54 protein-coding genes and 1 pseudogene (1 of these 55 running past the window's edge) are annotated in these 56957 nt (G+C 68.6%); 34 read left to right on the forward strand and 21 right to left on the reverse strand.

Annotated elements, in window-relative coordinates; translation table 11 throughout:
* The first annotated feature begins 233 nt into the window (after positions 1 to 233).
* The 5 genes from J2Z79_RS11615 (at position 234) to J2Z79_RS11635 (ending at position 6664) form a co-directional block, all read left to right on the forward strand.
* Positions 234 to 743, forward strand: coding sequence for a DinB family protein (locus tag J2Z79_RS11615; RefSeq protein ID WP_209467059.1), 510 nt, complete (start codon positions 234 to 236; stop codon positions 741 to 743).
* A 280-nt stretch (positions 744 to 1023) separates the two neighbouring features.
* The gene (locus tag J2Z79_RS11620; protein WP_209467060.1) at positions 1024 to 1689 is read left to right on the forward strand and encodes a 4Fe-4S dicluster domain-containing protein; all 666 of its coding nucleotides are present in this window, start codon (positions 1024 to 1026) and stop codon (positions 1687 to 1689) included.
* A 16-nt stretch (positions 1690 to 1705) separates the two neighbouring features.
* Positions 1706 to 2980 (forward strand): NrfD/PsrC family molybdoenzyme membrane anchor subunit, encoded by a 1275-nt coding sequence (gene nrfD / locus J2Z79_RS11625; RefSeq protein ID WP_209467061.1) that lies wholly within the window; start codon positions 1706 to 1708, stop codon positions 2978 to 2980.
* A complete protein-coding gene (locus J2Z79_RS11630) occupies positions 2973 to 6059 on the forward strand; it encodes a molybdopterin-dependent oxidoreductase (protein ID WP_209467062.1) in 3087 nt (1028 codons plus the stop codon). Before nrfD ends, J2Z79_RS11630 begins: the two co-directional genes overlap by 8 nt.
* 107 nt (positions 6060 to 6166) lie before the next feature.
* On the forward strand, positions 6167 to 6664 hold the full coding sequence (locus J2Z79_RS11635) for an NUDIX hydrolase (protein WP_209467063.1): 498 nt from the start codon (positions 6167 to 6169) through the stop codon (positions 6662 to 6664).
* A 111-nt stretch (positions 6665 to 6775) separates the two neighbouring features.
* Here the strand turns inward: J2Z79_RS11635 and J2Z79_RS11640 are convergent, their stop codons facing one another.
* The 3 genes from J2Z79_RS11640 to J2Z79_RS11650 all read right to left on the reverse strand — a co-directional run bounded on the left by J2Z79_RS11640 (position 6776) and on the right by J2Z79_RS11650 (position 9491).
* A complete protein-coding gene (locus J2Z79_RS11640) occupies positions 6776 to 7342 on the reverse strand; it encodes a DUF4256 domain-containing protein (protein WP_209467064.1) in 567 nt (188 codons plus the stop codon).
* 134 nt (positions 7343 to 7476) lie between these two features.
* Positions 7477 to 7842 (reverse strand): DUF4180 domain-containing protein, encoded by a 366-nt coding sequence (locus J2Z79_RS11645; RefSeq protein ID WP_342589474.1) that lies wholly within the window; start codon positions 7840 to 7842, stop codon positions 7477 to 7479.
* A 224-nt stretch (positions 7843 to 8066) separates the two neighbouring features.
* Positions 8067 to 9491 carry a WD40 repeat domain-containing protein gene (locus J2Z79_RS11650; protein ID WP_209467066.1) on the reverse strand — a complete coding sequence of 475 codons (1425 nt, stop codon included), beginning with the start codon at positions 9489 to 9491 and terminating at the stop codon, positions 8067 to 8069.
* 847 nt (positions 9492 to 10338) lie between these two features.
* On the opposite strand from J2Z79_RS11650, the gene J2Z79_RS11655 reads away from it, so the two are divergent.
* Positions 10339 to 11145, forward strand: a complete 807-nt coding sequence (locus J2Z79_RS11655) for a hypothetical protein (protein ID WP_209467067.1) — start codon at positions 10339 to 10341, stop codon at positions 11143 to 11145.
* 149 nt (positions 11146 to 11294) lie between these two features.
* Here J2Z79_RS11655 and J2Z79_RS11660 read toward each other — a convergent pair whose 3' ends face one another.
* The 3 genes from J2Z79_RS11660 to J2Z79_RS11670 form a co-directional block, all read right to left on the reverse strand.
* Positions 11295 to 12158, reverse strand: coding sequence for an AraC family transcriptional regulator (locus J2Z79_RS11660; RefSeq protein WP_209467068.1), 864 nt, complete (start codon positions 12156 to 12158; stop codon positions 11295 to 11297).
* Positions 12159 to 12331: 173 nt separating this feature from the next.
* Positions 12332 to 12697, reverse strand: coding sequence for a hypothetical protein (locus tag J2Z79_RS11665; protein WP_209467069.1), 366 nt, complete (start codon positions 12695 to 12697; stop codon positions 12332 to 12334).
* 382 nt (positions 12698 to 13079) lie between these two features.
* Positions 13080 to 14087, reverse strand: a complete 1008-nt coding sequence (locus J2Z79_RS11670; RefSeq protein ID WP_209467070.1) for a DUF8189 domain-containing protein — start codon at positions 14085 to 14087, stop codon at positions 13080 to 13082.
* Between the two features lie 572 nt (positions 14088 to 14659).
* Here J2Z79_RS11670 and J2Z79_RS11675 point away from each other — a divergent pair.
* From J2Z79_RS11675 to J2Z79_RS11755, 17 genes and pseudogenes are all read left to right on the forward strand, one after another.
* A complete protein-coding gene (locus J2Z79_RS11675) occupies positions 14660 to 15595 on the forward strand; it encodes a transketolase (protein ID WP_209467071.1) in 936 nt (311 codons plus the stop codon).
* Between the two features lies 1 nt (position 15596).
* Positions 15597 to 16604 (forward strand): transketolase family protein, encoded by a 1008-nt coding sequence (locus J2Z79_RS11680; RefSeq protein WP_209467072.1) that lies wholly within the window; start codon positions 15597 to 15599, stop codon positions 16602 to 16604.
* Entirely contained in the window at positions 16604 to 17743 is a 1140-nt protein-coding gene (locus J2Z79_RS11685) for a RuBisCO large subunit C-terminal-like domain-containing protein (protein WP_209467073.1), read from the forward strand. The genes J2Z79_RS11680 and J2Z79_RS11685 overlap by 1 nt, the downstream gene beginning before the upstream one ends.
* 16 nt (positions 17744 to 17759) lie before the next feature.
* Complete coding sequence (locus tag J2Z79_RS11690; protein ID WP_209467074.1) at positions 17760 to 18917, forward strand: ABC transporter substrate-binding protein; 1158 nt, start codon at positions 17760 to 17762, stop codon at positions 18915 to 18917.
* A 5-nt stretch (positions 18918 to 18922) separates the two neighbouring features.
* The gene (locus J2Z79_RS11695) at positions 18923 to 19870 is read left to right on the forward strand and encodes a sugar-binding transcriptional regulator (RefSeq protein ID WP_209467075.1); all 948 of its coding nucleotides are present in this window, start codon (positions 18923 to 18925) and stop codon (positions 19868 to 19870) included.
* A 39-nt stretch (positions 19871 to 19909) separates the two neighbouring features.
* Positions 19910 to 21049, forward strand: coding sequence for a sugar ABC transporter substrate-binding protein (locus tag J2Z79_RS11700; RefSeq protein WP_209467076.1), 1140 nt, complete (start codon positions 19910 to 19912; stop codon positions 21047 to 21049).
* Positions 21050 to 21141: 92 nt separating this feature from the next.
* Complete coding sequence (locus tag J2Z79_RS11705) at positions 21142 to 22662, forward strand: sugar ABC transporter ATP-binding protein (RefSeq protein ID WP_342589475.1); 1521 nt, start codon at positions 21142 to 21144, stop codon at positions 22660 to 22662.
* Positions 22663 to 22665: 3 nt separating this feature from the next.
* Positions 22666 to 23658: an ABC transporter permease gene (locus tag J2Z79_RS11710; protein WP_209467077.1), complete on the forward strand. Its 993-nt coding sequence runs from the start codon at positions 22666 to 22668 to the stop codon at positions 23656 to 23658.
* 33 nt (positions 23659 to 23691) lie between these two features.
* Entirely contained in the window at positions 23692 to 24921 is a 1230-nt protein-coding gene (gene mtnK / locus J2Z79_RS11715; protein ID WP_209467078.1) for an S-methyl-5-thioribose kinase, read from the forward strand.
* Between the two features lie 21 nt (positions 24922 to 24942).
* Positions 24943 to 26028, forward strand: a complete 1086-nt coding sequence (gene mtnA, locus J2Z79_RS11720) for an S-methyl-5-thioribose-1-phosphate isomerase (protein ID WP_209467079.1) — start codon at positions 24943 to 24945, stop codon at positions 26026 to 26028.
* Positions 26025 to 26687, forward strand: a complete 663-nt coding sequence (locus J2Z79_RS11725; RefSeq protein ID WP_209467080.1) for a class II aldolase/adducin family protein — start codon at positions 26025 to 26027, stop codon at positions 26685 to 26687. Before mtnA ends, J2Z79_RS11725 begins: the two co-directional genes overlap by 4 nt.
* 134 nt (positions 26688 to 26821) lie before the next feature.
* On the forward strand, positions 26822 to 28339 hold the full coding sequence (locus J2Z79_RS11730) for an MDR family MFS transporter (RefSeq protein ID WP_209467081.1): 1518 nt from the start codon (positions 26822 to 26824) through the stop codon (positions 28337 to 28339).
* Between the two features lie 88 nt (positions 28340 to 28427).
* Entirely contained in the window at positions 28428 to 29489 is a 1062-nt protein-coding gene (locus J2Z79_RS11735) for a radical SAM protein (protein ID WP_209467082.1), read from the forward strand.
* Positions 29490 to 29620: 131 nt separating this feature from the next.
* A complete protein-coding gene (locus J2Z79_RS11740; protein WP_209467083.1) occupies positions 29621 to 30301 on the forward strand; it encodes a DnaJ family domain-containing protein in 681 nt (226 codons plus the stop codon).
* Between the two features lie 108 nt (positions 30302 to 30409).
* The gene (locus J2Z79_RS11745; RefSeq protein WP_209467084.1) at positions 30410 to 30835 is read left to right on the forward strand and encodes a hypothetical protein; all 426 of its coding nucleotides are present in this window, start codon (positions 30410 to 30412) and stop codon (positions 30833 to 30835) included.
* Positions 30836 to 30919: 84 nt separating this feature from the next.
* Positions 30920 to 31357, forward strand: coding sequence for a thioredoxin domain-containing protein (locus J2Z79_RS11750; protein WP_209467085.1), 438 nt, complete (start codon positions 30920 to 30922; stop codon positions 31355 to 31357).
* A gap of 12 nt (positions 31358 to 31369) precedes the next feature.
* Positions 31370 to 31582, forward strand: a pseudogene (locus tag J2Z79_RS11755) (thioredoxin family protein); the annotation flags it as partial.
* Between the two features lie 70 nt (positions 31583 to 31652).
* On the opposite strand, the gene J2Z79_RS11760 reads toward J2Z79_RS11755, so the two are convergent.
* Entirely contained in the window at positions 31653 to 32372 is a 720-nt protein-coding gene (locus J2Z79_RS11760; protein ID WP_209467087.1) for a DsbA family protein, read from the reverse strand.
* Positions 32373 to 32682: 310 nt separating this feature from the next.
* On the opposite strand from J2Z79_RS11760, the gene J2Z79_RS11765 reads away from it, so the two are divergent.
* Genes J2Z79_RS11765 through J2Z79_RS11780 form a run of 4 tightly spaced genes read left to right on the forward strand, consistent with a single transcriptional unit; the run spans position 32683 to position 36845 of the window.
* Complete coding sequence (locus J2Z79_RS11765) at positions 32683 to 34887, forward strand: molybdopterin oxidoreductase family protein (protein WP_209467088.1); 2205 nt, start codon at positions 32683 to 32685, stop codon at positions 34885 to 34887.
* A gap of 15 nt (positions 34888 to 34902) precedes the next feature.
* Positions 34903 to 35607 carry a 4Fe-4S dicluster domain-containing protein gene (locus J2Z79_RS11770; protein WP_209467089.1) on the forward strand — a complete coding sequence of 235 codons (705 nt, stop codon included), beginning with the start codon at positions 34903 to 34905 and terminating at the stop codon, positions 35605 to 35607.
* Between the two features lies 1 nt (position 35608).
* Positions 35609 to 36646, forward strand: coding sequence for a dimethyl sulfoxide reductase anchor subunit family protein (locus tag J2Z79_RS11775; RefSeq protein WP_209467090.1), 1038 nt, complete (start codon positions 35609 to 35611; stop codon positions 36644 to 36646).
* Between the two features lie 16 nt (positions 36647 to 36662).
* On the forward strand, positions 36663 to 36845 hold the full coding sequence (locus J2Z79_RS11780; RefSeq protein ID WP_209467091.1) for a hypothetical protein: 183 nt from the start codon (positions 36663 to 36665) through the stop codon (positions 36843 to 36845).
* 894 nt (positions 36846 to 37739) lie between these two features.
* On the opposite strand, the gene J2Z79_RS11785 is transcribed toward J2Z79_RS11780, so the two are convergent.
* Positions 37740 to 37976, reverse strand: a complete 237-nt coding sequence (locus J2Z79_RS11785) for a MoaD/ThiS family protein (protein WP_209467092.1) — start codon at positions 37974 to 37976, stop codon at positions 37740 to 37742.
* A 12-nt stretch (positions 37977 to 37988) separates the two neighbouring features.
* Positions 37989 to 40007 (reverse strand): aldehyde ferredoxin oxidoreductase family protein, encoded by a 2019-nt coding sequence (locus J2Z79_RS11790; RefSeq protein WP_209467093.1) that lies wholly within the window; start codon positions 40005 to 40007, stop codon positions 37989 to 37991.
* A gap of 239 nt (positions 40008 to 40246) precedes the next feature.
* On the opposite strand from J2Z79_RS11790, the gene J2Z79_RS11795 reads away from it, so the two are divergent.
* The gene (locus J2Z79_RS11795) at positions 40247 to 40858 is read left to right on the forward strand and encodes a hypothetical protein (RefSeq protein WP_209467094.1); all 612 of its coding nucleotides are present in this window, start codon (positions 40247 to 40249) and stop codon (positions 40856 to 40858) included.
* A gap of 282 nt (positions 40859 to 41140) precedes the next feature.
* On the opposite strand, the gene J2Z79_RS11800 is transcribed toward J2Z79_RS11795, so the two are convergent.
* Together J2Z79_RS11800 and J2Z79_RS11805 are read right to left on the reverse strand one after the other, a co-directional pair.
* Positions 41141 to 42325, reverse strand: a complete 1185-nt coding sequence (locus J2Z79_RS11800; protein WP_209467095.1) for an iron-containing alcohol dehydrogenase — start codon at positions 42323 to 42325, stop codon at positions 41141 to 41143.
* A 13-nt stretch (positions 42326 to 42338) separates the two neighbouring features.
* Positions 42339 to 42818 carry a hypothetical protein gene (locus J2Z79_RS11805; protein ID WP_209467096.1) on the reverse strand — a complete coding sequence of 160 codons (480 nt, stop codon included), beginning with the start codon at positions 42816 to 42818 and terminating at the stop codon, positions 42339 to 42341.
* Between the two features lie 341 nt (positions 42819 to 43159).
* Here J2Z79_RS11805 and J2Z79_RS11810 point away from each other — a divergent pair, with 341 nt between their 5' ends.
* Both J2Z79_RS11810 and J2Z79_RS11815 read left to right on the forward strand, forming a co-directional pair.
* Positions 43160 to 44170 (forward strand): cytochrome-c peroxidase, encoded by a 1011-nt coding sequence (locus tag J2Z79_RS11810; protein WP_245302665.1) that lies wholly within the window; start codon positions 43160 to 43162, stop codon positions 44168 to 44170.
* A gap of 356 nt (positions 44171 to 44526) precedes the next feature.
* A complete protein-coding gene (locus J2Z79_RS11815) occupies positions 44527 to 45699 on the forward strand; it encodes an iron-containing alcohol dehydrogenase (protein WP_209467097.1) in 1173 nt (390 codons plus the stop codon).
* Positions 45700 to 45853: 154 nt separating this feature from the next.
* Here the strand turns inward: J2Z79_RS11815 and J2Z79_RS11820 are convergent, their stop codons facing one another.
* The 10 genes from J2Z79_RS11820 to sufC form a co-directional block, all read right to left on the reverse strand.
* Complete coding sequence (locus J2Z79_RS11820) at positions 45854 to 46660, reverse strand: hypothetical protein (protein ID WP_209467098.1); 807 nt, start codon at positions 46658 to 46660, stop codon at positions 45854 to 45856.
* A complete protein-coding gene (locus J2Z79_RS11825) occupies positions 46653 to 47201 on the reverse strand; it encodes an RNA polymerase sigma factor (protein ID WP_209467099.1) in 549 nt (182 codons plus the stop codon). The genes J2Z79_RS11820 and J2Z79_RS11825 overlap by 8 nt, the downstream gene beginning before the upstream one ends.
* A 533-nt stretch (positions 47202 to 47734) precedes the next feature.
* On the reverse strand, positions 47735 to 48184 hold the full coding sequence (locus J2Z79_RS11830) for a DUF4395 domain-containing protein (protein WP_209467100.1): 450 nt from the start codon (positions 48182 to 48184) through the stop codon (positions 47735 to 47737).
* 239 nt (positions 48185 to 48423) lie between these two features.
* The gene (locus J2Z79_RS11835) at positions 48424 to 48738 is read right to left on the reverse strand and encodes a metal-sulfur cluster assembly factor (protein WP_209467101.1); all 315 of its coding nucleotides are present in this window, start codon (positions 48736 to 48738) and stop codon (positions 48424 to 48426) included.
* 5 nt (positions 48739 to 48743) lie between these two features.
* The gene (locus J2Z79_RS11840) at positions 48744 to 49049 is read right to left on the reverse strand and encodes a non-heme iron oxygenase ferredoxin subunit (protein WP_209467102.1); all 306 of its coding nucleotides are present in this window, start codon (positions 49047 to 49049) and stop codon (positions 48744 to 48746) included.
* 19 nt (positions 49050 to 49068) lie between these two features.
* Positions 49069 to 50469, reverse strand: coding sequence for a Fe-S cluster assembly protein SufB (sufB, locus tag J2Z79_RS11845; RefSeq protein ID WP_209467103.1), 1401 nt, complete (start codon positions 50467 to 50469; stop codon positions 49069 to 49071).
* On the reverse strand, positions 50462 to 50929 hold the full coding sequence (sufU, locus tag J2Z79_RS11850; RefSeq protein WP_209467104.1) for a Fe-S cluster assembly sulfur transfer protein SufU: 468 nt from the start codon (positions 50927 to 50929) through the stop codon (positions 50462 to 50464). The genes sufB and sufU overlap by 8 nt, the downstream gene beginning before the upstream one ends.
* Positions 50919 to 52151 (reverse strand): cysteine desulfurase, encoded by a 1233-nt coding sequence (locus J2Z79_RS11855; protein ID WP_342589476.1) that lies wholly within the window; start codon positions 52149 to 52151, stop codon positions 50919 to 50921. Before J2Z79_RS11855 ends, sufU begins: the two co-directional genes overlap by 11 nt.
* Complete coding sequence (gene sufD / locus J2Z79_RS11860; protein WP_209467105.1) at positions 52152 to 53300, reverse strand: Fe-S cluster assembly protein SufD; 1149 nt, start codon at positions 53298 to 53300, stop codon at positions 52152 to 52154.
* A gap of 3 nt (positions 53301 to 53303) precedes the next feature.
* Positions 53304 to 54089 carry a Fe-S cluster assembly ATPase SufC gene (sufC, locus tag J2Z79_RS11865; RefSeq protein ID WP_209467106.1) on the reverse strand — a complete coding sequence of 262 codons (786 nt, stop codon included), beginning with the start codon at positions 54087 to 54089 and terminating at the stop codon, positions 53304 to 53306.
* 399 nt (positions 54090 to 54488) lie between these two features.
* Here sufC and J2Z79_RS11870 point away from each other — a divergent pair, with 399 nt between their 5' ends.
* The 4 genes from J2Z79_RS11870 to J2Z79_RS11885 form a co-directional block, all read left to right on the forward strand.
* Positions 54489 to 55217 carry a helix-turn-helix transcriptional regulator gene (locus J2Z79_RS11870; protein ID WP_209467107.1) on the forward strand — a complete coding sequence of 243 codons (729 nt, stop codon included), beginning with the start codon at positions 54489 to 54491 and terminating at the stop codon, positions 55215 to 55217.
* Between the two features lie 451 nt (positions 55218 to 55668).
* Entirely contained in the window at positions 55669 to 56205 is a 537-nt protein-coding gene (locus tag J2Z79_RS11875; protein WP_209467108.1) for a hypothetical protein, read from the forward strand.
* Positions 56202 to 56540, forward strand: a complete 339-nt coding sequence (locus J2Z79_RS11880) for a hypothetical protein (RefSeq protein WP_209467109.1) — start codon at positions 56202 to 56204, stop codon at positions 56538 to 56540. Before J2Z79_RS11875 ends, J2Z79_RS11880 begins: the two co-directional genes overlap by 4 nt.
* Before the next feature lie 166 nt (positions 56541 to 56706).
* A protein-coding gene (locus J2Z79_RS11885; RefSeq protein WP_209467110.1) for a hypothetical protein crosses the window boundary here: on the forward strand, positions 56707 to 56957 show its 5' end (the start). It continues 490 nt past the right edge of the window; 251 of the gene's 741 nt are visible here — the first part of the coding sequence; the start codon lies at positions 56707 to 56709; its stop codon lies beyond the right edge, outside the window.

The following is a 56957-nucleotide window of genomic DNA, read 5'->3' on the forward strand; positions in this document are numbered from 1 at the left end:
TCAGACAGCGCATGAAGAAGTAGGCACGATCGTTGATATCCAATCATTGGGAGTCTGCCCCTATCTCACGTGCGGTTACCCGGACAGGCTCCTAGAGGCACTCTCCGCCGGGAGCGCCTCCCTGGTACAATGGGCACAGAGACCAAGCCCGTGTTCGCCGGAGGACCTGGCCCGGTGGGGAGGGCCGGTCCGTGGTCCGGGCGAAGGGCCCGGTGAGGAGAGGAGGCCGGTTGATGCGAGACGTGTTGAGTCGTGGAACTGCGCCGTCCCTGGCGGTACCGCTTGGACTGGTGGAGGATGCGTTCCGACGCCTGGAGAAGCGGCTGGAGGGGATGACCGAGGAGGAGTATCACTTCACGGGTCCGGATGACGCCAACTCCACGGCCATGCTGCTCCGGCACCTGATCCTGGTGGACCTCACGTACCTCCACATCATGATGGGCGACCTGGGGAAACTCCAGGAGATCCAGGCGAAGTACGGGCCTTTCCAGGACGAGAGCGGGCGTATTCCTGGGGTGGCAGGCGCCTCGGGCAGCGCGCTCCTTGAGGAGTACCGCGGCGTGATCGAGATGGTCCGGCAGTATGTCTCTGGCCTGACGGACGAGGCCGCGGCGCGGGAGGTTAAGGTTCCCTGGTGGCCCGAGCCCGCCACGGTCCGCTACATGCTCTGGCACATGGCCAGCCACTCGAGCCACCACCAGGGGCAGATCGCCCGGCTCCGGGCGGCGTACAAGCAGCGGTGACCGCGTGACCGCATACGGATCCTGAACCGTGCCATTCTGACAAGCTGACAAAATGACAGAGATACACAGAACGCCGGGGGTGACATTTTGTCACCCCCGGCGCCGCACTTCCTGCCGCTCACAGTGCTGCAGTCCTTGTCATCTCCGGTGCCGCAGCACGCCCCCTTCGGCCTCCGGCGCACCGCCGGGAGCGCCGCAGGGCGCTCCTCGAACCGTTGGCACGACCCTTGCTGTTACCTTGGGGCGAACGCCACCAGATCCAGCAAGGGGAGGGACCACGATGACAGCAGCAGCCCCGGAACCCGGCTCCCGGAAGGAACCCCAGTGGGCGATGGTGATCGACCTGCAGAAGTGCATCGGCTGCGATACCTGCACGGTCTCCTGTAAGGCCGAGAACCGCACTCCGCCAGGCATCAGTTACAACGTCGTCATCGCGATGGAACTCGGCGAGTTCCCCAACACCCGGCGGGCCTACCTGCCCAGGCCCTGCATGCAGTGCGACAGTCCGCCCTGCGCCGGCGTATGCCCCGTCGGCGCCACCTACAAGGGCGAGAGCGGTGTGGTCATCATCGACCACGACCGCTGCATCGGCTGTCGCTACTGCATCGCCGCCTGCCCCTACGGCGCCCGCTCCTTCGACTTCGGCGAGGGCTACGACGAGATGATCGCCTACGCCGAGGTCCAGGCGCCCGAGTACGGGGTCCGGCGCGGGCCCCGTTGGAGAGGCGAGGCCCCCATCGGCACCGTGCGCAAGTGCACCTTCTGCCTGCACCGCATCAACCGCGGCGAGGAGCCCGCCTGCGTGGAGACCTGCATCGGCGACGCCCGCTACTTCGGCGACCTGAACGACCCGAACTCGGTGGTGGCCAAGCTCGCCTCCAGCCCACGGGCGTTCCGGCTCAGGGAAGAGCTGGGCACCCAGCCCCGGGTCATCTACTTGAAGTAGGAGGAGGGAGCACACGATGTCTGCACTGACCAGGGATGAGGCCGCCCTTCGGCTCGACCACGAGCAAACCGCCCCCGGGCCCAACAGGCTGATGCGGGCGGGCTGGTACCTGCTGCTCGTCACCCTGATGGCGGCCGGTGGAATCGCGGTCCTCCAGCGTACCGTGAACGGCCTTGCCGCGACCAACCTGACCTCCACCACCCCGTGGGGTGCCTGGATTGCCTTCTACATCTACTTCGTCGGCCTCTCCGCCGGTGCGTTCCTGCTCTCCAGCCTCATCTACGTCTTCGGCATGACCCGGTTCGAGCAGGTGGGACGCATGGCGCTGCTCACCGCCCTGGTGTCGATGATCGTCGCCCTCGTCTTCGTGCTCATCGATCTGGGCCGGATGGAACGGGCCCTCAGCGCTCTGGTCCACTTCAACTGGCTGTCGCCGCTGGCGTGGGAGATGCGCTTCTACCTCATCTACATCCTGCTGCTGGCGGCAGAGTTCTGGTTCGCGATGCGGGCCGACCTCGTGCGCCGCGCCGCACGGTCCCGCCTCGCCCGCTGGCTCAGCCTCGGCAGCAGGTCCACCGACACCGCGCAGGACCATCGGATGCTGCGGGTGCTCGGCACCATTGGCGTGCCCATTGCCATCTTCGGCGTGCACGGCGGCACCGGCACGATCTTCGCCATCGTCAAGGCCCGGGGCATGTGGTTCTCGGCGCTCACGCCGATCGTCTTCATCGTGTCGGCCCTGGTCTCGGGCACCGCGCTGCTGGCCCTGCTCTACATCCTGCGGCAGAAGGCCCTGCGGCGGCCGGTGGACAGCCGGATGGCTGCCGACCTGGGCAAGCTGCTGGGCGGCTTCCTGCTGGTGGACCTGGGCCTGCTCTTGTACGAGTACCTGGTGCCGCTGCTCTCCATGGCGCCGCACGAGACCGAGGTCCTGCACGTGATGATGGAGGGGCCTTACGCCTGGAGCTTCTGGATCCTGCAGCTGGGCATCGGCATGGTGGCGCCGGCGATCATCCTGATGACCCGGCTGCGGGAGTCCGTGCCGCTCACCGCATTGGCCGCGCTCATGGTGGTCGTGGGCATCGTCGGGGTGCGCTTCAACATCGTCGTGCCGCCGCTGGTGATCCCGACACTGCGGGGGTTGCCTGCCGGCCAGTACTTCCCGAGCGCGGTGGAGTGGTGGTCCAGCGCAGGCATCATCGCCATGGGGCTCCTGCTCTTCAGCCTGGCCGCCGACCTGCTGCCGGTGGATGACGACGCTCACGAGATCGGAGGGACGGCTCATGACTGACGATCGCAAGCACAGTGTGACCCGCCGACAGTTCGTCGCCGGGGCGGTGATGGTGGGTGGCTCCATCGCCGCCATGCCCCTGCTGGGCGGCGGCATCTCCCAGGCCTTCGACGAGCCCTTCGCCAACCGCAAGCACCACGGCGTCGGCGACTTCGGTGAGCCGACCCCGGCGGAGCGGGTGATCTACACCACCTGCGAACAGTGCCAGACCCACTGCACGATCAAGGTGGTGCTGACCGACCCGGCGGTGACCGGGGGCAAGGCCTACGTGCGCAAGATCGCCGGCAACCCCTACTCGCCGCTCAACACGGTGCCCTACGATCAGATCCCCTACGACACCTCGCCTTTCGCCGCCGCACAGGGGCACGGTGACCTTGCGGTGGACGGGAGGCTCTTCGCCGGCGGTCGCACATGCCTCAAGGGGCAGGCCGGAATCCAGACGGCCTACGACGCCTACCGCATTGCCAAGCCGCTGAAGCGGGTGGGGCCCCGGGGTTCGGGCGAGTGGCAGTCCATCTCGTGGGAGCAAGCCATCCAGGAGATCGCGGACAGGCTCAGGCCCCACATCGGCTACGCGCCCAAGGAGCAGGTGATGGCCGACTGGGCGAAGGTGAAGGCCGGGGAGATGACGCAGGAGGCGTTCGACGCCAAGTACAGGGACGTCCTGGTCAACACGTTGCACCCCGACCTGGGGCCCAAGTCGAATCAGATCGCCTTCGTCTTCGGCAACCGCGACGGCTTCATCACGCGGATGTTCAACCAGGCCATCGGGACCATCAACACCTTCAACCACGGCGGCATCTGCGGCGTGCCGGGGGTGGCGGCCAACGTGCGCGGCCGCAACGGCACCCAGAGCAAGAACCGGCAGTACGCCGACCTCGATCACTGCGAGTACCTGATCGCCTGGGGCACCAACCTGGCCGTGGCCAACAAGGGGCCCACCTGGCTGGCGCCGCGACTCATGAACGCAATCCAGCGGGGCATGAAGCTGGTCGTGGTGGACCCCCGGCTCTCCAAGACGGTGGAGAAGGCGCACCTCTGGGTGCCCGTGAAGCCGGGCATGGACATCGCTCTAGCCTTCGGCATGATCCGCTGGATCATCGAGAACGAGCGCTACGACGAGCGCTACCTGCGCAATCCGGGCAAGAAGGCGGCCGCCGCCGATGGCGAACCGACCTGGTCCGACGCCACACACCTGGTCAACCTGTCGAACCCCGACCGGCCGAAGCTGCGGGCAAAGGACGTGGGCCTGGAGGGCGACGCCTTTGTGGTGCTGCAGGACGGCGTTCCCGTTCCGGCCACCGAGGCTATGGACGGTCAGCTGGAAGTGGACACCGAGATCAACAGGATCCGGGTGAAGTCGGCCTTCACCCTCCTGAAGGAGCGGGTGTTCGAGAAGAGCATCGCCGAGTACGCCGAGATGGCCGGGGTGCCCGAGGCGACCATCGTCGAGATGGCCCGGGACTTCACCGCGCACGGCAAGCGGGCCGTCGCCGTCTCCTACCGCGGACCGGCGATGCACACCAACGGCTTCTACGCCGTCTACGCCATCGGCATCCTCAACTACCTGATCGGCAACCACGACTGGAAGGGCGGCGAGAACTCCTCGGCCGTGCGCTATAAGGAGACCACCGGAAGCCGCTACGACGTGTCAAAGGTGGAGGGCGGCTACGCCCCCTGGGGCGTGCCCATCACACGGGAGAAGCAGGTGTACGAGCAGAGCTCACTGTTCGCGCGCGACGGCTACCCCGCCAAGCGGCGCTGGACTTTTCTGGGCGGCAACGCCTGCCACGAGGTCATCCCATCGGCCTACGACGAGTACCCCTACGCGCTCAAGGCCTTGTTCATCAACCGGATGTCGCTGGTGGAGTCCGCCCCCGGCGGCAACGTCCAGGCCGAAATGCTGAAGGACGAGCAGAAGCTGCCGCTGGTGGTGGCCTTCGACGTGGTGATCGGCGGCACGTCGCAGTACGCCGACTATATCCTGCCCGACCTGACCTACCTGGAGCGGTGGAACCTGCTCTCCATCTACCCTAACCAGAACCTGAAGGAGAGCCACATCGAGCAGCCGGCCTGCCGCGTGATGGACGGGCCCAGGGCGGTGGAGGACGTTCTGATCGACCTGGGCAAGGTGCTGGGGCTCAAGGGCTTCGGGCCCAACGCCTTCCCGGGCGGCCACAGTCTCGACAGGGCGGAGGACTACTACCTGAAGATCGTGGCCAACATCGCCTTCGACGAGGAGCCGGTGCCGGACGCCTCGCCGGAGGAGCTGGAGCTGTTCAGCCGGGCCCGGCGGATCGCCCTGGGCGATCGGTACGACGAGGAGGCCTGGAAGGCGGCGGTTACGCCGGAGGAGTGGCCGAAGGTGGTCTACGTGCTGAACCGCGGAGGGCGGTTCGCCCCGCCGGACACCGCCTACGAGGGCGAATGGCTCGCGATGCGCTACGGCGGCCAGGTGAACCTCTACGATGAAGTGGCGGCGCGGCAGAAGTCGTCCTACACGGGCAAGTACTACGACGGCACGCCGCTGATCTGGAGCGCCGTGGACTACACCGGCAGCGAGATCCAGGACAACCTGCCGCTTCAGTTCACCAACTGGAAGTCGAGCCACCTCTCCAACCACCGCACTATCGGGAACGCCTGGCTGCGGGAGATCCGGGAGGAGAACCCGGTGTGGATCCACCCGAGGGATGCCGCCGCACGGGGCATACGGCACGGCGACCGGATCCGGCTGCGGTCGGCCTCGGCCACTGTGGAGGCCACGGCCTACATCACCGAGGGCATCCGGCCCGGGGTCGTCGGGGCCGAATTCTCCTATGGGCACGAGACCTACGGTGCGAGGGCGGTGACCATCGACGGCGTCGTGATCCCGCCGGTGACTGCGTACGGACACACGGGGTACGACATGCGGCAGACCGGGACGGAACCGACGGGCCTGGCGCCGGGCCGGGGCACGGGCTTCCGGGTGAACGACCTGATCCGGCAGGACGACCACCTGGGCCCGGGATCCAGCCTCGTGGATGCGCTGACCAACGCGAGCGCCCAGTACGACACGTGGGTGGAGGTTGAGAAGGTGTAGGCCTACGGGGGGCCAGTCAGGCGCATACCCGAATCCACAGCCGTGATGCGGGGTACACCTGCGCCGACCCAAGAGGGGAGAGGGTTACAGGCGGGAGGGGCTGGTGGATGGGCGATGTCGAGTACGTCAACTGGGCCGGGCGGATCAGGCTGGAGTGGATGGGGCGCCCGCAGGAACTGCCGCCCGTTGAGCTGATCACCAGCGTCCACAGCTTCTGCTTCCTGGACGGCAAGCTGATGCTGGTCGACCTGAACGAGCGGGGATGGGACATCCCGGGCGGGCACCGGGAGCCCGACGAGTCCGCAGAGGAGTGCGTGCTGCGCGAGACGATGGAGGAGGGCTACGTGCGGGGCGTGCCCACCCTGGTCGGGCTCGTCAAGGTGGACCACAGCGAGAACGACCAGTGGCGGCCGGGGGGCAAGTACCCGAAGGTGGGCTACCAGGCCTTCTACCGCGTGGACATCACCGAGGTGCTGCCGTTCGGCGCCGAGTTCGAGGCGGCCCGCCGCATCTTCGCCGCGCCCGCGGAGGCGCCGCGGCTCCATCCCCGCTGGAGCCGCATGCTCGAGCGGGCGTTGGCTGCTGCGGTCTCCTCAGTCCGTTGAGGCGGCCCGGCCGGTCTGCGCGGCCGGCGAATACGCCCGCACGGATGCCCTGCCGACGCGAACGGGGCCGTCCCCTGAGCGACCTGCTCTGGCGGGACGGCCCCTCTCCAGTCACACCCTCAGCAATCCCCGGAAGCCCCGGGCGGCGTAGTACGACTCCGCGCCGTTGTGATACGTCCAGACCGTGCTGTACCGGCGGTCGCAGAACATCGCGCCGCCGAGCCGCCGGATCTCCGGGGGCGTCTGCACCCAGCTCGACGTCTTCGTGTCGAAGGCGCCCAGCTTCTGCAGGTCGCGGTACTCCTGCTCGGACAGCAGCTCGATGCCCATATCGGCCGCCATGCCGATTGCGCTGCCCGCGGGCTTGTGCTCCTTCCGCGACTCCAGGGCCTCCGGATCGTAACAGAGGCTCCTGCGCCCCTTGGGGCTCTCCGGGGAGCAGTCGACGAAGATGTACTCGCCGGTCTGGCTGTCGAACCCGACCACATCGGGCTCGCCGCCGGTCCGCTCCATCTCGTGGAGGGACCAGAGCTTCTCCGGGTTGGCCTCCAGCCTGGACTGCACGCCCGCCCAGTCCAGGCCCGGATGCCGGTTCATGTTCTTCTCGAAGCGGGCCTGCAGCGTGCGGAGCAACTCCGCGCGCTGCTCGGGCGAAAGCACGCGATCCGCGTTCCCCATGCGCTCACACCACCCCGTTGCGTGTCTGGCTTCTCATTCCCCTGAAGCGCCGAACGTAGGGTGAACTCCCCCTGCCTGGTTGATTCCCCCTGGGCGGCATTGGCCAGCCGGGCGCCGCAGCCAGGCGAGCTGGGCTAGACTTGGCTCAACCGCTGCAGCGCGGTTTCCCTGTCCGGCACGAAGAAGACATGCCGGCCCCGGTTGCTCTCGTGGATAAAGTCCCGCAGGGCCTTGCTGTCGTACACGCCGAAGTCACCGACGATGGCCAGGGCGAACCGGTAGTTGGAGACCTTCTGCAGGATCTCCCCGGCGAGGCCGGTCCGCAGGTTGAAGAAGTCCTCCGCGATACAGGCCTTGTCGATGATGACCTTGCTGCACTCGTGGTTGTAGTAGATGGTGGCCATCAGGTCCAGCGCGTCCTGCGCCGTGTTGATGATGACCTCCGGGCTCTCGACCAGTACCACATCGGTGCCCTCGATCCTGGTGATGTCGACTGCCACATACGCCACTCCTCTGCCGCAACGGCCTGCGGTGGGGGTTTCTGCCATTCTACAGGCTGCGGCGGGATCCGTCAACGCGGGGAGAGGATGCCGCACAGCGCCACGGGCTACGTGCTCTTCCTCGGCCGAAGCTGCGGGAGCACCGGCTGCGGGTGACTGCGGGTAGCCGATCCTGCAGGGGCCGCCCGGATGGCTGGTCGGCCCAGATGGCTGGTCCGCCCGGGCTACGGGCCCGCCGGGTAGCGCAGCCATTCGCTGTTCGCCCACCGGATCAGCAGCAGCCGTCCGTCCGGCAGCCAGCCCGCGACATGGCCGCTGCCGTACTGTCGCTCTGCTCCGTCGGCGCTCAAGACCACTACGTCGTCATAGACCTGATCCTGAACCCGGTACGCGAACCCGCCGGGGCCCGGCACCCATTCTCGCTGCGCCTCGGCCGGAGGGTCCGGGGCCTCCTCCAGGGAATCGGACGCGAGGTCGAGCCGCAGGTAGCGCCAGGCGCCGAACTCGGGGGCCGGCTCCCGGATCAGCAGCGACGAGCCGTCCGGGCTGAAGGAGAGCTCCAGCCAGGGCGCAAACTCGCTGTGCGGGATGCGCACCCTGACCTGCCGCTCGGCCAGGATCCGGTCTTCCCCGGTCTCCAGGTCGTGCAGGACGATGCTGCCGGGCGCCAGCTGGTGCTCGTCCTCCTCCCGCATGTCGTACGTGATGCCGGCCAGCAGGCGGCCGTCGGGCGAGAGGGCGGTGAAGGCGGTGCCGCGGCTCACCTGTACCTCCGCCTGCGTCATCCCCTCCTGCCACCGGTGAATCCGATCGTGGTCCGCAACCACCAGCTCCCCCGGCCGCCAGTAGATCCGGTACTGCCAGTCGGTGAGGCGGATGCCCGTCTGGTGCAGGTCTCCGGTGCGGACGTCCAGCGCCCAGATCTGGGTCCTGATGAGGTCGGTCGGGTCGGTGGCCATCAGGGCCACCCGGTCGCCGGACGGAGCGACGAGCGTGCGGTAGATGTTGACCGGCGCACGGCCCAGGGCCTCCTCCTGCCCGGTCACCGGGTCCAGCAGGCTCAGCCGCGGCTCCTCGCCGGTGAAGAGCTCCAGCAGCGACCGGGTCGTCGTGAGGCCGTGGTCGGCCAGGATGCCGTTCAGGTTCAGCGAAAGGTGCGGGGGCGGGGAGTCCAGCCGGATGGTGATCTCTCCCCCCTGCCGCTCGAACGGCAGGCCTGCTCCCGAGACGTATCCTGCGATAACGGCGAGGTCGGCGCCCCCCTCGGACCGGAGGCGGAGCTCCATCGGGCGGCGCGGCAGCGTGCTGCCCGGCTCCACCGGCGTCCACTCGCCGCCGTCATACCGGTACTCCATCACCACTCGGGGCGTGGTGACGCGCTCGAACTCGAATCCCAGGTCCACGGGCTCGCCGCCCGGGCCGAAGGGGCCTGCGAGCCTGACGGTGACCAACTCTCCCGGCTGCCCGGCGGGCAGGCGCACGAGGAAGAGCTGCTCACCCGAGACAGACCACAGAGGTTCGACCTCAGGCTCCCCGGCGCCGGTAATGTCGAGCGCGGCCTCGGCTGCGACCGGGTCCGCGGCGGGCGGAAGGACGAAGTAGACCGTGACCTCGTCGCTGTGGACGTGGAGGCGGCAAGTGCCTGCCACTACATCCCGGGGCACCGTCTCCCGCAGCCACGGGTAGATCAGGCTGGCCCGGGGGACCACGTCTGCCTGGTAGAGACAGCCCTCCGGTGCCGCCTCGGCCCCGCCGTGTGGGTTGCCTGCCCCAGTGCTGCTCTGCGGGGCCCCTGCATCCGTCGCTCCCATCGGGTCGGCCGGGCCGGCCCCACCCTGTGGCGTATCCGCACCGGCCGTGCGTTGCGGGTCCCCCTGTCCGGGCGGTTGCGCGGCCGGGTCTCCCGCAGCAGCGGGAGACTGCGGGCCGGCGGTGCCCTCGGGGGGCGTTGTGCCGGAAGCTCCCGGACGTATGGAGGGCGTGCATCCGGACAGGAAGAGGAGGACGAGTACCGCCAGCGCACTGCGCCTGAGCCGCATGACTTTTCACTCCCTTGCATCCTTGCCTGTTAGACCGACCGGCATTCGCATCGGTTCCCACCTTTGACCAGAGGACGCCCCAGCCGCCACCTCCGGTCGGGGTGGCGGCTGGAACTGCGGCGCGTGGGGAGGGGTCTAACGTGCAGAAGGGGGCTGATGACGCATGCAGAGGGTGCTCGCGTGGGCTACCGCTCTCCTGGTCGCCCTCGGCGCCGGTTGCGCGGGCCCGGCGCCTGCCGCGCCGGCCAGTGCACCGGTTGCCGGGGAGGAGGGACCGCCGGCTTCTGCGCCCGGCACGATCGGCGCCGAGCCCCAGGTTTCCGGCCCTCACGCGCCTGGGGAGGAGGCGCTTCCCTCCACGCCTGGCAGTTCCCCCGCCGGGGAGGAGCAGGAGTCCTCCGCGCCCGGCAGTGCACCCGCCGCGGGAGAGGATGGACAGGCGGTCCCCGCGTCGGAGGTGGCAGGACAGATCCGGGCACGGCTGGCGGGGATGTCGCCGCCGGAGGCCGCCGGCATCAGGGACGGATGGAACATCCCCGGGTGGGCGGTCTACTGCGTGGGAACCGCTGAGGTTCCGGAGGAGGCGGTGCTCGCCTGCCAGTGGGGCCAGGGCTACAACGCCCTGTACGATGGCCGGGTGCTCTTCTGGCGCGAGGGCGGGGAGTGGCGCAGCCAGCCGTACCCGCCTGACGGCGTGGTGGGTGTGGGCAGCTTCCACGGCCTGCGGCGGGAGGGCAACCTGGTGCAGGTCGTGATGAACGTGGGCGGCGGCCAGACCCGCTACGTGGCGCAGGTGGGGCTGCTGGCCTACGAAGGCGGGGAGTGGCGGGCCGTGTGGGGGCCCGAGCCGCCTGAGTCCAACGCGCTGTCCGCCGTCGTGGTCCAGCCTCCGCACGGGATCGACCGCTACACCCGATTCCTCGGAACGGACGGGGTCTCCCTGCGGGAGGAGTGGGAGCGGGACGGGGCCCGGTACGTGATGCGCAGCCGGATCGAACTGACCCCGGATGAGAGTTTCGTGTCTTCGTTTGCGCAGGTTCTGCTCAGCGATCCGGAAGCGGCGCGCTGGTCGTCAGCGACCGCCGGGGCGCTGGAGCAAGCCTTACAGATGGAACTTCCCGAGCGGCTGCGAGAGGGGTTCACCGCAAGGAGCGTCGGCGCCGGTGAGGTGCTCCTGGAGGCGGCCGGCGGTGCCGGGGCCTGGCGGGTGACCGTCGTCGAGGCCGACGGCCGGAGGATGGTGACGGCCATCCGGCCGAACTGAGGGCAGGCGGACTGCCCATGCGTGTGACCGCGGGCGCCGGGCGCATGGCGGCCATCCTGGTCGCCTTCCACGCCCGGCGGCACGGTCTGGGCTACGACGCGGCTGTGCGGCGTTGGCTGGCGCGCTCCTGACCGGTGGCTGGCGGCGCGTCAGCGCCGGACGGGGATCCAGATCTCGCTGCGGAAGGTCGGCGACGAGGTGTCGTCGCTCTCGTTCCACAGGATCTCGGGGCCCGGCGCGGCCTCGTAGCCGGAGGAGGGGAACCACTCCGAGTAGATGCGCGCCCAGGTGTCCTGCAGGGCCTGCGGGAAGGGGCCCACGGACTCGAACACGGCCCAGGTGAGCGCGGGGACCTCGAGGACCTGGAAGCCCGGCGGGCAGGGACGGTCGGTGGCGGCGCCGATCCACTGGTCCAGCGAGCCGCCCTCCTGCCGCCCCTCCGCGAAGTTGAGCGACGCCTGCAGGATGCCCACCGGCTCCACGTTGGACAGGGCCTTGAGCTGCCGGATTCCCTCGATGCCCAGCTCCTTCCACATGGCCGCAATCTCCGGGTTGACGCCCTTGTACTGCAGCCGCACACGGCGCATGATGCCCACGATGCGGAACGCGTCCTTCTCCACGATTCGGTAGTGCATTTCGGTGCCCCCTTGGATGGTGAGTTGGAAGGTCATGCGGGAGAACGCCCTCAGCGCCTGCCCCGGCTGCTTCGCTTCCGAAGGCGGGATGCCGTGCTCCGCGTGGAAGGCCCGGGCGAAGGCATCGGGCGACTCGTAGCCGTACTTGAGCGCCACGTCGGTGACGCGGGCGCCGGTCGCCAGGTCCTGCGCGGCCAGCGTGAGTCGCCGGCGGCGGATGTAGGCGGAGAGCGGCATGCCCGCCAGGGCCGCGAACATCCGGCGGAAATGGTACTCCGAACAGCCGGCGACGCGGGCCGCAGCCCGGACGTCCACGTCCTCGTGCAGGTGTGCCTCGATGTAGGCCAAGGCGGCGTTCAGGTCGTGCAGTGGGTTCACGCGATGACCTCCCTCGCACCAGACGATAGCAGACGCACCGAACCGGCGCCCGACCGATTCGGTGCAAGATCTGCAGGGGGCCATTTCACAGTTCGATGCTGAGTCGGCACGAACATCACGTTGCAGAGCCTGCACGGCGTAGCGGCGTCGGCACCATGCAGCGTGGCGACCACTTACCGCCAGTGTTCCCTGGGGATGTAGTCGAACAGCAGCCCGCTCGTGCAGCGAAGCCGCACGTCGATCCACTCGCTGCCCTTGCGCAGCGCGAGGGCGAGCGGCACGCAACGCTGGGCGGGAATGCCCGGGATCAGCCGGCGGAACCGGTCGAGCCGGGCGGCCGCGAGCGCGTCCCGCGCCGCCAGCGGCACCAGGCCGGGCTCCGCCAACTCCGCCCGCTGCCCGTCGTGCAGCATGGCCACGGACGAGACCTGGGCTGCGGCCCAGATTCTCCCGCCCACGGGGTAGAGGTACGCGCCGGTCAGGGCGCACGCCAGCGCAGCGAACAGCATGAGCAAGCTCCGGGCTGCCGTCCTCCGCATGTTGCTCACCGCCCAGGAAGGTGTAGTGCCGAGCTCACAGGTGTTCACCCCCCGGCCCGGGCCAGCCTGCGCAGCGGCTGGCCGTCGCTCTGTCCTGTCCCTGCACAGGATCGGCTTCGGCCGATCGGTGTTCTGGACCGTCCCCGCAAAGCATCGGCCGACCGGTGTTCTGGACCGTCCCCGCACAGCACCGGCTGACCGGTGTTCTGTACCGTCCTCGCAGACCATCGGCTGATCGGTGTCCGGTCCGGGCCCGGGAGAATGCTGCACCTGCCAGAGCGATATTCGTCTCCCAGCGCCCTGCGCCCTCCATTGCCGCACAAGCGCGAACCCGCCGCCCGGGCCGGCCCCGGGCGGCGGTGTTCTCATGCGGCCACACGCCCTAGCGGCGCGTGCGCACCGTTGTATAGATGCCGTTGTCGGTACCCCGCACGAACAGGTAGAGCCGGTCGGCGAAGCGGACCCCCTCCGGGCCGCTGGGGGTGCGCCCGCCGCCCGGGACCTCGGTCCACCCGGTCCACTGGCCCCGCCGGTCCCGCACGTTCAGGTAGATGCCGTCGTCCGTGCCCCGCACCAGCAGGTAGAGGTTGCCCCGGTAGACGACGGCACCGGGGCCGCTGGGGGTGCGCCCGCCGCCCGGGATTTCGGTCCAGTTGGTCCACTGGTTCGGCCCTCGCATGGCGGCGCCGTAGATGCGGTTGTCGGTGCCCCGCACGAAGAGCCAGAGCGTGCCCATGTAGGAGACGATGGCCGGCGCGTCGGGCGTGGCGCCGGTCGGCACCCGCTGCCAGCCCCGCCACTGGCCGTCGTAGCGCTGCACCCAGACCGCGTTGTCGGTGCCCCGCACCGCCAGGTAGAGGGCGCCCTGGTGGACGGTGACGGACGGCCCGCTGGTCGTCAGGCCGCCGCCCGGGACCTCCGTCCAGCCGCTCCACCGGCTGCCTGTCAGCCGGTTCTGGTAGATGCGGTTGTCGGTGCCCCGCACGAAGAGGTGGAGCGAGCCCCGGTAGCTGACCCCGCAGGGCGCGCTGGGCGTGCGCCCCTGCCCGGGCACCTCCCGCCACTCGCCCCAGCCCGTGCGCCGGCTCATCCGGTTCCAGTAGATCCCGCTGTCGGTGCCCCGCACGAAGAGGTGCAGGTCGTTCTGGTAGGTGATCGGCGCGGGCGAATCCAGCGTCTCGCCGGTGCCGATCCGCCGCCAGTTGGACCAGCCGCTGCGGCTGAGAGGGCCGCCCTCCTGCCGCAGGTTCCACTCCACGTCCCGCTCGTCGTCCATGTCGTCGTCATCCCGATCCGGGCGGCCCCAGGGCGGCGTCGGCTGCGGCCACTGCTGCACGAGGGGCATGCCCGGGCCAGGCCAGCCTGGCATCAACCAGGGTGGCAGTTGCATGCGGTATCCTCCTTCGTAAGTACGGTTACCGCCAGTTTATGTAGAGCAGGGGGGAGGGGTGCGGTCGGGAACCCGGTCAGACGCGGACCAGGCGGGCGGGTGCGTTTGGACGTGCCCGCCCGCGTGTGCTGTTCTACCGTACTAGTACAGTTGAGACAGACCACGAGCGTGCGTTGGTACATTAGTGACGTGCCGGGCCGGAACTCCGTGACACCGCCGCGGACAGCCCAGGCCAGCGCACCGGCGGCTTCGCGGCGGCCGTGAGCCAGAAAACCGCCAGGCCATCTCCCCCGACAGCCTCGCGCCGGCGGAGGACCCGAAAACCGGCAGGCAGAGCGGAACGCCTGGTCGGCGGCGATGCCCGCACGGGGTCGGCGCCGCCGGTATCCGATCGGGCCTCACCTTTTTTTCACGAAGTAGCGCCACATACCTATTGATCCAACTTTGGGACCGTGGTATGAATTCCATTGAACAGATGCACAGCAGTGAACAATTGTTCACGCACCACGGTTCCCAGTAGATGTCGGGTTCACACGAGTCGGCAAAGGCATGAAGAGGGGGCGGTTGTGCACGTGAGTACTCAGGCTCGGTCCCTGACCTGGCAGGACGAGGTCCGGCGTGTGGCCAGGCGCGTCCGCATGCGGGTGCTGGAACACACGCTGAACAACAACGGCGGCTACATGAGCCAGGCCTGCTCCTCCGCTGAGACCCTGGCTGCGCTGTATCTGAAGATCATGAACCTGGGTCCCAGCGAGGCGCCGATGGTGCCTCCGCCGTTCCCGGGCGTCCCGGGTCCCGGCAACACCAACTACTTCACCGGCGCGGCCTACAACGGGCCCCGCGCACCCCATCTGGACCGGTTCTACCTCTCCCCGGCGCACTACGCCCTGGTGCTCTACGCCACCCTCATCGAGGTGGGCCGCATGGCGCCGGAGGGGCTGGCGCAGTTCAATCAGGACGGCAGCACCGTGGAGATGATCGGCGCCGAGCACTCGCCCGGCATGGAGGTCACCACCGGCTCGCTGGGGCAGGGCCTCAGCCAGGCGATCGGCGTTGCGGTCGCCCGCCGGATGCGGGGCGAGACCGGCCGCACCTGGGTCTACATGTCGGACGGCGAGTTCCAGGAGGGGCAGACCTGGGAGGCCATGCAGTTCCTCTCCTTCTACAAGCTCGACCGCGTCGGCATCTACGTGGACGTCAACGGCCAGCAGTGCGACGGCGCCATGGAGTCCGTGATGCCCATCGAGCCCCTGAAGGCCCGCCTGGAGGCGTTCGGCGCCCGGGTCTTCCAGGTGGACGGCCACGACCCGGAGGCCCTCGCCGCGCCTGCGGCGCTGGAGCCCGACGGCCGGCCGCTGGTCGTCCTGGCCTACACTGACCCCTGCCGCGGGCTGGACCTGCTCCGGCGCAACGCCCCCAAGTTGCACTACTTGCGGTTCAAGAGCCCGGAAGAGCGGCAGCTCTACGAAGGGGAACTGCGCAAGATGCAGGCGGAGGAGGGCGTATAGCATGGAGTTGCTCAAGCGGGTACACGCGCACAACATCGTGGCCTGGGCCAAGGACAGGCCCGAGGTGGTCGTCCTGTCGGCCGACCTCACGAGTTCCAGCGAGGCTGACCTCTTCCGCGACACCTATCCCGACCGCTTCTTTAGCTTCGGCCTGTCCGAGCAGAACATGCTGAGCGTCGCCGGCGGGATGGCCCGCGAGGGTCTGACCCCCTTCGTCCACACCTTCGCCGTCTTCATCTACCGCCGGGCGTACGACCAGATCGCCATGTCCGTGGCGTACCCGAACCTGCGCGTGCGGATGATCGGGTTCCTCCCCGGCATCCTGACGCCGGGCGGCGCGACGCACCAGGCCATCGAGGACATCGCCGTCATGCGGGCCCTGCCCAACATGACCATCCTCGAGACCGGCGACGCGACCGACGTGGAGTCCGTCCTGGACGTGGCGCAGGCGGTGGACGGCCCCGTGTACGTCCGGATGCTCCGGGGCGAGATCCCGCGCCTCTTCGACGCCAGCGAGCCCATGCGGTTCAACCGGGCACGGATCCTGAGCCGCGGGACGGACATCGCGCTCCTCACCTCCGGCATCTGCACCGAGGAGGCCATGCGGGCCACCAGCGTGCTGAAGGCGCGCGGCGTCTCCATCCAGCACCTGCACGTGACCACGCTCAAGCCCTTCACCGACCCGGCGGTGCTCGAGGCCGCGGCGGGCGCCAAGTACGGGGTCATCACCATGGAGAACCACTCCGTCATCGGCGGCCTGGGCACGGCCGTGGCGGAGGTCATGGTCGAGGCCGGGCTCGGCAAGCGCCTGGTGCGCATCGGCATCCCTGACGTCTTCGCGCACGGGGCCAGCCGCCAGTACCTCATGAAGGAACTCGGGCTGGACGCCATGGCACTGGTGCGCAAGGTGGAACAGATGGTCGGCCAGGCGCTGGGCATCACCGAGGAGGACCTGGCCGCCGTCCGGCTCACCGCAGTCCACAGCGATGCAAAGGCGGAGGCACTGTAATGATGCTGCCCAATCCTACGCTCAACCTCTCAGGCGACCGGTTTGCCGTTCACTACCGCATCGCGGCGACCGACGAGGCCCGGCAGCTCGCGGAGGCCGTCTGCCTGGAGCAGACGGTGGAGTTCCCGGCGGACCTGGTGCCCAGCGGTGACATCCGGCAGAAGATCGTCGGCCGGATCGAGTCGCTGGAGCCCGTCGGCCCGGGCGTCTCGGAGGCCGTGATCAGCTACGCGGTGGAGACCACCGGCTTCGAGTTCACCCAGTTCCTGAACGTGCTCTTCGGCAACACCAGCATCAAGCCCGGCATCCGGGTGGAGCGGTTCACGCTGCCCGAGTCGCTGCTCAGCAGCTTCAGGGGGCCGCGCTTCGGGGTGGCGGGCCTCAGGGAGTACCTGGGCGTCTTCGACCGCCCCCTGCTCTGCACGGCGCTCAAGCCGCTGGGCCTGTCGGCGGCGGACCTGGCGAACCTGGCCTACCACCTGGCGCTGGGCGGCATCGACATCATCAAGGACGACCACGGCCTCGCCAACCAGGCCTTCGCCCCCTTCGAGGAGCGGGTGAAGCGCTGCGCCGAGGCCGTGGAGCGGGCCAGCCGCGAGACCGGGCGCCGGTCGATCTACATGCCCCACGTCGCCGGGCCGGTCGACACGGTGGTGGCGCGGGCCCGCCTCGCGAAGGAGGCGGGCGCCGGCGGGCTCCTGGTCTCGCCGGGGCTGGTCGGCTTCGACACCATGCGGCTCCTGGCCGCCGACGACTCCGTCGGGCTCCCCATCATGAGCCATCCGGCGCTGCAAGGCAGCTTCGTCACCAGCCCTGCCAACGGCATCTCCCACTTTGCCCTGTTCGGGCAGATCGCCCGCCTGGCGGGCGCAGATGCCACGGTCTACCCCAACTGGGGCGGACGCTTCTCCTTCAGCCAGGAGGAGTGCGGCTCCATCGCCGAGGGCGCCAGGGTGCCGATGGGCCACATCAAGCCCATCTTCCCCACGCCCGGCGGCGGCATGAGCCTCGGCCGCGTTCCCGAGATGCTCCGCTTCTACGGCAAGGACGTGATCTTCCTGATCGGCGGCGGCCTCTTCCAGGCCGGTCCGGACCTGGTGGCGAACTGCCGCAGCTTCCTGGCCACCGTCTCCGCCTAGAAAGGGGGAGTGACCCGTGCCCTTCCGAGTGCTGGGGCCCGACGACCCGGCGCTGGCCGCACTGGAGGACGCCTGCCGGGCGCACCCGGAGTGGGAGACCAGCCTGACCATCGTGCCCTGGGCCGAGTACCGGGACACGCTGATGCAGACCCTGACCGCGCCGACGGCGCCCTATGAGGCGGTCTTCGTGCCCGGGCACGTCTGGGTGCCGGAGCTGGCGGATGCCGGCCTCCTGGCCCCCCTCGACCCGCTCTTCGACCGGCTGCCCCAGCTGGTCGACAGCTACCGGCCCGACGACATCCTGCCGCCCCTGGCCCGGGAGAGCCGCTTCGCCGGCGCCCAGTACATGCTGCCCTTCTTCTCCGACGGCCACCTGGTCTTCTTCCGGCCGGACGAGGCCATCCCGGACCCGGGCGAGGGCGTACCCCTCATCGGCCCCACCGAGATCGCCCGGCTGGCGGCCCGGGCCCACCGCCCGCCGACCTGCTACGGCCTGGCGCTCAAGGCCCACCCCAGCGAGATCCTGCTGGACTGGCTGCCCTACCTGTGGGCGGAGGGGGGCGACGTCCTGGACGAGGACGGACGGCCCGCGTTCGCCGGCCCGGCCGGCGTCCGGGCGCTGGAGGCGTACTGCGCGCTGCGCCCTTACTGCCCGCCTGACACCGACCAGTTCGGCAACGGCGAGATCGCCGCGTGGCTCCAGCACGGCCGGGTCGGGGTCGCCGCCTCGTGGGGCGGCCAGGCGGCGGCGATCATGCTGGCCCCGCACGCGGCCGGTGCGGCGGCCTACCGGGTGGGGACCTACCCCCAGCCGTGGAACGGCACGTGGGGCATCGCGGTGCCGGCCAACCTGCCCCCGGCGGTGCAGGAGGGCGTGCTCGCCGTCCTGCTCCAGGCGGCCGGGCCCGAGACCGACCGCGCGGTCACCCGGGCCGCAGGCAGCCCGGTCCGCCGGTCCAGCTACACACCCGCTGAGTTGGAGCGGTATCCCTGGCTCCGGGCCCAGTACGAGATGGTCCACCGCGCCCGGACCCTGCCCGTCCATCCCAGGGTGGGCGCCTTCCTCGGCGCTCTGTACGCAGCGGTCCACGACGCCTTCACCGGAAAGGCCAGACCGGGCGAGGCGCTGGCCCGGGCGGAGGCGCAGGTCCGGGGTGTTCTCGCGGAGGGATAGCCGACATGCAGGTGCACAGCGAAGCGGACCTGAAAGTGCTGGTCGCCTGGATGTACTACGACGAGGGGCTGACCCACGAGAAGATCGCACACCGACTCAACCTCTCCCGGGTCGCGGTGACCCGGCTGCTGCAGAAGGCCCGCAAGGAGGGCATCGTCCAGATTCAGATCACGCGGCCGCTGCCCGTGCAGTTCAAGCTGGAGCAGCAGCTGGAGGCGACCTTCGGCCTGAAGCGGGCCGTCGTCGTCAAGACGTACGGCGACTGGCGGACGACGCTCGACGCCCTGGGCCGGGCCGGCGCCCAGTACCTGCGGAGCCTGCTCTTCCCCGGCTGCCGCCTGGGGGTGGCGTGGAGCGAGACCGTGCGGAGCATCATCCCGTACCTGCAGCGCCCGAAGCAGCCGCTGCAGGGCACGGTCAACGAGCTGGTCGGCACCCGCACCATGCAGACCAACCCGTTCAGCGTCAGCGTGCAGCTGGCCGACGCGCTCGGCATGCCGCTGGAGGCCATCCCGGTTCCCGTGGTGGTCCAGAGCAAGGCGGCGCGCGACGCCATCCTGAGCGAGGAGTCGATCAGGACGGCCATGGAGCACGCCCGCCAGGTCGACGTTGCGGTCGTCGGGCTGGGCGATGTGGGTCCGGAGTGCACCATGGTCCGGACCGGCCACCTGCAGGCGGCGGACGTGGCCGTGCTGCGGGAGCGGGGCGCCGTCGGCGACATGCTGATGCGCTTCTACGACTCCCAGGGCCGTCACGTGCCCGGCCCCCTCGAGGAGTGCGTCATCTCCCTGGAGTGGTCTGAGATCCGGCGGCTGCCGCACATCGTGGCGATGGCCGGCGGCCCCCGGAAGGTGGAGGCGATCCTCGGCGCCTTGCGCGGCGGCCTCTGCCACAGCCTGATCACAGATTCCGATACCGCCCGGAACGTTCTGGAACGGGCTGGAGTCGGATGATACTTCGGATCCAAATAAACATGCCTAGGAGGGTGTCCTGTGAGACGGTACCTGGCTGCGCTTCTGTCCCTGCTGTTGCTCGTGGGTGTGACCGCATGCTCCAAGCCCGCCAGCAATGCGCCCGCCGAGCCTGCGACGCCTTCGACCCAGAGTGGTGGCTCGTCCCAGACCGACGCATCGCTCGAAGGTGTTCCCGAAGCCCTGACGGCCAAGCAGATCCGCGTGGCCGTGGTGCGCAACCTGTCCTCCGATGACCACACGAAGCAGTTCCTTGACGGCGCCCGCAAGGAGGGCGAGTCCTTCGGGTTCAGCGTCGACACGTTCCTCTCCGACGGCGATGACTCCCGGTTCCAGGAACTGGTCGCCCAGGCCATCCAGAAGGGCTACGACGGCCTGATCGTCTCCCACGGCAAGGTCGACTACTCCTACGACATGCTCAAGCCCGCCGTCGACAAGGGGATGAAGGTGGTCGCCTTCGACACCATCATCGACAAGAACGGCGAGTCGCTGCCCGAGGTCACCACCACGTTCCAGGACGACTTCAAGCTGGCCGAGCTCTCGCTGGAGGAGGTCGCCGCGCTCGCCCAGAACGGCCAGCCCGTGCGGGTGCTGAAGCTGTGGATGGCCGGCTTCCCGCCGCTGGACCGGCGTGAAACCATCTACAAGCAGTTCGAGGAGGCCGGCAAGATCGTCACCCTCGAGACCGTCGGCGTCTCCAACTTCCAGGACGTGCAGGGCGACATCGCCGCCAAGGTGGGCGCGTTGCTCGCCAAGTACCCGCCCGGCACCGTCGACGCCATCTGGGCCTGCTGGGACGAGATGGCCAAGGGTGCTTACCAGGCCCTGGTGGAGAACAACCGCACCGACATCCCGATGATCTCCATTGATATCTCCAACCAGGACATCAACCTGATGCGCGAGCCCGGCAGCAAGTGGATCGCCACCGCGGCCGTGGACCCGCAGCTGATCGGCATCGTGGACATGCGCCTCCTGGCCAAGAAGTTCGCCGGCGAGCCGACCCCGCTGTACTACGACCTCGAGGCCAAGCTGATCAAGCAGGAGCACCTGAAGCCGGAGACCAACATGACCAACCTCAACGACGTCGTCCCGGGCTGGGGCGAGTCCGACGCCTTCAACGAGCCCTGGATGGATACCCTCCGGGCCAAGTACGGCAAGTAGCAGTCCGGTGAGATGAGGTGGGAGGAGAGAGGGGTATCTCTGCCGATCCTCTCTCCTCTTCACTCAGTAACCAGTGGTGAGGGGCGAGAGGCGTGAACGAGCCAAGGCGGCACTCCATCCGGATGGAGGGCATCTCCATCGAGTTTCCCGGCGTTAAGGCGCTGTCTGACGTGGACTTCACGTTGACCAGCGGAACCATCCACGCCCTGGTCGGGGCCAACGGCGCCGGCAAATCCACCCTGATGAAGGTCCTTTCGGGGGCCTATGGCCACTACACGGGCAAGATCTTCGTCGACGGCCAGCAGGTCAGCATCCGGACGCCGCGCGACGCGAAGAAGCTCGGCATACAGATCGTCTACCAGGAAGTGGACACGGCCCTGATCCCGCACCTGAGCGTGGCGGAGAACATCATGCTGGACGTGCTGGTCAACAGCATGGGCCGCAGGCAGTTCGTCAGCTGGTCACAGATCCACGCGTCGGCGGAGCAGGTGCTGCGGCGGCTGAACATCGACCTCGACACGCGGACCCTGATCCAGGACCTCAGCCTCGCACAGAAGCAGATGGTGCTGATCGCACGGGCCATCGCGGAGGAGACCCGGTTCCTCGTCCTCGACGAGCCCACCGCTCCGCTCAGCAACACCGAGACAGAAGAGCTGTTCCGGGTGGTCGAGGACCTGGCGTACAACCACGGCGTCGGCGTCATCTTCATCTCACACCGGCTGCCGGAGCTGTTCGCGATCTGCCGGGAGATCACCGTCATGCGGGACGGCACGGTCGTCACCAGCCGCCCCATGGACGGGCTCAGCGTGAACGACGTGGTGGAGCTGATGCTCGGCCGCAAGTTCGAGGAGAGCTACGCCAAGCGGCCGGTGGAGATCGGCGACACGCTGTTCGAGGTGAGGGGCCTCACCGAACTGAACGGCGCGGTGACCGACGTGAGCCTCACGGTCCGCAGCGGCGAGATCGTGGGCGTGGCCGGACTGGTGGGCGCGGGCAAGACCGAACTGTGCAAGACCATCTTTGGCGCCCTGCCGGCTCGCTCGGGCGAGATGGTGCTCAGGGGCAAGCCGCTGAAGGTCACCTCTCCCTTCGCCGCGGTGAAGCAGGGCCTCGCCCTGGTGCCGGAGGAGCGGCGCAAGGAGGGGGTGCTGGTGGAGGAGTCGGTGGTCACCAACCTCACCGCCGCCAGCCTCGGGAACTTCTGCGGGGCGCTGGACTTCATCAACAAGCGGTCCGAGCGGGCCGCCGCACGCAAAGTGATCGCAGACCTGAAGGTGAAGACCCCCAGTGAGGAGCAGAAGGTCGCCTACCTGTCGGGCGGAAACCAGCAGAAGGTGGCCGTGGGCAAGTGGCTCATCGCCGACGCCGACATCTACATCTTCGATGAGCCCACCAAGGGCGTGGATGTCGGGGCGAAGCGGGAGATCTTCGACCTGATCGGCCAGCTTGCGGCCATGGGGAAAGGGATCATCTACGCGTCGTGCGAGCTGTCCGAGATCCTCGCCATCACCGACCGCACGTACGTCATGTACGACGGCTGCATCGTGAAGGAGCTGCGGACGGCGGAGACCACCGAACAGGAAATCCTTTACTGGTCGACAGGGGGCAAGTGATCCATGCAGGGTAAGACGGAGACCGCGCGGGCTCCTCTGGGCGCCCAGGTTGTCAATTTCATCACCAAGTGGGGCACCGTGCTCACGATCGTCCTGCTGTTCGTCTTCTTCTCCATCGCCTCGCCGTCGTTCCTGACCGCGTCCAACATGATCACGATCCTGCGGAGCATCTCGATCGTCACGGTGATCGCCGTGGGCGTGACCATCTCGCTGACGGTGGACGGCTTTGACCTCTCGGTCGGCACCGTGGCGACCCTGGCGGATGCCCTGGTCATCTCGATGTTCGTCTGGTACGGCTGGCCGACCCTGCCGGCCGTTCTGGTGGCGCTGCTGGGCTCGCTGGTGGTGGCGGCGCTCAACGCGACGCTCATCGTGAAGGTGCGGATTCCCGATCTGCTGGTCACGCTGGCCACCATGTTCATCTTCGAAGGCGTCGCCCTGACGTACACCGGCGGCGGCTCCATCAGCCAGGGCATGCCCCGGCTCGACGGCACGCCGACCTTCGGCACGATTCCCGCTGGTTTCCGGCTGATCGGGCAAGCTCCCTGGATCATCATCATCATGCTGGTCGTGGTCGCCCTCGTGCACGTCTTCCTCAACTACACCAAGCACGGCCGCTACCTCTACGTGGTCGGCGGGAACAGGGAGGCGGCCCGGCTCTCCGGCATCCCCGTCAACCGCTACCGGACCCTGGCGTACGTCCTTTCCAGCCTGCTGGCCGCGCTGGGCGGCATCATGCTGGCGGCGCGCCTCGGCTCCGCGCAGATCAACGCCGGCGCCGGCTACCTCATGCCCTCGGTGGCCGCGGCCTTCATCGGGTTCTCGGTCGCCGGCCAGGGTAGGCCCAACGCCATCGGCACCTTCCTGGGCGCCGTGCTGGTCGGCGTGCTGGAGAACGGCCTGGTGATGCTGTCGGTCCCGTACTACTCGATGAACATCGTGAAGGGTACCGTGCTGGCGCTTGCGCTGGCGATGACCTACTTCCGCAAGAAGTAAGTCTGAAACGAAACGGCACGGGAGGTATCGCGGATGGCGAAGTACGACCAGTATTTCCTCATGAAACCGGAAGACGTTATTGAATATGTGAAGGATCAGCTGGACGTGTTCGGCCCCGACGCCGACCTGGAGTGTAAGGAGATCGGCGACGGCAACCTGAACTACGTCTTCCGGGTGTGGGACCGCAAGTCTTCGGCCTCGGTGATCGTCAAGCAGTCCGGCGACACGGCCCGCATCTCCGACGAGTTCAAGGTCTCCATCGACCGCAACCGCATCGAGGCGGAGGCGCTCATGCTGGAGGACCGCCTGGCTCCCGGGCTGGTCCCGAAGGTGTACAAGTACGACCCGGTGATGAACTGCACCGTCATGGACGACCTGTCGGACCACCAGATCATGCGCGGGGCCCTGATCAAGCACGAGAAGTTCCCGCTGTTTGCCGACCACATCACCACCTTCATGGTCAACACCCTGCTCCTGACCTCCGACGTGGTGATGGACCACAAGGAGAAGAAGGACCTGGCCCGCCGCTTCGGCAGTCCCGACCTGTGCGAGATCACCGAGGACCTGGTCTACACGGAGCCGTTCAACGACTACAAGGGCCGCAACATCGTCTTCCCGCCCAATAAGGAGTGGGTGGAGCGCGAGATCTACGGCGACCAGGAGCTGCTGCTTGAGGTCAGCAAGCTGAAGTTCGACTTTATGACCCGGGGCCAGGCGCTGATCCACGGCGACCTGCACACCGGCTCCATCTTCGTGCGGCCCGACTCGACCAAGGTGATCGACCCCGAGTTTGCCTACTACGGGCCCATGGGGTACGATACGGGCAACGTCGTGGCCAACCTGTTCTTCGCCTGGGCCAATGCGGACGCCACCATCGCCGATCCCGCCGAGCGGGCCGACTACATTCAGTGGCTCGAGAAGACCATCGTCGACGTCGTCGACCTGTTCAAGGCCAAGTTCGTCAAGGCCTGGGACGAGCACGCCACCGAGGTGCTGGCCCGCACGCCCGGCTTCCGCGAGTGGTACCTGGACACCGTGCTCGACGACACGGCGGCGGTGACCGGCCTGGAGCTGAGCCGCCGGATCCTCGGGATCGCCAAGGTGAAGGACATCACCTCGATCGCGGACGAGGCCCTGCGCCTCCGGGCCGAGCGGATCTGCCTGACGGCGGCCAAGGAGTACATCAAGAAGCGCACCCAGTTCCGCACGGGCGCCGACTTCGTGGCCGCGTTCCGGAGGGCCATGGCGCAGTTCCCCCGGTAGATTGGGAGAGAGGTGACAGGCATGGAGCAGCGGAAGCAGATCGTACCGGTGGCGCTGGACGACGCGGACAGCGCGCTGGTGATCGTGGACCAGACCCTGATCCCCAACGAGACGCGGTACCTCCGCCTGAAGACCCAGCCCGAGATCTGGGAGGCCATCCACTCGCTGCGGGTGCGCGGCGCGCCCGCCATCGGCATCGCCGCGGCCTACGGCGCCTACCTGGGCGTGAAAGCCTCGGACGCCGCCGACTTCGAGTCCTTCTACGCCGAGTTCCGCCGGGTGAAGGAGTACCTCGCCTCCTCGCGCCCGACCGCGGTGAACCTGTTCTGGGCGCTGGACCGGATGGAGGCCTGCGTGCTGCGGAACAGGGAGCGGCCAATCGCGGCGATCAAGGAGGCCCTGCGCGCCGAGGCCGACGCCATCAAGGAGGAGGACGTCCGGGCCAACCGGGCCATCGGCGAGTACGCCCTGTCCCTGGTGCAGCCGGGTATCGGCATCCTCACCCACTGCAACGCCGGCGCGCTGGCCACCGCGGCCTACGGCACCGCCCTGGCGCCCATCTACCTGGGGCAGGAGCGCGGCTACAACTTCAAGGTCTTCGCCGACGAGACGCGCCCGCTGCTGCAGGGCGCCCGGCTCACCGCCTACGAGCTGATGCAGGCCGGGGTCGACGTCACCCTGATCTGCGACAACATGGCCTCGGCCGTGATGAAGAACGGCTGGGTGCAGGCGGTCTTCGTCGGCTGCGACCGGGTCGCGGCCAACGGCGACACCGCCAACAAGATCGGCACCTCGGGCGTGGCGATCCTGGCGAAGAACTACGGCATCCCGTTCTACGTCTGCGCGCCGACCTCCACCATCGACATGAACTGTGCGACGGGGCGGGACATCCAGATCGAGGAGCGCAAGCCCGAGGAAGTCACGGAGCAGTGGTACGCGAAGCGGATGGCGCCCGAGGGCGTGAAGGTCTTCAACCCGGCCTTCGACGTGACCGACGCCGAGTTCATCACGGCGATCATCACCGAGTACGGGATCGCCCGGCCGCCCTACACCGAGTCGCTGAAGGAGCTGTTCCGCCGCAAGGAGACCGCCGGGAAGCAGGTATGACCAGCGCGTACATGACCGAGGATGAAGCCAGGCGGGCGATGGTGGACGTGGGCCGCCGCATGTACCTCAAGGGCTTCGTGGCGGCCAACGACGGCAACATCAGCGTCAGGGTCGGGCCCGACGCCCTGCTGGTGACGCCCACGGGCGTCTCCAAGGGCTACATGGACGCTGACATGATGGTGAAAGTCGACCTGGAAGGGCGCGTGCTCTCCGGAGGGCGGCCCACCTCGGAGCTGGCGATGCACCTGCGGGTCTACCGGGAGAACCCCGAGGTGACGGCCGTCGTCCACGCCCACCCGCCGGTGGCCACCTCGTTCGCCATCGCAGGCATCGCCCTCGACCGCCCGATCCTGACGGAGGCCATCCTTAACCTTGGCGCCGTGCCCGTCGCACCTTACGCGACGCCCGGCACGGCGGAGGTGCCCGATTCCATCGCCCCGTTCTGCCGCACGCACAACGCCGTGCTGCTGGCCAACCACGGTGCCGTCACCTGGGGGAAGGACCTCCTCGAGGCGTACTACCGCATGGAGTCGGTCGAGTACTACGCGACCATCCTGATGTACACGGGGAACATCATCGGCCGCAGCAACGAGCTCTCGATGACGCAGGTTTCAGAGCTGGTGCGGATCCGGGAGCGGAACCGCACGGGCGGCGCATAGCGAGGGACCGGCCCGCACTCCGGGGAGGGAGTGCGGGCCGGCCGCGCGGATTGGCAGCAAGTGCAATATCTCGGGCCCGGACGTAGCGGCGGACCCGCCGGCGACGTCCCAAGGGACAGGGGGGAGATGCCTGCGTGCGCGATCGCCGGATGTTCACCGTCTACGCACTGATGCTCGCGAGTTTCCTCACCGCCGTCGACGTCACCATCGTCGACACGGCGATGCCCCGGATCGTCGGCTCCCTGGGCGGCTTCGCCATGCTCACCTGGCTCGTCTCGGCCTACATGCTCACGTCGACCGCCACGATGCCCGTCTACGGGAAGCTGTCCGACATCATCGGCCGGAAGCGGACCTTCACCATCGGCGCGGTGATCTTCGTCGCGGGCTCCGCCCTCTGCGGGGCGGCGCAGTCCATGGAGGCGCTCATCCTCTTCCGCGCCCTTCAGGGGCTGGGCGCCGGCGCGATGCAGCCCACGGTCCAGACGATCCTGGGCGACATCTTCACCCCCCAGGAGCGGGCGAAGGTGCAGGGCTGGTTCTCCGCGGTCTGGGGCTTCTCCGCCCTGGTGGGGCCGCTGGTCGGCGGCCTGATGGTCGACTTCCTCACGTGGCGCTACCTCTTCTACATCAACCTGCCCCTGGGCGCCATCGCCCTCCTCATGGTCTGGCGCTTCTTCGACGAGCAGGTGCAGCGGCGCAAGGCCCGGATCGACTACCTGGGGGCGGTCACCCTCACCGGCGGCATGGCGCTGCTGCTCCTGGTGCTGCTCACGGGCGGGACGCAGCTGCCCTGGGCCTCGCCGCAGATCGCCGGCATGGCGGCCGGCGCCGTCCTGCTGCTCCTGCTCTTCCTCTGGACGCAGGGCCGGGCGGCCGACCCGGTGCTGCCCCTCAGGCTCTTCCGGATCCCCGTGATCGGCTGGGGCAACCTCTCCTCGCTGATGGTGGGCGGGGTGATGTACGGCACCTCGGTCTACCTGCCCATCTGGGCGCAGGGGGTGCAGGGCTACTCCGCCACCCGGTCCGGCGCCTCGCTGCTCTGGCTCTCGATCGGTTGGCCGATCGCGGCGGTGCTGGGCAGCCGGCTGATCGTCCGGATGGGGGTGCGGCCCTCGGCGCTGCTGGGGCTCGGGCTCAACGTGGCCGGCTCGGCCGGGCTGGTGCTGCTGGCCCGGACCATGGCCGAGATCCCCGAGGTGCTGCTGGCGCTGGTCACGTTCGTCATCGGCGCGGGCATGGGCTTCTCGACGCTGGCCTTCATCCTGGGCATCCAGTCCTCGGTGGACTGGACGCAGCGGGGTGTGGCCACGGCGTCCTTCCAGTTCATCCGCACCCTGGGCGGCATGATCTGGGTCTCGGCGATGGGCGGCGTGATGAACGTCGACCTCCTGGGCCGGCTGCAGCGGATTCCCGGCGTGGAGGCCCGCACCGCTGCGGACGCGGGGGACTGGGCCAACCGGCTGCTGGACCCCGCCCAGCGGGCGGCCCTGGCGCCGGAGCTGCTCCAGGCGATGCAGGATGCGCTGGCCGCCGCGCTGCGCAACGTGCACCTGGTGATGCTGCTGGCCGCGCTGCTGAGCCTCGCCGCGGCGCTGCTCATTCCGAACCTGCGATTTGAGCGCGGCGACGCGCCGAAGCCTGCGGAGGCGTAGGTGCGTGAGCTTCGTCACCGCAACCGGCCGGGCCCGACGGCTATGCTGAGCATGTACGATCCCATCTCCCGTGAGAGGAGTGGACCGCATGCGCTCACAGCCGATCCCGCCGCCGGTCCGGGCGCCCTTCGACTTTGACCTGCGCCCGCTGGTCGTCATCTGGGAGGTCACCCGGGCCTGCGCGCTGGCCTGCCGCCACTGCCGGGCGGAGGCCAACCCGCGCCGGCATCCGCTGGAGCTCACCTTCGCGGAAGGCTGCCGCCTCATGGACCAGGTGCGTGAGCTGGACCCCATGGTCTTCGTGCTGACGGGCGGGGACCCGTTCATGCGCAAGGACCTGCCCGAGCTGGTCCGCTACGGCACCTCCATCGGGCTGCGCATCTCCGGCAGCCCCAGCGGCACGCGCCTCGCCAACCTCACCAACATGACCCGGTGCGCCGAGGCCGGCATGCAGCGGGTGGCCTTCAGCCTCGACCACGCGGATGAGGCGCTGCATGACGCCTTCCGGGGCGTGCAGGGCTCCTACCGCTGGACGATGGAGGGGATCGACGCCGCCAAGCGGGCCGGCATGGAGGTGCAGATCGGAACCACCGTCTCCCGCCACAACTGGCGGAACCTGGCGCAGATCGCCGCGAAGGTGGCCGAGATCGGCGTGGCGCTCTGGTCGGTCTTCTTCCTGATCCCCACCGGCCGGGGGCAGCTCTCCGACATGCTGAGCCCCGAGGAGCACGAGGAGGTCATGGAGTGGCTGGCCGAGTACAGCCGCACCGCACCCTTCGCCATCAAGTCCACCGAGGGTCCGCACTGGCGCCGGGTCCTGCTGCAGAAGGGGATCACCGGCCTGCCCACCATGGGCGTCAACGACGGCAAGGGCTTCGCCTTCATCTCCCACATCGGCGACGTGAACCCCTCGGGCTTCCTGCCCTGGAAGGCCGGGAACGTGCGGGAGGAGTCGCTGGTGACCATCTACCGGGAGTCGGAGGTGTTCCGCCTGCTGCGGGACCCCTCGAAGCTCAAGGGCCGGTGCGGCGCCTGCGAGTACCGCGCGATCTGCGGCGGATCCCGGGCCAGAGCCTACGGCGTGTACGGGGACTGGCTGGCCGAGGATCCCGCCTGCGCCTACGTGCCGCCGGGGTATCAGGGCGCCTGAACGCTGTTGAGTGAGCCCACGAACCGCTTCTGCAGCGGCTCGTGGGCTTTCTCGTACGTGTACTGATTAGATCCAACAGACTCGGGAAAGCGAGGATTGGGATTATGTGAGTTCTTAGCCTTGGGGAGGAGATGGCCATTCGCATCGTGCTCATCGTGGCCTGGCTGTTGGTCGGGCTTCTCGTCACGCCCGCGCTCACGCGGTTGCCGGAGTACCTGTTCGATGCCGCATCCGGCGGCCTCCAGGCCTGGTGCTGGTTCGACATCTTCGGGAAGGGTGGGGCCGGCTACCGCAGTCGGCGGGTCGCCAGGGGTTTCGCGTGTGGAGGTGGGTGTGCACAGGGTGAGCGCCCGCTGCCCTTCCGCCCCGTTCCTGCAGGCACAGGCGCCCGGACGGCGAATCCTATCCTGCAGAAGGGGGGCGGAGGGGCCGTGGCTGAGGAGAATGACCACAAGCCGCAGAAGTTCACCCAGGCGTGGCTCGAGGAGATCATCCAGGAGGCCATGCGCAAGGGCGAGTTCGACAACCTGCCCGGCAAGGGGAAGCCGCTGGACCTGGAGAAGGATGAGCCCGACCCTTACGCCGCGGGTGAGGGCTCGTGGATCGTCAACCGGATCCTGCGGGAGAACAAGGTGGCGCCGCTCTGGATCGAGCTGGAGAAGGCCATCCGGGAGGACCGGGAGTGGCTGGCGACGCACCCCAAGGACCACCCCGAGCGGCAGGAGCGGATCCGGGAGCTGAACGAGAAGATCATGCTCTACAACCTGAACAAGCCAAGGGGAATCCTGGACAAGCTGCGCTACCGCGACTGACCGGAGTCCCACGTCCCGCCCATCGCGGCGCCGCACACAGCAGGAGCCTGACACTGGCAGCACACACCCCCCGATGTGGTGTACAATCGGGGGGTGAGGTGTTTCTTGATGAGCGACTGGCGTGCGAAGCTGGCCGGGCTGAACGAGCAGCTGCAGGCGCAGGAGAGGGCGGAGGGGGAGCGGAAAGCCGCCGTGCTGAAGGGGTTCCGCAGGCGGCTGGAGGAGCTGAAGCCCGTGCTGGAGGAGGCCCGGGCCTTCGGCGAGGCCTTCGGTGTGGATCTCGCGTTTCACATCAGCCGGTTTGACGAACGCTACCCGTACCTGGAACTCACCATCTTGAAGCCGCGGCTGCAGTACCGGGTGGAGTGCCGCGACGGCGTCATCGCCGAGCGCCTGAAGGAGGGTGAGGCGCCTGTCGCCGAGCGGCGTGTGACCCTTGAGGACCTGAGCGTGAAGGCGTTCGAACAGCGGCTGACGGGCTGGGTGCGGACGGCGGCGGAGGCAAACCGCCGCCTGCCCTGGCGGGGGCGCTAGCCCGGCCCGGCGGGAGTGCCAGACCGAACGGCCGGAGAGAGGGGCTCACCGCTGCCCTGCGGGAGCCCGCAAGGGGGAGACGACTTGGGAATCGTCAGTGATGCCCAGCGGCGGCAGATCAGGGAGCTGTTCGACAGCCACCTGCGGGACCCGGTGGAGGTCCTGTTCTTCTACGCGGATCCGCACGACCCGCACACGGCGGCCATGCGGGAGATCCTCGACGCGCTGGTCGGGGCCTCGGGCGGCCGCATCCGGGTGCGGGCCCGGGGCGGACGGGAAGGGCAGGCCGAGGCCGCGGGCTACCGGGTGGAGCAGGCGCCTGCGCTGGTCCTCCTGGACGGGGAGGGCGGCGACACCCGCGTGCGCTTCTACGGGGCGACCGTGGGCTACGAGTTCATGGTCTTCCTGGAGGACCTGATCGACGTCTCCCGCGGGGGCACCCGCCTGTCGGAGGCGGCGCGCCGCGCGGTCCGGGCCGTCGATCAGGACCTGGTGATCCAGGTCTTCACCACGCCCACCTGACCGCACTGCCCCCAGGCGGTTCGCCTGGCACACATGGCGGCGATGGAGAACCCGCGCATCCTGGCCTATTCGGTGGACGCGGCCGAGTTCCCGGAGCTGGCGGCGCGCCACGGCGTGCGCGCCGTGCCGCAGACCGTGATCGCCGGGAAGGCGCAGGTCGTCTTCGTCGGCAGGTACCCGGAAGCCGAGTTCGTGGCGGAACTGGTGCGGGCTTGCGAGGGATGAGGAAAGGCAGACGACAGGGCGGCCTCCGAGCGGAGGCCGCCCCTTATGTGCGTCTTGCGCCCATTCGGCGCTACTGCCCCGCCTGGCCGGTGCTGAGGCCCGCCGCGGCCTGCACCGCGTCGACGACCTCGAGGTAGCTCCGCTGCAGCCTGAGCAGGGTGCCGTTCACCAGGAAGGAGGGGGTGCCCGTGATGCCGGGCGTGCCGTAGCCCTCAGCCGAATCGGCCAGAACCTTCTCGCGGTACTTCTGGCTGTCCATGCACTGGTTGAAGGCCCCGGTGTCGAGCCCCAGCGCCTTGGCGTACTGCTTCATGGCGTCCCGGCTCCACTTCGTGCCCTGGGCGGGCTGGTTGGCGAAGAGCATGTCGTGGAACGCCCAGTAGTAGCCCTGGTCGGCGGCGCACTCGGCCGCCTCCGCGGCGTTCAGCGAGGTGTTCTCCCGGTCGATTACCAGCATGTGCTTGTGGACGAAGCGGGCCGTGCCCTCGTCGACCAGCTGGGAAATGTACGAGCTCAGGACCGAGTTGGCATCCATGCAGGCCGGGCAGCGGAAGTCGCTGAACTCGACCAGCTCCACCGGTGCATCGGCGCTGCCCCGCACGTTGCGGTCCGCGCCCAGCTCCTGATCGGTCAGGATGGTCTCCGGGACGATGATATCGCCGAGCCTTCCGGCGGAGATGTTACTCAGCACGATCAGCAGCGCGGTGGCGCCGACGGCGATGCCCACGATCCACCAGAGGCTGTTGTCCCGCTTCCGGTAGGGGCGCCGCCGCTCCTTGGTCTTGGACATTCCGACTTCGCTCCTTTGAGTGGTTTGTCCCATTGTATCGTCACATGGGCACTATTAACAACGAGAAAATCACCAGCTATGTTCACTGTCGGCTGTGCGAAATGCGCGCTTCCGCTCGAGACCCTACCGCCAAACCCGCACCGGACGGGCGCTTCGACGTCTGTGACGACCGTCACGAAACCCCGTCGGGCGTAGACTTGAAGTTTCCAGTGACCCCTTTTTAATGCCTACGGTTCTACTAGATCAAAGTAGCACACCGGTACACTGTTCGTGTACCCATTACGTAGCGCTTGTGAGGGGGGTCTCCCACATGTCCGGCGGTTTCGACCGGCGCTCGTTCCTGAAGCTCTCGCTTGCCGCCACGGCGGTGGCGGGAACGCTGGGGGCCGCTTTCGCCGCCGAGCCCGGCACCTACGTGAGCGGCGGCGCGGCGCCGGCCCACGTCGAGCCCGACACGTGGACGTACAGCACGTGCGGCTTCTGCGGCACCGGCTGCGGCATCGAGATCGGCACGAAGGAGGGCCGGCCCGTCGCCATCCGCGGCACCAAGGGGTACCCGGTGAACGACGGGTTGCTCTGCGCCAAGGGCATCTACCAGTGGAAGATGATCACCGCGCCCGACCGGGGCAAGCACCCCATGATCCGCAAGGGCGGCACGCTGGTGCAGGCCTCGTGGGACGAGGCGCTGACGGCGATGACCGACAAGCTGAAGGCCCTGCTCGCCGAGCACGGCCCCGAATCGATCGCCTGCTACAACACCGGCCAGCTCTGCATGGAGGAGTTCTACACCCTCGGCAAGCTGATGCGGGCCGGCTTCCGCACGCCGAACCTGGACGGCAACACGCGCACCTGCATGGCCTCCGCCGTCGTTGGCCACACCCGCTCCTTCGGCACCGACGGGCCGGTGGGTGCCTACGCCGACATCGAGGCGGCCGAGGTCATCCTCATCGCCGGCTCCAACATGGCCGAGTGCCACCCGATCCTCTTCGCCCGGGTGGTGAAGGCGGTGGAGAAGGGGGCGAGGCTGATCTGCGTCGACCCCCGCCTCACCCAGGTGAGCCGCATCGCCACCATCGCCCTGCCGATCCGGCCGGGCACCGACGTGGTGCTCCTCAACGCCATGGCCCACGTGATCATCCGGGAGGGGCTCATCGACCGGGCCTACATCGATGCCCACACCACCGGCTACGCCGAGCTGGAGGCGCACCTGCGGAAGTATACCCCTGCGTATGCGGCGGAGATCTGCGGCGTCCCGGCCGAGGACATCGAGGCGGCCGCCCTGCTCTACGGCCGGGCCGAGCGCTCGCTCTCCATGTGGGTGATGGGCATCAACCAGTCGGTGAACGGCACCATCGCCAACAACTGCTTCCACAACCTGAACCTGATCCAGGGCAAGATCGGCAAGCCCGGCTGCGCCTCCTTCTCCATCACGGGACAGCCGGCGGCCATGGCCTCCCGCGAGGTGGGCGGCTCTTCCAGCTACCCGGGCTACCGGGCGATCGGCAACGCCCAGCACCGGGCCGAGGTGGCGGCACTGTGGGGGGTCGACCCGGCCATCCTGCCGGACAAGTCCCCTTCGATCACAGAGATCATCGACGCCATCCTGGAGGGGAAGATCCGGGCGCTCTGGGTGATCTGCACCAACCCGCTGATCTCGCTGCCCGACCAGAACCGGGTGCGCCGGGCCCTCGAGAAGCTGGAACTGCTGGTGGTGCAGGACGCCTTCGCCACGGTGGACACCGCCCAGTATGCCCACATCTACCTGCCCGCCGCGCTCTGGGCGGAGAAGAGCGGCATCATGGTCAACTCCGAACGGCGGCTGAACCTGCTGAAGCCGGCGGTGGCGCCCCCCGGCGAGGCCCGCACCGACTTCGCGATCTTCCTTGACGTGGCAGACCGCATGGGCTACGGCCACCTGTTCCCGTACCGTACGACCGAGGAGTGCTTCGAGGAGATCAAGCGGCTGACGAAGGGCCGGCCCAACGACTACTCGGGCGCGACCTACGCCCGCATCGAGGAGAACCGGGGGCTGCAGTGGCCCATACCGGACGAGCGTTCCACCGGCACGCCCCGGCTCTACGCCGACGGCCGCTTCAATACCGCCGACGGGAAGGCCGTGCTCTGGTCGGTGGACCCCGTGGAGCTGCCCGAGGTCCCCGACGGCGAGTACCCCTTCAATCTGAACAGCGGCCGGGTGCAGGAGCACTACCACACCGGCACCAAGACCCGCAAGGTCCCCGAGCTGAACCACCTGGTGCCTACGGCCTACGTGGAGCTGAACCCGCGTGACGCCGAGCAGCTCGGCGTCGGCTACGGCGACCGGGTGCGCATCGAGAGCCGGCGGGGCGAGATCGAGGCCAGGGTGGTGGTCACCTCCCAGGTCGCGCCGGGCTCGTGCTTCGTCCCCATGCACTTCAACGAGGGCCCCGTGAACCGGCTCACCGTCTGGGCGGTCGACCCGTTCTCCAAGGAGCCCAACTACAAGCAGCAGGCCGTGCGGCTGCGCAAGGCGTAAGGGGGGAACCGCAGGATGACCACACAGCTCGGCTTCCACGTCGACATGGAGAAGTGCATCGGCTGCAAGGCGTGCGAGGCGGCCTGCAAGGACTTCTACCAGCTGCCGCCCGAGATCCGCTGGCGCCGGGTGCGCTCCTTTGAGATGGGCGAGTTCCCCAAGGCCCTGCGGGTTCACCTGAGCCTGGCCTGCAACCACTGCGAGGACCCCGCCTGCATGAAAGGCTGCCCCGTCGAGGCCTACACCAAGCGGGAGAAGGACGGCCTGGTGATCCACGATCCCACCGCCTGTATCGGCTGCCAGTACTGCACCTGGACCTGCCCTTACGGGGTGCCCCAGTTCGACCCGGCGCAGGGCGTGGTCTCCAAGTGCAACGGCTGCTACGAGCTGGTTGACCAGGGGCAGCTGCCCCGCTGCGTGCAGTCGTGCCTGACCGGGGCGCTCAGCTTCGGCGAGCGGGACCAGCACGAGTCCACGAAGCGCCAGGCGGTGCGGGAGGCCCCGGGTTTCCCCGATCCTGGCATCACCCGGCCCTCGACCCGTTTCGCCTGGCCGAAGAAGGGGCCGCAGCCTGAGACCCAGGTTCGGGTGGCGCCGCCGGTCGAAGGGCACGCGGCGGACGCGCAGGCGAGGCAGCAGGTGACGGAGGCGCGTCCGGTCACGGCGGCCTCGGGAGCGGCAGCGCTGGCCGCCTCCGGCTCGGCAAAGGAGGGACGCTAAGATGGCGGAGTGGCTGCACGAAGCGCAGTACAGCCTGGTGCTCTTCACGGTTCTGATGCAGGTGGCCATCGGGGCGCTCTGGGTGCTGGCCGCGGCCGACCTGCAGGAGGCGCCGTCGCCGGACCCTGACCGGGCCCGGCTCACCCGCCTCGGCAGTGCCATTCTGCTGCCGGTGGCCGCCGTGGGCATGCTGTTCTCGACCACCCACCTGGGGCGGCCGATGCTGGCCATGCGGGCGCTGCGCCACTGGGAGACGTCCTGGATGTCCCGGGAGATCTGGATGACCGGCCTCTTCTTCGGCCTGATCGCCCTCTACACGCTCCTCTGGTGGTGGCGGCCGGAGGTCGGCAAGGCCCGGCGGGCCGTCGGGGTGATGGGCGCCCTGGCCGGCGCGGCGACCATCCTCAGCCAGGCGATGATCTACATGATCCCCGGCCGGCCGATGTGGAACCACTGGTCGACGCTGGCGCTCTTCTTCGGCTCCGCCCTGATGCTGGGTCCGCTGGCCGTGGCATCCGTGCAGGAACTCGGCGGCGCCGCCCGGGGCGGGCGGGCGAAGGCGGACCAGCGCCCCGGGGCGGGGAGGGAGCAGCGTCCCGATGCGGGTACGGGCCGGCGCATCATGGCTGGCGGTGCCCCTGAGGTGGCGCACCGCCACCTGGCCCTGACCCTGCTGGCCGCGGTCGCAGTCTACGGAATCGGCCTGGCCGGACGGGTGCGCTACCTGGCGGACGGTGCTGCCGCTGCGCTGGCCACGCCCGGGGCGGCAGGCAAGGCCGCGGTCGGCAGCGAGACCGTGCGCACCGCCCTGCTCCTCGGCCAGCAGGTGGTGGCGGCCAACGGCGTGCTGCTGGGCCTGGAGGTCGCCCTGGCGATCGGCGTTCCCGCGGCCCTGGCCGCAGTGCTCTGGCTGACGCAGCGGCGGGGCGGAGGCTCCGGGCCCAGGCGGGGGCTGCTCGGCGCCGGACTGGCCCTGACGCTGGTGGGGCACCTGGCCGGCCGGGCGCTGTTCTACCTGAGCGGGCAACCCTGGTTCTGACGAGGAGGCGCTGCGGGTGAAGACGACACGGCGCGGATCGATTCTGACGCTTCTCACCGGCGCCCTGGCGGCGCTGGCCCTGGTGGCCGCCCGCAAGGGGTTTCCCGGGGCGCAGGCCGCGGCACGGCGCCTGGCGCGGCCGGGGCTGCCGGATGCGAAGGTGGAGATGTACGGGTACCGGGAAGTGAACGTGAGTTAGCCGGAGCGGTACCGGGCTCCGAGCGCCCCAACGGCGCTCGGAGCCCCGGTGCTGTTACGCCTGTCGAAGGTGACCGGAGCCTCCCGGCTGAGGTCGAACACGTGCATGGCTGGGAAGTTTCCGACCGGGCTGAAGCCGAACCCCACCACCGGGCTCGCCCCCTGCTGGGGGAGACCGGGTAGTTGATACCTGAACGGCAAGCAAATGAGCCACGCATGAGAGAGCCGTGGCTCATTTCCTTTCCGTTGCCGCCTGGTTGACAGCCGAGGCGGCGGCCAAGTCTACCATAGGGGGTATCAGGAGGGGCTGAAGGTACCAGAGGGGGTGTAACGAGGGGTCTGAAGGTACCGGAAGGGGTATTGAGAGAGGTTTGAGGGTACCAGAGGGGGTAACAAGAGAGGCTTGCAGTTACCGGGGGGGTGGTCTCCAGGGGCCATCCGCCGGCGGCGGCCAGACAGTTGAAACCTGAACTGCAAGCAAATGAGCCACGCATGTGAGGGGCGTGGTTCATTTTCTTTCCGTTTCCGCCTGGCTGACAGCCGAGGCGACGGCCAAGTCGACCATAGGGGGTATCGAGAGGGGCATTAAGGTACCAGAGGGGGTATCGAGAGAGGCTTGCAGGTACCCGGGGGGTGGTCTCCAAGGGCCATCCGCCGGCGGCGGCCGGACAGTTGAAACCTGAACTGCAAGCAAATGAGCCACGCATGTGAGGGCTGTGGCTCATTTCCTTTCCGTTTCCGCCTGGTTGACAGCCGGGGCGGGGGCCAAGTCTACCACAGGGGGTATCGACAGGGGCTTGAAGGTACCAGAGGGGGTATCGAGAGAGGCTTGCAGGTACCCGGGGGGTGGTCTCGCAGGGTCACCCGCCGGCGGTGGGTGGGCAACACCATAGACTCATCCCCCCGCAGCCGGGGAGAGCAGGTAGAGCTCGTCGCCATCCCGCAGGCGGGTGCGCATCCCCGCCCGCTCGCCGTTCACGTAGACCGTCGCGGCCTGGAGCGGCCCCGCGTCGGGCAGCCCCAGGGCGGCGGCGGTCTTCTGCAGCGCCTCGGCCACGGTCGAGGCGTCCACAGCCACCTGGCGCTGCCGGGCGTCCAGCCGCAGCGTGCCGAAGAGGCGCACCGTCACCACCCGGTCCACCCCCTACTGGATGCGCAGCCGGCGCAGCAGGGCCGGCGTCGGCACGCCGTCGGGCGTCCAGCCCCGCAGCCGGTAGTACTGCCGTTTCATCGGCTCCAGCGGCACCCGGGTGCGGGGGTCGCCGGGCACCTGCTCGACGGACTTCAACCGCTCCGGCAGGTCGTCGTCGGCCGCCGTCACCCCCAGGCGGGTGTTGACCAGCCGCTCCAGGTTGTACCCGCGCTCGCCGATGGCCTTCAGCCGCCCCAGGTCCATCCTCATGCCGGTCACCGCGGCCAGGGAGCGGGTGACGGGCAGCCCGGGCAGGTGGACCGGCAGCCAGCGCATCCGGTGGAGCAGCGCCACCGGGCCGCCCAGCCAGGGCAGGACCCGGTTGACCGCCCGGGTGAGCCACCCGTTGGGCCGGTTCAGCAGCGCGGCGGGGAAGACGTTGTAGGAGCTGAAGAGGCAGTTGCCGGCCGCCGAGATGGCCTCCATCAGGTCCTGCATCAGGATCGTGAGGGCTGCCTTGGCCCGGGGGGTGTGGGGATCCATCTCGAGCCCCAGGCCCTCCAGCACCGCCAGGTACCCGGCGTTCAGGTGGCAGCCGCCCCGGTTGGAGACGGCGTAGCCCAGCCCCTGGCCGACTGCCGCCCGGGGCTCGTATGCCGGCAGCTCCAGCCCCTTCACCTGCATGGCGAAGCCCATCCCGCCGAACCGCTGGGCCAGGCGGCGGCTGCCCTCGGCCAGCAGGTCGCCGATGCCCCGCCGGTGGGCGATGTCGTCGAAGAGCTGCGGCAGGTTCTTGACCTCGCCGAAGCGGAGGCCGTTCTCCCACAACCCCTTCTCGTTCAGCTCCATGGCAAAGGCGATGGTGCCGCCGGTGGAGATGGAGTCCATGCCCAGCTCGTCCAGCTGGTAGTTCCAGCGGATGATCTCGTTCAGGTCTGCGTTCTCGAGGTTGGGGCCGAGCAGCACGAGGGTCTCCAGCTCCGGCCCCTTCACCTTGCGGCGCTTCTGACCTGCCTCCGCGCGGCCGTCGGAAGGCGGAGTCTCCGCCGTCGCAGGAGCACCCTCGGCAGGCTCCGTCGCGGCGGTCAGGGCGTACGCGGACCGCTCGTCTCCGGTCTCGGGCTGGTCATCCGGCAGGTACACCTCGCGCCCGCAGTGGACGGGGCAGCCGGTGCAGCCGCCGTTGTGAACCAGGTGCTCCTCGGCCAGCGTCTCGCCGGAGACGGCGTCGAACTGGTCGAAGCGCCCCCGGCTGAAGTTGCGCGTGGCCAGCATCCGGTGGGCCTGCATCATGCTCAGCAGACCGGCCGTGCCCAGCCGGGGAAGCTGGTTGCCGGTGATGGGGTGGGAGCGCAGGTCCTGCGTCCAGCCCCTGTGCAGCGCCTTCACCCGCTCGGGGTCGGCGACGGGCACGGCCAGGCGGCCGTGGGCCACCAGCGCCTTCAGGTTCTTGGCGCCGAAGACCGCGCCGACGCCCGCCCGGGCGGCCATCCGCTCGTCGCTGGCGAGGCTGGCGTAGCGGACCCGGTTTTCGCCGGCGGGGCCGATGACCAGCTTGCCCGTGCGGGGCGGCAGCGCCGCCTGGGTCGCGCCGGTGGTCAGGCCCCACAGTTGGGCGGCGTCGCGGAAGCGGACGCCGCCCTCGGTGATCTCAACCCAGACCGGGCTCTCTGCCCGGCCCGTGATCACCAGGCCGTCGCAGCCGGCCTTCTTCAGGTGCAGCCCGAAGGAGCCGCCGCAGTTGGAGGAGGTGAGCAGGCCGGTGAGCGGGGAGATGGTGGAGACGTTGAAGCGGCTGGTCATGGGCGCTCCGGTCCCGGTGAGGGGCCCGGTGGTGACCACGACGACGTTCTCGGGCCCGAAGGGGTCGACGGGTCCCGTGATGAGGTCGGCCAGGATGCGCGCCGCCATCACCTTGCCGCCCAGGTACAGCTCCCGCTGTTCGTCCGTGATGGGATACTCGCTGACCTGGCGGGTGGTGAGGTCGATCCGCAGCATCCGCCCCATGTAACCCTTGAAGCGCGTGGGCACCTGCATCGCCCCCTTCTGCCAACATATCGGCGCGTCAGTTCTTTTGACGACGGCCGGCCGGAATCCTGTACGAGCAGGGCGGGCCCGAGGGTGAACCCGGCGCGGTCGCGCCGACGCGAACCGGCCGCGGCAGTGCCGCACGGGGCACAGAGCGCCGGGACTGCGGCCGGCGGCGCGGAGAACCCAGCTCCCGACCGGGTCGTCTATTATGTCAGCACTCTGCCACAGGAGGGCGGGTCATGCGGAACGGCTTCATCGCACTGCTGATCGGAGTCCTGCTGCTGGGGGCGACGCTGGCGCCGAAGCCGGCCCATGCCCTGTCCTGCATGGGGGTGGAGGAGCAGCTTGACGATTACGCCCTGGTGGCGCTGGGCAGGATCACGAGCGTGAGACCGCTTGGCCGGGCGACCCCCGGAGGGACGCCGCCGGTGACCGTTGAGGGTAAGCATCTCCGGCTCCTGGGTGTAACTCCCTTCCGGAAGTCCGCGGTGACAGTGGAGGTCGAGCGCTACCTGAAGGGAGAGGGGCCGCACACCCTGGACTTCGTCTACACCTGGAGCCAGTACCGGCGGGTGACGGACGAGGGGCTGCATGTCTACGTCGGACTGCGCTACTCCCCGGAGGAGCAGCAGTATACGGCCTCGGAGTGCTCGCTGCTGGCCAGCCCCACGACACGCGACGAGTACGGCCGGCACATCATCGCACTCCTGCACGACACCTACGGTGAGGGCCGGCCGCCGGGGGCCCCGCTCCGGCACCAGTGGTTGCTCCCGGGCGCCGTCGGGACGGCGGCGGTGACGGTTGCGGCCGCATACACCCGGCGGAGGGGTACACATACGCGGAGGGTGTGAATCAGGTGACCGCCAGAGGGCCGGCGCGCAGCGCGTCCAGCTGCGCGCCGGCCGCGCGTTCACCGGGTGAGGGTCCCACGGCGTTACGGAAAGAGCCAGAACATGAACTGCCCGTGTACCACGGTGGGCTCGGAGGCTGGGATGTACACCACACCGTCGAACAGGAACTCCTCGGGGTGCGCCCGGGCGTACTCCAGGATCACGCCATCGACGTTCTCCCGGGCCTCGCGCTCCCAGAAGCGCAGGGTGATGTCGGCGAAGTCCGGCTTCAGCCGCGCCCGCTCAGAAGGCCTGGTGCAGGATCTGCAGCACGTCGTCGAGCTCGGCCTCCTTGGGGTTCATCAGCAGTGCCCCGTCGTTGATGGCGGTGCGGGCGATCGCCGAGAGGGCGTCCTCCGTCACCCCCACCTCGCGGAGGCGGAGCGGCAGCCCGCAGGCCTGGCTGAGCCGCTGCGTGAAGTCCCGGACCACGGCGACGGCCTTGGCGCCGCGTTCGGCCGCAGGCGTCGCGGCGTAGACCTCGGGTCCCGCCAGCGGGAGGAGCAGCCGCCCGTAGCGCTCGTGGAGGACGTCGAGGTTGTACGCCATCACGTGGGGCAGCAGGATCGCCATGGCGTCGCCGTGGGCCACCCGGCTCACGCCGCCGCAGGCGTGGCCGATGGCGTGCACCAGCCCGACCATGGAGTTGGAGAAGGCGGCGCCGGCCATGAGGGCGGCGTTGGCCATGGCCAGCCGGGCCTCCACGTCCTGGCCGTTGGCCACTGCCCGCGGCAGGTACTCCCGGATGAGCTCGATCGCCGCCCAGGCGTACGCGTCGCTGAGGGGGTTCCGCTGGATGCAGGTGTAGGCCTCGATGGCGTGGACCAGGGCGTCCACGCCGGTGGACGCCGTCAGGCGGGGCGGCAGCGACCGGGTCATGCGGGGGTCGAGGACCGCCAGGTCGGGCAGGAGGTGGTGGGAGACGAACTCCATCTTCACCTGCCGCTCGGGGTGGGCGATGACCGCCACCAGGGTGGCCTCGGAGCCCGTGCCGGCGGTGGTGGGGATCACGGCGAAAGGCACGTGCCGCCTGGGCTTCAGGATGTCGGCACCCATGTAGTGCATGATGTCGTCGGTCTCCTGGCCGATGAGGACCCGCAGCCCCTTGGCCGTGTCGATGACCGAGCCGCCGCCCAGGGCGACGATGGCATCGCAGCGGGCCTCCCGGAAGGCGCGGCCCGCCGCGTTGACCACGTGGACCGACGAGTCCGGAGGGATCTCCTCGAACCGGGCGGCAAAGGTGAGTCCGCCGCTGCGGAGGGCGTCCTCAACCAGGCCGGTCAGCCCGACCTGCGTCAGCTCGCGGTTGGTGAGCAGCATCGGCCGGGACGCCTGCAGGTGCTCCAGTTCATACGGCAGGTTCTCCAGGGCGCTCTCGCCGGAGAGCACCTTCACGGGGTTGTAGAACTCGTAGTAGCGCGGGATCACGGTGCGCACCTCCTCAGGCGGCAAACAGGGTGGCCAGGTAGACGCGGGCCATCGAGACCTCCCGGCGGGGAACCCGCTGCATGATGCGGCGGGTGATCAGCGTGGGGAAGAGGTACGCCTCGGCGATGTGCAGCACCCGCACGACCGACATGGCGAAGGTCAGGTCCCCCCGCAGGGTCATCCGCCGCTCAGCGTAGGCCCGGGCGATGGACTTCATCCCCAGGAAGACCGGCAGCGCCCCCTCCAGGTGCTTGAACGTGATGAGCAGGGTGGCGTCCGCCACCGGCCGGAGGCCGAGGAAGCGCACCCGGCCGGCGCGCAGTTGCAGCGACATGGCGGGGCCGGCCGGGGCGATGGCCAGGCAGAAGCTCGCGCCCTCGGCCCAGGTGGCCACCTCTGCCGCGACCCGGCTGTCCAGCCGGGCGCAGGCGCAGATGCCGCGGCCCAGGAACCAGAGCAGGATCCGGATCAGGAGCGCTTTGATCCCCCTCATGCGAACCGTCCCTTCCCGTGCAGAGCGCTATTGCATGATATGTACGTAAGTTTGGCATTCGCCGGCCAGAATCCTGTACGGTAGACGAGGAAGTTCGCCCACTCGGGTGGAGGACCTAGACCTTTCGTGTACCGATGCGAGGCGCCCGCGCAGGGGCCGTCCGGACCGGGAAAGCCGCACAGGACCTGTATCTTATGCCGCTGCGCCCGAGGATAACCGGGAATTATGACGGATATCAAACCTGTGAAGTTGTAGCTGGAATGATTCTAGTTTATGGTGAGATTACAGGGATCCCACCGCCCTGTACGGCGAAGGTAAGTCACATGGAGGAGGATGCAGACATGTCTCGGCGATGGCACACCCTTGCGCTGGCCGGAGCCCTGACCCTGGTCCTGGTTGTCGGCTGTAGCTCCGCCACCTCGAACACCTCGAAGTCGTCCGGCAAGCTCACCGAGGTCCGGAGCGGGAATTTCGCCACCATCGTGGCCGCACCGGAGAACCCGGACAACCCGACCACCCCGGAGAAGGTCGAGCTCGGCAAGATGCTCTTCTTCGACCCGCGGCTCAGCGGCAGCGGCGCGATCTCCTGTGCCAGCTGTCATAACCTCGCCCTCGGCGGCACCGACCGCCTCCAGTTCTCCCGCGGTCACGACTTCCAGGAGACCGGCCGGAACGCCCCGACGGTGCTGAACGCTGCGTTCTTCCAGAACCAGTTCTGGGACGGCCGTGCGCAGGGCCTCGAGGAGCAGGCCGGCGGCCCGATCCAGGCCCCCGGCGAGATGAACATGCCCGCGGACAAGGCCGTGGAGCGGATCAAGTCGATCCAGGGCTACCACGAGTACTTCAAGAAGGCCTTCCCCAACGAGGAAGATCCCATCACGTTTGAGAACATCACGAAGGCCATCGCCGCCTTCGAGCGCACCCTGATCACCCCGAACGACGCCCTCGACCGCTACCTGCGCGGCGACAAGAACGCCCTCTCGCCGCAGGCCATCCGCGGCATGGAGACCTTCGACTCCATCGGCTGCACCTCGTGCCACGCGGGCCCGGCGCTCTCCAGCGGTGCGATGATGAAGTTCGACTACGGCACCGACCTGGGCAAGGCCAGCTGGACCGGCAACCCGCAGGACGAGAAGTTCTTCCGGGTGCAGACGCTCCGCAACGTCTCGCTGACCGGCCCGTACTTCCACGACGGTTCCGCCGAGACCCTGGAGGAGGCCGTCACTACCATGGCCCGGGTCCAGCTGGGCGTGACGCTGACCGACCAGCAGCGTGACGACATCGTCGCCTTCCTGAAGTCCCTGGTGGGCGAGATGCCCGACATCTCCGTGCCGGTGCTGCCTCCCAACTAAAGTCCAACCACCGTGCGACCCCTGCGGCGCTGCCTGCGCTGCGGGGGTCGTGTTTCATCGCCCGTGCCTTCGTCGCTGTTCGTCGCTGGTGCTCCGCGTCCTGAATCCACCGGGGCTGCTCAACGAAGAGAAGGCTGCCACCAGAACCAGCGAAGCTGAACAGAGGCGAAGCGCTGGAACGATCCCCCCGTGGCCGGCGGGGGGGCCGCGCCGGCGCCCTCGTGACCGCCTGGATCCCGGTAGGACCGGGAGCGGGAGAGGGATCTTCTGGTGCTTGTCAAAACTACATACGGAAAGGCCTGCCCGGCAGTGGCCAGGCCTGGCGAGCGCACAACAGTAGGAGAGGATCGTGTACGATGGAAACCTTTGTGTTCCACAATCCCACCAGACTGATCTTCGGCCGGGGACAGCTGGCGCAGCTGCGCAGCGAGCTGGCGCCGTACGGCAAGCGGCTGCTGCTGGTCTACGGCGGCGGGTCCATCAAGCGCACCGGCCTGTACGATGCGGTAATGGCCATCCTCCGTGAGGTGGGCGCCGAGGTGTCTGAACTGCCGGGGGTGGAGCCCAATCCGCGGCTGACCACGGTCCACCGGGGCGTTGCGATCTGCCGCCGGGAGCAGGTCGACTTCATCCTGGCGGTCGGGGGCGGCAGCGTGATCGACTGCGCCAAGGCCGTCGCCGTGGGCGCCCTGTACGAGGGCGACGTGTGGGAGGTGATCACTGGAAAGGGCCGGGCGACCGGCGCGCTGCCCTTCGGCACGGTGCTCACCCTGGCGGCCACCGGCTCGGAGATGAACTCCGGGTCTGTGATCACCAACTGGGAGACCCGGGAGAAGCTCGGCTGGGACGCCGCTCCCCACACCTACCCCCGGTTCTCGATCCTGGATCCGGTCTACACCTTCACGGTGCCCAGGGACCACACCGTATACGGCATCGTCGACATGATGTCCCATGCGCTGGAGCAGTACTTCCACACCGCGGCCAACACGCCGCTGGTGGACCGCTGGATCGAGGATCTGCTGCGGACCGTCATCGAGGCGGGACCGAGGGCGGTGGCGGACCCCGAGGACTACGCGGCCCGGGAGACGCTGCTGTTCTGCGGCACGATGGCCCTCAACGACCTGCTAGCCATGGGCACCGACGGGGGCGACTGGGCGACCCATGCCATCGAGCACGCGGTCTCGGCTGTGTACGACATCCCCCACGGCGGCGGGCTGGCGATCATCCAGCCCAACTGGATGCGGTACTGCCTGGACGTCAACCCCGCCCGTTTCGCCCGCCTGGCCGTGCGCGTCTTCGACGTGAACCCGGCGGGCCGCAGCGACCGGGAGGTGGGGCTGGAAGGGATCGAGCGCCTGCGGCAGTTCTGGACGAGCATCGGCGCGCCCTCCCGGCTGGCCGATTACGGCATCGGGGACGACCAGATTGAGCGGATGGCGAAGCTGGCCACCGGTCGGCGCGGCACGGCCGGCCAGTTCCGCAAGCTGACGGAGGAGGACGTGGCGGCGATCCTGCGCATGTCACTGTAACAGGGCTCGCAGCGCCGCGACGAAGGGGCTGTCCCAGACGCAGTTCACGCTGCGGAGACAGCAAGCTACGGGGCCGTCCCAGCAGGGGAAACTGCTGATCGGACGGCCCCGTTTTGTGCGCCGGCCCGGGAGATGCCCTCGACCAGGGGCGCATTCAGTCGATCCGCACGTGGCGGGCCAGTTCCACCACACGCTCCAGCTCCGCGCCGGTCAGGTTGACCCGCAGCCCCTCCATGAGCCACTGGCAGTGGCCGAACAGCCGGCCCTGCCCGTAGTCCCGCTCGAGGCAGAGCGCTTGCGTCTCCCCGACGTCGACCGTCCGGATGTCGCCCAGCGCTTCGTCGGGAGGGGAGTAGGAGATCAGCTGGTCGGACGGGAGCGGCGCCACATGCCCGGCCGCGTCGGCATAGCCCATCGCCTCCAGGATATAGAGCTGGCCCTCGTACCAGTACCCGATCCGCACAGTGCGCATCTCCCATTCCTGGAAGGTCCAGATCGCCACTTCGTACTTGGCGGGCGAGACGCCGTCGTGCGCGATGGTCGGCGGGGTGAAGCCGGCAACCTTGATGGCCTCGTCCAGGGTCTTTACCGGAATGCCCTTCACCGCGGCGGGCTGCTCCATGCCTGCGCCGGGCGTCTCCGACGGGGCTTCTTCATCTGAGGGGGTCACCAGGGCCATGTGCGTGTCGCCGACCCGACCCTCCCAGCGCACCTTGAAGACGGTGCGGTACAGGCCCAGGAAGCCCTCCACGGCCGCGGCGCGCACGGGCGGGTAGAGTAGGCTGAGCAGCGCCAGCACAGCGACCGAAGCGGCGACGATCGCCCACGGCGACCGACTGCGCCGCGCGGGGGTCGGCGCGCCGTCCAGGGCGGCCGCGATCGCATTCCACCGGTCGGACGGGGCGTGCCCGGCCACCCCCCGGGCGAACCCTTCCTGAATCAGGCGGTCGAGGTCAGCCATCGGGCGTCAGCTCCTTTCCGTGCCCCGGGTCGGGGGCCTCCATGCGGCTCTTTACCGCCTGCCGCGCCGCGTGCAGGCGGGATTTCACCGTCCCCAGCGGCAGGCCGAGGATCTCGGCGATCTCAGGCTCCGTGAACTGATGGAAGTAACGGAGCATCAGCACCTCGCGGTGGGCGTGGGAGAGGCGCTCCAGGATGGGCCACAGGTCCGCCCGGTCCTCCGTGGCCGCGTAGCCGGGGTCCCCTGCGCCCTGCCGGTCCGGCAGCGCCAGCGGCAGGAGGCGTCTGCGGCGCAGGGCGTTGCGGCAGAGGTTGATGACGATGCGGGCGAGCCAGGGCGCAAAGGGTCGGCCCGGGTCGCACCGGCCGATCTCCCGGAAGGCCCGGATGAAGGCCTCCTGCACCAGGTCGTCCGCCAGGTGGGGATCGCGCAGGACGATGAGCGCGGTCTGGTAGGCCTGCAGGCGGTGCTTGCGGTAGAGCGCGGCCATGGCGTCCCGGTCGCCACGCTGAGCAGCTGTGATGAGGAGAGACTCGTCCACTGTACCCCCCCATTCGGCTGGTTTCACTGAACATACACATCATAAAGCGAAATGGTTCAGGGGTACAGGCGCGTGCCGTGACATCAGGGGGCCGGGGCTCCGGATGGGTTCGAACCGCGACGAAGGGCGGGGAGGAGGCCCCCTCCGCGCCCTTTCCCACAGGTGCAAGCTAACTGTGCCTCTTGATGAACTCCAGGGCCTTCTCGAGGATCAGCGTGAGTTCTCGAGCCAGAGCAGCTCCTTCTCCTCGCTGGCGATGGCGCCCATGATCAGCTCGCCGTTGCGGGGCGGCACCACGTGGTCCTCCGGGTGGGGCGAGCCGGCGAACCCGTGGCAGACGATCCACTCCTCTCTCGGATGTGGTGTGCGCTCCTCCGCTTCTCGAACAGCTCCGACAAGTCCGTGAGGGGGGCGGATCGCTCTCGGTCGATCCGCCCCCCTCGCATTTCCGCCCAGCGTGTCCTGCCCGTCGGGCCGGAAAGGAAGAGAGCAGCCCGCCGTGCAGGCTGCTCTGATCGCTCGTGCGCTGACGCTTACTGTCCGAAGAGCCGGTAGCGGTTGAGCCGGAACTGGTAGTACAGGAAGCAGCCGACGCAGAAGCCGGCCAGGGCCACGGCCGCGGCGGTCACGACCAGCGCGGCCAGCACCCAGCCGAGGACCGGCAGGCCCAGGTAGAAGGCCGCCTGCGCCCCGACCAGCAGCGCGACGGCGATGACGTTGTTGAACCGCATCAGGCGGCGGTCCTCCCGCTCGGCGCCGTCCAGCCGCCCCCGGAACAGGGCGCGGCCCAGGTGCGCGATGGGGCTCCAGCGCTGCCCGAAGAGCACGGCCGGGAGCAAGAGCAGCAGGAGCACGGTCAGCGGCCAGGGGCTCCTGAGCAGCGCCGCAGCGGCCCCGGCCAGCACGATGAGCCATCGGTTCAGGCGGACGATCGGCAGCGGCACGTCCTCCTGGTGTGTGGACCGCTCGTTCTCCAGTGCCATCCGGGTTCCCCTCCTATAACATAGAATTCCGCTAGGAATTACATAGATTATAGCCGGTCCGGCGTGCACTGGCAAGCGTGCTGCTCACGATGGCAGCACTGTACGCCGCTACCGGGTCACGGCACCTGTTCTACTCCGTGAACAGCCGCTGCCGTTTCCGAGAACCCGGGACGGCAACTGCACTGCGGCAGAAACCAACACCGGCACGGGTGCGCCCCGTGCCGGTCTTCGGTATTCCGCTACAGCAGCCCCATCTCCCGCGCCTTCTTGAGGCGTGGGCTCATCCGGTCCGGCGTCCACGGCGGGTCGAAGACGAGCCGAACGTCCACCTGGTTCACGCCGGGGATGGACTTCAGCGCGGCCTCCGCCTGCATCTGGATCAGCGGCCCGACCGGGCAGGCCTGCGTCGTGAGCGTCATGTCGATGCCGACGTTGTTGTCCTCGGTGATCTCGATATCGTAGACGAGCCCCAGGTCCACGATGTTGATCCGCAGCTCGGGGTCGTTCACCCGCTCCAGGACCTTGAGTACCTGCTCCTTGGTGATCTCCGCCATCGGCCTCACACCTCCACGAGGATATCGTTCCCCTGGACGACCACCTTGTAGGTCTCCACCGGGGTGACCGCCGGCAGCGTGAGCGCCGCGCCGGTCTTGATGTCGAACCGGGCCCCGTGCAGGGGGCAGGCGACCTGGCCGCCCACGATCTGCCCCTCGCAGAGCGACGCCTCGGCGTGGGTGCAGGTGTCGTCCGTGGCGTAGAACCCGTCCTCCAGGTGGTAGACGGCGATGGGGTGCCGCTTCACCAGCACCCGCTTCGCCGTGCCCACCGGGATCTCGTGCGTCTCGGCTACCTTCACAAGCGCCATGATGCGCGCACCCCCGAGCTTAGCCTACCGAGCCCTCCATCTCCATCTCGATGAGCCGGTTCAGCTCCACGGCGTACTCCATGGGCAGCTCCCGGGCGAAGGGCTCGATGAAGCCCATCACGACCATGGCCAGGGCCTGCTCCTCGGAGAGGCCGCGGCTCATCAGGTAGAAGAGCTGCTCCTCGGAGACCCGGGAGACCGTCGCCTCGTGCTCGATGGTGACGTTCTGGTTCTTGATGTCCATATACGGGATGGTGTGCGACTCGGAGCCGTCGTCGAAGATCAGGGCGTCGCACTCCACCTTCACCTTGGCCCGCTCCGCCTGCGGCTCCACCAGGATGTGGCCCCGGTAGGTGGTGTTGCCGCCGTCGCGGGAGATCGACTTCGAGGTGATGCGCGAGGACGTGTCGGGGGCGAAGTGGTAGATCTTCGCGCCGGCGTCCTGGATCATGCCCTTGGAGGCCACGGCGATGGAGATGACCTCGCCGCGGGCCCGCGGGCCCATCAGGTAGATGGCCGGGTACTTCATCGTCACCTTGGAGCCGATGTTGCCGTCGACCCATTCCATCACCGCGTCCTCGTAGGCCACGGCGCGCTTGGTCACCAGGTTGTAGACGTTGGTGGACCAGTTCTGGATGGTGGAGTAGCGGCAGCGGGCGCCCTTCTTGACGATGATCTCCACGACCGCCGCGTGCAGCGAGTCGGAGGAGTAGGTGGGGGCGGTGCAGCCCTCGACGTAGTGGACGTTGGCGCCCTCGTCGACGATGATCAGCGTCCGCTCGAACTGGCCCATGTTCTCCGTGTTGATGCGGAAGTAGGCCTGCAGCGGGATCTCCACGGTGACGCCCGGCGGCACGTAGATGAAGGAGCCGCCCGACCAGACGGCGGTGTTCAGCGCCGCGAACTTGTTGTCCGTCATCGGCACGATGGTGCCAAAGTACTCCCGCACGATGTCGGGATACTCACGGACCGCGGTGTCCATGTCGCAGAAGAGGACGCCCTGGGCCTCCAGGTCCTTGCGGATGTTGTGGTAGACGACCTCGGACTCGTACTGCGCCGACACGCCGGCGAGGTACTTCCGCTCCGCCTCGGGGATGCCCAGCCGGTCGAAGGTGCGCTTGATGTCCTCGGGGACCTCGTCCCACGAACGGCCCTGCCGGTCGGTCGCCCGGACGAAGTAGTGGATGTTGTTGAAGTCGATCTCCGACAGGTCGGTGCCCCAGGTGGGCATCGGCTTGGCCAGGAAGACGTCCAGGGCCTTCAGCCGGATCTCCCGCATCCAGTCGGGCTCCTTCTTGAAGCTCGAGATCGACTCGACGATCTCGCGGGTGAGGCCCTTGTCGGACTTGAAGACGTAGTTCTCGGGATCGCGGAAACCGTATTTATACTCGCCGACGATGTCGCGCGGCTGGCTAACCATTCTTTGACCCTCCCTCGTACTCCTTGATCCCCTCTTCGAGGCAGTGCCAGGCCAGGGTCGCACACTTGATGCGCACGGGGAACTTGCTTACGCCCGAGAGCGCCTGGATCTCGCCCAGGGGTTTGAAGTTACCCGCCTCCCCCTGAATCATGCTGTAGAAGCTCCGCATCAGCTCCTGGGCCTCTGCCAGCGTCTTGCCCTTGAGGGCGACCGACATCATTGAGGCGCTGGCCATCGAGATGGAGCAGCCCCGCCCGTTCCACTTGACGTCGGTGATCTTGCCGTCATCGCCGAGCTCGACCTGGACCTCGATATCGTCGCCGCAGGTGGGGTTGTGCAGGTGCTTCTTCAGCACCGCACGCTCCACCGCACCCTTGTTCCGCGGCTTCTTGTAGTGGTCGAGGATGACCTGCTGGTAGAGCGCACTCAGGTTCACCGGATGCTGAGCCTCAGACGTCATAGCCGAAGAACTCCTTTGCGTGGAGGAGAGCGTCGACCAGCCGGTCGACCTCTTCCTTCGTGTTATAGATATAAAAGCTCGCCCGGTTGGTGGCCGGCACGTCAAGGAGTTCCATCAGCGGCTGGGCGCAGTGATGGCCAACCCGGATGGCCACGCCCTCGGCGTTGAGCACGGCCGACATGTCGTGCGGGTGGATGCCCGCCACGTCGAAGCTGATCAGCCCCGCCCGGGGCTGCCTGGGGCCGAAGAGGCGCATGCCGTCGATGGCGGAGAGCCGCTCCCAGGCGTACTCGGTGAGCGCCTTCTCGTGCGCGTAGACGTTCTCCATGCCCAGGGCGCTCAGGTAGTCTACCGCGGCCCCGAAGGCGATGAAGTCCGCGATGTTCGGGGTGCCCGCCTCGAACTTGGCCGGGCACTCGGCCCACTTCGCCCCGCTCAGGTGGGCCTCGGAGATCATCGAGCCGCCGAAGTAGGTGGGCTCCATCTCCTCCAGGAGCTCCATCTTGCCCCAGAGGAAGCCGGTGCCGGTGGGCGCCAGCATCTTGTGCCCGGCGGCGGCGATCCAGTCCGCATCCCAGTCTACCACGTCCACCGGCATGTGCGGTACCACCTGAACGGCGTCCACCGCCACCTTCGCGCCCACCTGGTGCGCCTTGGCCACCATCTCCTTGACCGGGTTGATGGTGCCCAGCACGTTGGAGGCGCCGGTGAGGGCCACGAACCGGACGTTGCCCTCGCTCAGCAGCCGGTCGTAGTGCTCCTGGCTCAGTGTGCCGTCGGGGAGGAGGTCGATATACCTGATCTGCGCCCCCGTCGCGGCGGCTGCCTGCTGCCAGGGGATCAGGTTGGAGTGGTGCTCCATCCCCGAGGCGATGATGACGTCGCCGGGCTTGAGCCGCTGCCGCAGCCAGCCGTAGGCGACCATATTGAGCCCCTCGGTGCCGTTGCGGGTGAAGATCACCTGGTTCGGCGAGGGGGAGCCGATGAAGCGGGCGATCTTCGCCCGCGCCCCCTCATAGGCGTCGGTGGCCCGCTCGGCCAGGGTGTGGATGCCGCGGTGGACGTTGGCGTTGTACCCTTCATAGTATTCAACCAGAGCCTGAATCACTTGGCGCGGCTTCTGCGTGGTCGCGGCATTGTCAAGGTAGACCAGGGGATGGCCGTTCATCTCCTGATGGAGGATCGGGAAGTCCTGCCGGATTCGGGCCACATCGAGGGCCACTTAGTTCACCTTCTCTCCCATCAGCCGGATCATCTCGTCGCGCAGCTCCGCGACGGGGATCTGCTCCAGCACCGGAGCAAGGAAGGCCAGCACGAGCATCCGGACGGCCTGGGCCCGGGTGAGGCTGCGGGCCATCAGGTAGAAAATCTGCTCCTCGTCCAGCTGGCCCACCGTGGCGGCGTGGCCGGCACCCTCCACCTCGTGCTCGTTGATGATCAGCGCCGGGATCGAGTCGGCCCGCGCCTTGTCGGAGAGGACCAGCGCCTGCTGCCGCTGGTAGGTGGCCGCGTTCTTCGCAGCCCGGTTGATCTGGCCGTTGCCGCGGAAGACCGTGTGGGCCCTGCCCGAGAGCACGCCGCGCCCCAGGATGTCAGACCGGCTGTAGGAGCCGTCGTGCACCTGCGAGGCGACGATGTCGTGGTGCTGCCGGTCGGTGGCGCCGAAGACGACCTTCAGCTTCGACTCGGAGCCCTCGCCGGCGACGTTGTTGACGATCTCGGAGCGCACCAGGGCGCCGCCGAACTCGCCGCCGGCCCAGTCCAGCGTCGAGTCCCGCCCCGTCAGGCCGCGGCGGAAGGTGAAGGCCCAGGCGTCCTGGGAGTGGTTCTGCAGGTAGCCGTAGCGGACCCGGGCGCCCTGCAGCGGGAAGACCTCGACCACCGCGACGCTCAGGTAGTCGCCGGTGCCCTCGTACCGCTCCAGCAGGGTGACCTCGGCGTTGTCCTCGGCGATGACCAGCGTGTGCAGGTACTGCGCCTCGCCGTCACCGGCCTGGTAGACCACCTGCAGCGGCTCGGAGACCACGACCCCGCGGGGCACGTAGAGCAGGACGCCGCCGTTCAGGTAGGCCGCCTGCGCCGCGGAGAGGAGGTTCTGGTCCATCGGGAAGAGCTTCCCCAGATACTTGGCAACCAGGTCGGCGTGCTCCGTCGCTGCCCTGAGGATGTCGGTGAAGATCACGCCCTCGGGCACGGAACCCTTCAGCGTGACCCGGGCGGGCGCCGGCCGGTACTGGGAGACGTCCAGGCCCTCCAGGGAGGTGCGCCGCCACGCCTCATCGGTCTTCGCCGGCAGCCGGAGCGACCCGGTGAGCGAGCGGGCGGTGTTGCGCCGCTCCTCCAGGAAGCGGGGTTCGGTGACCGTCGGCATGGGCTACTTCACCCCCGCCTCGGCCGCCTCGTCCACGATTCCGAGCTCGGCCTTGATCCAGTCGTAGCCCTTCTTCTCGATCTCCAGGGCCAGCTCGGGACCGCCGGTCTTGACGATGCGGCCGTTCATCAGCACGTGCACCACGTCGGGCCGGATGTGGTCGAGGATGCGGTGGTAGTGGGTGATGACGATGGCGCCGAAGTTCGGGCCACGCAGCGAGTTCACGGCCTTGGCGACGACCTTCAGGGCGTCGATGTCCAGGCCGGAGTCGGTCTCGTCGAGGATGGCGATCTTGGGCTCCAGCAGGGTCATCTGCAGCATCTCGTTCCGCTTCTTCTCGCCGCCGGAGAAGCCCTCGTTCAGGTAGCGGGCGGCGAAGGACTCATCCATCTCCAGGAGCTGCATCTTCTCGGCGAGCATCTCCTGGAACTCCCACACCCCGATCTCCTCGCCCCGCACGGCGCTCACCGCCTGCCGGAGGAAGTTGGCCACGGTGACGCCGGAAACCTCGAAGGGGTACTGGAACGCGAGGAAGAGGCCGGCCTTGGCCCGGTCGCTGACCTCCATCGCCAGCAGGTCCTGATCGCCCAGGAACACCGAGCCCTCGGTGATCTCGTAGCGGGGGTGGCCCATGAGCGCGAAGCCGAGGGTGGTCTTGCCGGCCCCGTTGGGACCCATGATGGCGTGGATCTCGCCCGGCTTGACCTCGAGATCCAGGCCCTTGAGGATTTCCTTCTCCCCGATGTTCACATGCAAGTTCTTGACGATGAGCGGGGCGCCAGTGGTCACGATCACACTACTCCTTTCACACTACAACGCATTCGAACGCGCTACACGTGTTCAACCGGCGCAGTCCGGGCGGCGGGCCGGCGTTCACCGGCCGCCCGGGCGCCCGGTGTCTAGCATTCCCAGGCCTGGTGAACTGGGTGACACGTGAACCCTTGTTTTACACTGTGACTACAGTGTAAAATAGGTGCGAAGCCAGTTGGTGGTTGCGGTTCGGCACACGTTACATTGTATGGACCAGATTTACACTGTGTCAATAGTGCAATCGGGCTCATCCGGGGTTATTCAACAGACCTGTGTCGTAAGTATAGACGTGCCGTGCTGCCGCACGGTAACGGTCGGGCGGCGGCCCTAGACGCAGGTCGACCGGGCCCGCGGGCAGCGTCGATTGGGGGGAGCGCGTTGGAGCGGGATCCGCAGAAGGTGAGTGCGGTGCTGGCCGATCCGACCCGGTACAGCATCTATCAGTACGTTCTGGTGGCGCCCGACCCGGTCTCGGTGGCCGAGGTCGCGCGGCGCTTCGAGCTGCATCCCAACGTCGCGCGCATGCACCTGAACCGGCTGGTGGAGATCGGGCTCCTGGTGCAGCGCACGGAGAAGAGCGGCAAGGGAGGGCGGCCCGGCTACGTCTACGCGCCCTCGGGGAGCGCCGTGTCGCTGACGACCGTTCCGCCCCGGGACTTCCAGCTGCTGGCCGACCTGCTGGTGCAGTCGCTGGCCCTCTTGGGCGAGGGCGGCAAGGAGGCCGTGGAGCAGATCGGCCACAGCTTCGGCCGGCGGCTGGGGCAGGAAGCGCTGGCCAAGCTGGCGCCGGCCCTGGATAGCGCCAACGGCGCCACGGGGCCGATGGAGCTGCTCGAGGCCTGCGCGCTGGCCCTGAACCGCCTGGGCGTGTCCGCCCGGGTGATCGTGGGGCCGGGGGGCCGCCCGAGCCTGGTGCTCAAGTCGTGCGGCTTCCACGAGGTGGCATCCGCACACCCGGACCAGGTCTGCCACCTGTGCAAGGCCATGGTCGAAGGGGTGGCCCAGACCTGCTCCGAGGCCTCGCCGGGGGTTACGCAGGCGGGAACCGTACCCCGGGGGGACAAGGAGTGCGTCTATGAAGTAAACGGCCTGATTCACCTGGAGTAACTGACAGCGTGCGCCCGCAGGCCGGGAGATGGGGACGGCCTGCGGGCGTTGTTGCGTACGGGGCCGCAGGCGCTGCTGCCTACGGAGCCGCAGGCGCTGCCGCCTACGGGGCCGCAGGCGCTGCCGCCTACGGAGCCGCAGGCGCTGCTGCGTACGGGGCCGTAGGCGCTGCCGGGACGGGGCCGCAGGCGCTGCCGGGTATGGGGCCACAGGCGCTGCTGCGTACGGGGCGCATGCGCTGCTGCGTACGAGGCGCAGGCGCTGCCGGGTACGGAGCCGCAGGCGCTGCCGGGTACGGGGCTGCATGCGGACCTGGCGCGCACGGGACCCACTTGCGGCTCCGGCTGTCACAGAGCCCATCGGCGGCTCTGGCCCGCACAGGGCCCACACGAGGCCCCGGCACGCCTGGGGCTCGCTTGCGGGCGTGGTGCACTTGGGGAGGGGGACGGAGTTGAGGACACGGCTCGGCAGGCTGCTGCCGGCGCTGGCGCTGGCGGCGGTCCTGCTGGCGGCGGCCGGTCCGCTGGCGCTGGGGCATGCCGTGGATCTGTTCGGTCATGTTCAGGTGGACGAGCAGGGCACGGTGGTCGCGAAGCTGGTGGACGTATACGGCGGCCTCGTGGAGGGGCAGCGGGTTGAGGTCTACGCCAGGGCCCGGGGCGCACGGGCCACAGCGCCCGCAGTGATGGAGGAGGTGGCGCCGGCCACCTACCGGGGCACGGTTGCCCCGCCGGGCGACGGCGAGTACGAGGTGGTCATCGACCTGCAGCTGGGCGGCGACCTGCACCGCATCACCGTACCGGCGGTCGCAGGCGCGGCGGTGCCGGAGCGCGTGGTGGCCATGGAGCAGATCGAGCCGCGCTGGCCCTTCACGCGGGTGCTCTTCGTGGCGGCCGCGGCGGTGCTGGTGCTCGGCACGGTGGTGGCCCTCAGGCGGCGGCCCGCTGAGCCGGAGGCGGAGGGGACGGGGGGAGTGGTTGAGCAGTGAGGCGGCTGAGCGCAACGGCCCTGGCGGCGCTGCTGGCGGCGGCGTTGCTGGCGGGCTGCGGGTCGAAGGAGACCGCCGCGCCGAAGCTCTCGGTGCAGGCGTCGCAGGAAGGCACGAGCCTGGTGGTCCGGGTGAGCACGGAGAACTGGCAGCCGGGCAAGGACGGCCACGTACATATCTACCTGAACGACGGCCCGGAGGCCATGATCTACGGCTACACCTACACGGTGCCGGACATCGAACCGGGCCAGTACAAGATTCACGTCGAACTCGCCAACACGCGGCACGAGAACATCGGCGTGTCGGAGACCATCTATTTTGAAGTGAAGCCCTGACCTGTGAACCCCTGACCTGGGGGTGGGGGCGGAAACCCGAACGATCATCAGGGGCGAATGCGTACGGTGATGTACGCTTCGCCCCCTTTCGTTTCACACAGTGCGTAACCTTTAGGTCGCCTGCTCGTTCGTATCGGCGGAAGCTGGCATTGGGGAGGCAAGGGGTATGAGGGTCGTGCTCACCGCACTCCTTGGCGCGGCAGTGTTGATCTCGGGCTGTGCCCAGTCCGATCCCGGAGGATCCGTCAGGGTGATCGGTTCCCCCCCGGGGAGTGGACAGGCTGGCCGCAACAAGGGCGACGTGGAACCATCGCCCCCGCCTCCGGAGGCACCCAGGGGACCGGTCACGTCTCCCGAACAGGCCATCGGACTGCTTCCATCCACTCGGGCGCAGATGACTTTCGACGCGATTCTGGT

It is taken from the genome of Symbiobacterium terraclitae, from assembly GCF_017874315.1.
Classification (GTDB): Bacteria; Bacillota; Sulfobacillia; order Symbiobacteriales; family Symbiobacteriaceae; genus Symbiobacterium; species Symbiobacterium terraclitae.

Excerpts from the sequence above, each read along its gene's own strand:
- J2Z79_RS11615 (WP_209467059.1), top strand. The coding sequence starts at position 234 with ATGCGAGACGTGTTGAGTCGTGGAACTGCGCCGTCCCTGGCGGTACCG.
- J2Z79_RS11620 (WP_209467060.1), top strand. The coding sequence starts at position 1,024 with ATGACAGCAGCAGCCCCGGAACCCGGCTCCCGGAAGGAACCCCAGTGG.
- nrfD (WP_209467061.1), top strand. The coding sequence starts at position 1,706 with ATGTCTGCACTGACCAGGGATGAGGCCGCCCTTCGGCTCGACCACGAG.
- J2Z79_RS11630 (WP_209467062.1), top strand. The coding sequence starts at position 2,973 with ATGACTGACGATCGCAAGCACAGTGTGACCCGCCGACAGTTCGTCGCC.
- J2Z79_RS11635 (WP_209467063.1), top strand. The coding sequence starts at position 6,167 with ATGGGCGATGTCGAGTACGTCAACTGGGCCGGGCGGATCAGGCTGGAG.
- J2Z79_RS11640 (WP_209467064.1), bottom strand. The coding sequence starts at position 7,342 with ATGGGGAACGCGGATCGCGTGCTTTCGCCCGAGCAGCGCGCGGAGTTG.
- J2Z79_RS11665 (WP_209467069.1), bottom strand. The coding sequence starts at position 12,697 with ATGCGGAGGACGGCAGCCCGGAGCTTGCTCATGCTGTTCGCTGCGCTG.
- J2Z79_RS11670 (WP_209467070.1), bottom strand. The coding sequence starts at position 14,087 with ATGCAACTGCCACCCTGGTTGATGCCAGGCTGGCCTGGCCCGGGCATG.
- J2Z79_RS11680 (WP_209467072.1), top strand. The coding sequence starts at position 15,597 with ATGGAGTTGCTCAAGCGGGTACACGCGCACAACATCGTGGCCTGGGCC.
- J2Z79_RS11685 (WP_209467073.1), top strand. The coding sequence starts at position 16,604 with ATGATGCTGCCCAATCCTACGCTCAACCTCTCAGGCGACCGGTTTGCC.
- J2Z79_RS11695 (WP_209467075.1), top strand. The coding sequence starts at position 18,923 with ATGCAGGTGCACAGCGAAGCGGACCTGAAAGTGCTGGTCGCCTGGATG.
- J2Z79_RS11710 (WP_209467077.1), top strand. The coding sequence starts at position 22,666 with ATGCAGGGTAAGACGGAGACCGCGCGGGCTCCTCTGGGCGCCCAGGTT.
- mtnK (WP_209467078.1), top strand. The coding sequence starts at position 23,692 with ATGGCGAAGTACGACCAGTATTTCCTCATGAAACCGGAAGACGTTATT.
- mtnA (WP_209467079.1), top strand. The coding sequence starts at position 24,943 with ATGGAGCAGCGGAAGCAGATCGTACCGGTGGCGCTGGACGACGCGGAC.
- J2Z79_RS11725 (WP_209467080.1), top strand. The coding sequence starts at position 26,025 with ATGACCAGCGCGTACATGACCGAGGATGAAGCCAGGCGGGCGATGGTG.
- J2Z79_RS11735 (WP_209467082.1), top strand. The coding sequence starts at position 28,428 with ATGCGCTCACAGCCGATCCCGCCGCCGGTCCGGGCGCCCTTCGACTTT.
- J2Z79_RS11740 (WP_209467083.1), top strand. The coding sequence starts at position 29,621 with ATGGCCATTCGCATCGTGCTCATCGTGGCCTGGCTGTTGGTCGGGCTT.
- J2Z79_RS11745 (WP_209467084.1), top strand. The coding sequence starts at position 30,410 with ATGAGCGACTGGCGTGCGAAGCTGGCCGGGCTGAACGAGCAGCTGCAG.
- J2Z79_RS11760 (WP_209467087.1), bottom strand. The coding sequence starts at position 32,372 with ATGTCCAAGACCAAGGAGCGGCGGCGCCCCTACCGGAAGCGGGACAAC.
- J2Z79_RS11765 (WP_209467088.1), top strand. The coding sequence starts at position 32,683 with ATGTCCGGCGGTTTCGACCGGCGCTCGTTCCTGAAGCTCTCGCTTGCC.
- J2Z79_RS11770 (WP_209467089.1), top strand. The coding sequence starts at position 34,903 with ATGACCACACAGCTCGGCTTCCACGTCGACATGGAGAAGTGCATCGGC.
- J2Z79_RS11775 (WP_209467090.1), top strand. The coding sequence starts at position 35,609 with ATGGCGGAGTGGCTGCACGAAGCGCAGTACAGCCTGGTGCTCTTCACG.
- J2Z79_RS11795 (WP_209467094.1), top strand. The coding sequence starts at position 40,247 with ATGCGGAACGGCTTCATCGCACTGCTGATCGGAGTCCTGCTGCTGGGG.
- J2Z79_RS11805 (WP_209467096.1), bottom strand. The coding sequence starts at position 42,818 with ATGAGGGGGATCAAAGCGCTCCTGATCCGGATCCTGCTCTGGTTCCTG.
- J2Z79_RS11810 (WP_245302665.1), top strand. The coding sequence starts at position 43,160 with ATGTCTCGGCGATGGCACACCCTTGCGCTGGCCGGAGCCCTGACCCTG.
- J2Z79_RS11815 (WP_209467097.1), top strand. The coding sequence starts at position 44,527 with ATGGAAACCTTTGTGTTCCACAATCCCACCAGACTGATCTTCGGCCGG.
- J2Z79_RS11820 (WP_209467098.1), bottom strand. The coding sequence starts at position 46,660 with ATGGCTGACCTCGACCGCCTGATTCAGGAAGGGTTCGCCCGGGGGGTG.
- J2Z79_RS11830 (WP_209467100.1), bottom strand. The coding sequence starts at position 48,184 with ATGGCACTGGAGAACGAGCGGTCCACACACCAGGAGGACGTGCCGCTG.
- J2Z79_RS11835 (WP_209467101.1), bottom strand. The coding sequence starts at position 48,738 with ATGGCGGAGATCACCAAGGAGCAGGTACTCAAGGTCCTGGAGCGGGTG.
- J2Z79_RS11840 (WP_209467102.1), bottom strand. The coding sequence starts at position 49,049 with ATGGCGCTTGTGAAGGTAGCCGAGACGCACGAGATCCCGGTGGGCACG.
- sufB (WP_209467103.1), bottom strand. The coding sequence starts at position 50,469 with ATGGTTAGCCAGCCGCGCGACATCGTCGGCGAGTATAAATACGGTTTC.
- sufU (WP_209467104.1), bottom strand. The coding sequence starts at position 50,929 with ATGACGTCTGAGGCTCAGCATCCGGTGAACCTGAGTGCGCTCTACCAG.
- sufD (WP_209467105.1), bottom strand. The coding sequence starts at position 53,300 with ATGCCGACGGTCACCGAACCCCGCTTCCTGGAGGAGCGGCGCAACACC.